We start from the raw sequence: 54,565 nt of genomic DNA on the forward strand, positions 1-54,565 counted from the left end.
GAGCTGGCGTGCTGAAGGGTGGAATTGACAACTCAGACTCGGGAGTTTTTGTGGAACGAATCACGGCTCCGCAGCGGTTGTTCGTTCTGGGGGCGGGCGATGATGCGAAGCCGGTAGTAAGCATTGCGGCTCTCCTGGGTTGGAGCGTCTCGGTGCTGGATGGACGGGCGCAGATGGCTCGCGCGGATCGGTTTCCCGAGGCAGAGCGGGTAGTCGCGGCATCTGCTGCGTCGAGTGAAGTTCGGTCGATTCGTCAGGACGATGCAGTGGTGCTGATGACACATAGTTATGAGCAGGACAGGGAACTGCTGGCGGCGGTGTTGCCGTTGCATCCCAGGTACCTGGGTCTGCTGGGGGCGCGGCACCGGAGTTCGTTGTTGGTAAGCGAGGCTGCAGCGATGTTGGGGTGGACTGTCGGTGCATGCTGCGACAGTATCTATGCGCCGGTGGGATTGGACCTTGGTGGGGACGGGCCTCAGGCTATTGCTCTCGCGGTTATCGCGGAGGTGCAAGCATGCTGCATGGGGAAACTGGGAGCTTCGCGCAGGTTGACACCGCAGGAGGTTGAGAGACACCTGGCGGAGGGTGGCGCGGCGCGGTATCTGCAAAAACAATGTGCGCTGGACGTTGCGTGAGGCGCATTGGCGCGGTGATTCTCGCGGCTGGAGCTTCGAGGCGGCTGGGGGAGCCGAAGCAACTGGTAAAGGTTGGAGCGGAAAATCTGTTGGAACGTTCGGTGAGGGTTGGTCATGAGGCTGGGTTCTCACCGGTGATTGTGGTGTTGGGGGCTTCGGCGGAATCGATCGAGGCGGCGTGTAAGTTGGGGGACGCTGAGGTTTTGATAAATGAAAGCTGGAGCGAGGGGATGGGTGCTTCCGTGCGAGTCGGTGTGGGGGCTCTGCGAGACGTGGATGGCTGTGTATTGATGACTTGTGATATGCCGGCTGTAACGGCTACACACTTGCGAACTTTGTCGGCTTCGGGAGAGGTAACAGGGTCAGCATATGCCGGGTGGAGAGGAGTGCCAGCTTATTTTCCGGCGGCATCTTTTGAGGATCTGATGAAGTTGCGGGGCGATGCCGGCGCAAAGAATCTATTGCGGTCGGCGCCTTGTGTCGCATTGGCCGGCGGGGAGTTGGATGTGGATACGATTGAAGATCTGGAACGTGCGCGTGCGTTGTTTGGGTAGAGGTTCTCTCCGGATGTGTTAGAGGGTGTCCAGGAACTCTTCGAGGAGGTTGGCGGCAACTGCAGCGCGGTATTTTGCTGTGCTGCGGATGTCATCGATGGGAAGGGTCTCGCTCAGTAATGCGCTGCGGGCGGCGGCGATAGTGGCAGGCGTTACAGGTTGGTTGAGGAGAGACTGTTCGGTGGCGATGAGGCGGGCAGGAGTCTCGCGCAGGCTGGCGGCTCCGATGCGGATGCTTTCGATTACGCCACGATTTGTGCGGGCGATTGCAGCGATAGCGACCTTCGAGATGGCCTGGGCGTTTCGAGTCCCTACCTTGCGGATGTAGGTTTTGTAACCGATCAAGTTACGTGAGAGGGTGATGCTGTGGAGGAGCTCGTCTGGGGCGAGTGCGGTTTTCTTGTAGCTGAGGTGGAAGTCGCGGTAAGGAATTGTGCGACTGCCGTGAGTTGAGACGAGGGTGACGGTGGCGTCGTAAGCGAGCAGGGCGGGAGGGGAGTCGGCGGCGGGGCTGGCATTGACGATGTTGCCGCCGATGGTGCCACGATTCTGGTTCGCAATCGAGCCGGTCCAGCTCGCGGCCTGAGGGAGAAGGGAGAGTTCGCTTGTAATGATGGGGTGGTTGCGAATGTCGGTGAAGGTGGTGCCGGCACCGATACTAATAGCGTCAGGGGTGACTTCAATGAAGCGAAGCTCTTCGAGGTTCCAGAGAGAGACGAGTTTTTTGGGCTGAAGACGCCCTGCGCCTAGCGCTACCATCAACTCGGTACCGCCGGCGATGGGCGTGTATCGATCGGGCGAGTCGGCGAGGATCTGAAGAATTGCGTCGAGCGATTTTGGGGCGACGAGCTCGTATTGGGTGATGTTGGAGCGCATTTATTCGGCGACTCCGGCCAGAGCTGCGGCCTGCACAGCATTGAAGATACGAATGTAGCCAGTGCAGCGGCAGAGATTGCCGGAGAGGCCTTCCTGAATTTGTAACGATGTAGGGTGCGGATATTTTTTGAGCAAGTGATGCGTAGCGAGGATCATGCCGGGAGTGCAGATGCCGCATTGTGCTCCCCCGTTTTCCAGAAAGCACTGCTGGATTGGGTGAAGCTGTTCGGTGATTGCGACGCCTTCGATGGTGGTAATCCGTGCTCCTTCCGCTTGAAGGATGGGGACGAGGCAGGAGTTGACCAGATCGTCATTCATCAGAACCGAACAGGAGCCGCATTCCCCCTCGCCGCAGCCTTCCTTTGCTCCTGTAAGGTGTAGGTCTTCGCGGAGAACGTCGAGGAGACGCTTCATCGGAGGAGCTTCGATGAACTTTGTCTGACCGTTGATAGTGAGTTGAATGGGGGTCATGCGGTGGCCTCGCTAAAGACGGGACCGGCAATGGCGGGATCTAGCGACTCGCTGCCTGCTCCGGGTGCACTGGTCATGCGCTCGAAGATGTCTTCCGGGAGGAGTGGGATTTCGGTGAAGGCGATGCCGGTGGCGTGCTCGATGGCGTTGAGGATGGCGGGTGCGGGCCCGTCCATGGGGAGTTCGCCGATGCCTTTAGCGCCGAAGGCTCCGTGGGGACTTGGAATCTCTTCGAAGGTGACGTGGATGGGCGGTACATCGGCGCTGGTGGGCATGATGTAGTTGGTCATCTGGTTGTTGGCAAGACGGCCGTTGTTCCAGATGCATTTTTCGTAGAGCGCGTAGCCGACGCCCTGGGCAACTCCGCCTTCGATCTGGCCGGCGGCGAGGATTGGGTGAAGGACCTTTCCTACTTCCTGCAGGGCGTAAAAGTTGGTCACGCTTGCCGAGTAGGTGGTGGTGTCGACGGCGACCTCGGCGACGTAGACGGCCCAGGCGTAGGCGGGATAGGCTTCGCCGCTGTAGGTCTCGTCGTCCCAGAAGATGTCGCCGGGAGACTGGTAGCGTGCCTCGGTTTTGAGGGAGCCGTGCTCGGCGAGATAGTGGAGCGCCGCGGGGCGGAAGTCTTCGGGGCTGAAGTCGTGAGGCGGCTCGGAGGCAACGGCAGATCCCCCCGTTGCGCTGCGGGATGACGAAAAAGGAGCGAGTGTGGCGAGGAGGGACTGCGCGGCGCGTTCAACGAGTTTGCCGACCACCATAGCGGTGCGGCTGGCTACGGTGGGGCCGGAGTTAGGGACTTGGCCGGTGTCGGGTTGGGCGATGAGGATCTGGTCGTAGGGGAGGTGGAGGGTCTGGGCGGCGATCTGGCAGAGGATGGTGTTGGTGCCCTGGCCGAACTCGGTGGAGGAGACGAGGAGGCGGGGTTGGCCTTCGGGTGTGAGCTCGATCTCGACGAGGGAGTTGAGGCGGCGCTCGCCGGAGCCGGTGAAGCCTGCGCCGTGGAAGAAGGAGGCGAAGCCTATGCCGCGCTTGATGGTGCTGGTTGGGTTCTCGCGGTCGAACTGCTCGCGTTTGGCGTGGTAGTTGGACTCTTCGAGTGCTCGCGTGAGCAGGTGCTGCATATCGACGGGGTCTTTGAGGAGCTGTCCGGTTGCGGTGTGGCCGCCGGTGCCCAGGAAGTTGCGGCGGCGCAGCTCTTCCGGTGTGAGTCCGACTACCTTTGCAATCTTGTCCATGTGGCGTTCGAGCGCAAAGATGCTTTGCGGTGCGCCGAAGCCGCGGAAGGCCCCGTGGGGCGGAATATTTGTTGCCACGGCTTTGGCGCGGACGGTGAGGTGGGGCCAGTGGTAGGGGCCGGGGGCGTGGATGGTGCCTCGGGAGAGGACTACAGGGGAGAGGGTGGCGTAGGCTCCACCGTCGATGGCGAAGTCTATCTCGCCGGCGAGGAGCTTGCCGTCCTTGCTGACGGCGGTGCGGTGGCGGGTGCGGCTGGGGTGGCGTTTGGTGGTGGCGGCCATGTCTTCGGCGCGGTCGTAGCAGAGCTTGACGGGGTGGCCCGACTTCATGGCGAGGAGGGCGGCGTGGCTGCCGATGACGGAGGGGAAGTCCTCCTTGCCGCCGAAGGCTCCGCCGGTCTCGGTCTGGATGACTCGGCACTTCTCGGCGGGGAGGTTGAAGACCAGCTCGAGGGCGTGGACGAGGTAGTACGGGCACTGCATCGAGCCTCTTACCGTGACTCCCTTCTCTGTGTCGTACTCGGCGATGACTCCGTTGTTCTCGATGTAGAGCTGCTCCTGGGCTCCGGTGCGGTACTCGCCTTCGACGATGTAGTCGGCGGTCTGCCAGATCTCGTCGGGGATCGGCTTCTGGTCCTTCTGCATGAGGTAGGTCTTGAAGGTGTTGGCTTGCTCGCCTTCCCCCCAAATGATCTGGTCTTTTTTTTCGGAGTCTTCTATCGAGTAGATGGCGGGGAGTTCTTCGTAGGTGATGTGGACCGCGGCTACGGCGGCGGGGAGTACGGAGCGGTTGGGGTGGGCTAGGAGGAGGATGGGCTCTTCGGCGTGGTTGACGTGGGTGACGGCGAGGCAGGGGTGGTCTTTGGTGAGGTGGACGATGCAGTTTTCGCCGGGGATGTCGGCGGCGGAGACGATGGTGTATTCGTTCCAGGGGATGGTGGGGTCGAAGGCGATGGAGGTGATGCGGCCGCGGGGGATGGTGCTGCGGACGGTGGCTCCGAACCACATGCCGGGGAGGGTGATGTCGTCGACGTACTGGGCGCGGCCGAGGACCTTGTCTCGTCCCTCTTTGCGGATGGGGGAGCTGCCAACGATCTGAGGCTGGCTGGTCATGAGCGGTGTTGCATAAGGATAGACGAAGTTTCGTGGGTTGGGAGGAAACGTTGGGGCCCGGTACCCCCCTCCCCCCTTGGGGTATTTTGGGAGTAAGGTATTTAGTTTGAGCGGCTTGCAGGGGGTTGGTGGCTGCAAAGTGTTCAAACCAAATGGGTTGCGTACAAAATACTTATTTTCAATAGGTTGCGCGACGTTGGATCGGTGCCTGCGGAGATTGGGGGAGAAGGCGGCGGCTGTGCCTTGTTTTTCACCGCTGTATCCATTAAATTTCTACCGCTGTATCCATTATAGAAGATGGAGAGGAACTGATACGCCACGTGATTTCGCTGGATTGGCGCGGGGTTTCGTCGTTTGGGGGGTTGACAGATCTTCGGGGTGGGTTCGGGTATCCGTCTTTGTGGGTATCTTTCGGTTGACGGCGTTGGGTTGTGGGCCGAAACTGGCTGGGAATCGAGTGACTAGTGGTGGGCCAGACTGCGGTCTTGAGATATCTCACACTGGATGGGAGAGATGCGATGTATGACATGGCGAATTTGAAGAAGCTGAGCGTGCTGGGGGAGGGCGCTCCGGAGGCGATGAAGGCTTTCTGGGCGTTCGATAAGGCGGCGCTGAAGGATGGGGTGGTCCCCAAGAAATACAAGGAGTTGATGGCGGTGGCGGTGGCGTTGACGACGCAGTGTCCGTACTGCCTGGAGATTCATCGAGCCGTTGCGGTGACTGCGGGGGCTACTCAGGAGGAGTTGGCTGAGACGGCTTTGGTGGCTGCTGCGCTTCGTGCCGGGGCGGCTGTTACGCATGCTACTCATTTGATGGGCGGGGGGAAGAGTTAGGGGATCTTTGTGTGAGGGGAAGCGGGTTTCTCCATGGAGCGGCCACGATGAAACGGTGGCCCGCTCCGGTTGAAATGACGATTTTTGTTGGGAAGAGCGGCAACGGTTGGATTGTCTGGGTTGGAAGGTTCGAACGGTATGGGTGGGTTGAATGTTTCGGGATCCTTCACTCCGTTCAGGATGACGGCGAAGAGCTGAACAACGGCAACGGCAACGGCGACGGCGACGGCGACGGCAAATACGGGGATTCTTTGCTTCGCTCAGAATGACGGCGTTTTTCGGTGAGTGGTTAGTGGTGGGTGACGGGGGCTTGGGTTTGGTGGGTGAAGCTGTCGTAGAAGAGGGTGTAGCCGGCCTGGTTGCCGCCTTCGATCTGGAAGAGAACTTCGGAGTGGCCCTCGTGGGCGAAGTCGGCGGCGCCGGCGAGGCGCAGGAGGCGGCCCAGGTGCTGGACCTGTCCGGTAGGGGAGATGGCGAACCAGTGGTTGATCCAGGCGTCGTCGGGCGGGCCGTCGCAGAGGTAGCCGTTGAGGGTGACCTCGAGGATGCGCCAGTTTTTGTTTGAGACGTAGGAGGAGCCGGGGGCGATCTGGTCGTCGGTGATGGTGGATTCGTGGTAATTCGATGGTGCGTTGGTGGTGGTTTGCGTGCAGTTCTTTGGGTGGGGGTAGAGTTTGTGGAAGGTTTGGCGGACGTGGGTGACGTCGAGTGGGAATGGGGCGGCGGGTTGCCAGTTGTCGGGGTCGTGCAGGGTGGGGAGGGTGGTGGCGAGGATGGTGTGGGGCGGGTCGGGCTGGTCGGGTGTGGGGCGCGGCTCGAGGTGGGCTACAGCGGCTGGGTTGGTGATGGCCTGAACACCGATCTCGGAGTAGAAGCGGTAGGCGGCGGGAGTGTTTGCGATGACCATGGCTACGGGCTTGCCGTCTTTGATGAGGTTCCATGCTGTGGTGGGCGGGAAGACGTGGGGAATGGTCTTGAGGCAGGCTTCGTCCTGGCAGAGGGCGTTGTAGGAGCGCCATAGCCGGCCGGATTGGTGGAAGAGGACGCGGATACCGGGTTGGCCCTGGTTGTTTCCGTTGTCTAAGGCGGAGGATTCGAAGATGCCGATGAGGGGTGCGCGCTGCGCGGCGGCGAGGGTGGAGAGGAGAAGCAGGAGGGTGAGTGCTGGGGGCTTCATGGTGGGGTTAGTTTACGCATGGTGACTTGCGTGGGTGCGGTCGAAGTGACGATTTTTGTGGGGGGAAAGAACGGCAACGGTTGGAGTGTTTGGGTTGGAAGGTTCGAATGGTATGGGTGGGTGGAAGGTGTCGGATCCTTCCCCTTCGGCTCGCTCAGGGTCAGGATGACGACGAAGGGCAGGGCAACGGCAAATACGGGGGTCTTGACGGATACCGGAGCATGAATCGGTTCGCTGCAACTGAGAGCTGTGGCCGCAATCCACTGCGCAGTTCACGGTGACGCTGTGAACTGCTTCGGTCGAGATGGCGAATTTTTCTTGGGTGGAAGTAAGTGGGTGGAAGTAAAGATAGCAGCAACCGCAACCGCAACCGCAACTGCAAAAGCAACGACAACTGCAAAAGCGACCGCAGATCCCCTTCGGGGATGACAACCAGAAGAGCAACGGCAACTGCAAAGGCAACAGCGGGGAGATTTGCACAGTTTTTGATAGGACTACACGGGTCACGAAGAATTCATCTGGCAGTCATGCTGCGTTGCATCCATCGGAGGAGTATCGCTCTGAAGTAGCTGTTCTGTCCCACAACTCTTCGGCGCAATTTTTCCGCTGCCCAACTCTTCCGCCCAATTGATTCAGGAGGTTTCACCATGTCTACCGTACCGTCTCCGATGATCTCGCGCAACGCTCTGGTTGCGTCAGTTGTGTCCGTTGCGTCCGCCGCCATGCTGCTTGGCGTTGCCCCGGCGTTTGGCCAGGCCAATGCTCCTTTGGCCGCAGATGGTTATACGCTTAGCGTCTTCGCCACTGGTGTGGTGGGGCAGTACACCCATCCGGACTCGCTTGCGGTCTTCCAGGACCATGTCTACATTGCTTACGGCGATGGCAACGACCCGACGGGCGCCGATGGCAAGACGAATATGGTGGTGGAGTATACGCGCGCGGGCCAGAAGGTCTACAGCTTTACGGTCAAGGGACATAACGACGGCATGAAGGTGAATCCCTACACGCACAAGCTGTGGGTGATGCAGAACGAAGATGCGAATCCGAATCTGGTGGTGTTCGATCCGGTGACGCGGCAGACGACGCTGTACTCGTTTGCGGCACCGCCGCAGGCTGGCGGGGGCTACGACGATATTACGTTTAGCAATGGGAAGGCCTATCTGAGCGCGTCGAATCCTGCGCACAATCCAAACAGCGAGCCGGCGATCGTGCAAGCGACGCTGGTGGGCACGACGGTGGTGGTGACGCCGGTGCTGGAAGGAACGGCGGCAGCGACGGACATTCTGACGGGGAAGACGGTGACGTTGAATCTGCAGGATCCGGATTCGATGACGACGGCGCCGGGCGGGAACCTGGTGCTGGACAGCCAGGGGGATTCGGAGCTGGTGATTGTGAGCAATCCGGGATTGACGCAGCAGCGCGTGCTGCAGGTTCCGTTGAGCTCGCCGTATGGCCAGCCGCAGGTGGATGACACGTTGTTTACGCCGGATGCCGACGGGTTTCTGCTGGTGAGCGACACGGCGAAGGATATTACGTACAAGATCAGCAAGAAGGTGTTTGTTCCTGGGATAGCGTACTCGGCTGGGGTTGCGGGCAGCAGCGCGGCGCCTGGATTTGTGGGCCAGCTGGACCTGGCGTTTGGGCTGTTGACGCCGATTGTGAGCGGGATGCAGAGTCCGCATGGACTTGCGTTTGTGACGACGAGCACCGCTGACGATTCGGCTGTGGAGAAGCTGAAGGAGGCTTGCTCGGCGTTGTATCCGAGCGAGTAAGGACGGGTGGCTGGAGGAGAGAGGCCGCCGGGGATCGGGAGGATTCTGTACGATTCTGGAGGATTCCGGGTGGCCTTTTTGAGTGGCCTTGCGTCTTAGGGGTATCAGGGTATCGTCCCAATGGGATCGAGCCAGCGACGCGGCCGCTGCGTTATGCTGGCGGGGTTTGACGAACGGTAGTTTAGAAAAAGGAGAAGCATTATGACGACGCAGACACAGGTTATGACGACACAGGAGTTGGCAGATAAGTTGGTTGGGCTTTGCCGGGAGGGAAAGTTTGAGGAGGCAACGGGGAGCTTGTACTCCGAGGAGATTGTGAGCATGGAGGCTGGGGCGCCTCCGGGAGGGTCGCGCGAGTCGAAGGGACTGGCGGCGGTGAAGGGGAAGGGGGAGTGGTGGGCGGCAAACCATGAGGTTCACTCCTGTACGGTCGAGGGACCGCTGGTGGCCGGGTCGCACTTTGCGTGCACCTTCAAACTGGATGTGACATTCAAACCGGACGGCCGGCGCTTCGTGATGGAAGAGGTTGCGGTGTACAAGGTCGTGGACGGCAAGGTGGTCTACGAAGAGTTCTTCTACAACATGTAGTAGTAGCTGCTCTCTCCGCCTGGATGATTGATCCGGGCGGAGGGTCTTTGATTTATCGGGGATTTATCTGCGTTTGCCGGCAGCGGCTTTGCGGCGGTTGGTTACGGCGTGAGGCTTGCGTGCGGGGCGCGTGCGGAGGGGCTTTTTCTTGCTGCCTTTGTTCTTTCCGCCTTTCGACGTGGTGGAGGCGGAGGGGTTTACGACGGAGATGATTTTTGTGCCGATTGGCGAGCCGAGGCCGGTGCAGGCGTCCCAACCGGGGCCGGCGATGAAGCCTACTGGAGTGCCCTGATAGTTGGTGCCGGAGGTGATGTCGTTGAAGGCGGCTTTGCCTTTGGCGGCGTAGATTGCGGGTTGGAGGAAGCCTGCGGATTTGCCGTTTTGCGAGTTGGCGAGGGCGATGAGGCCGGCCCAGAGGGGGGCTACGGCGCTGGTGCCACCGATGGGGAGGGTCTGGCCGTCGACGCGGATGGTGTAGCCGGTGGAGGGGTCGGCGTTGCCGGCGACGTCGGGGACGCCTCGGCCTCCGCCTGGCGTGGTGGGGGCGGGGACACCTGCGTTGGCCTGCCAGGTGGGCAGGGGGAAGAAGTTGCTGACGCCGCCGCCGGTTGCGCCTTCGTTGTTGGCTAGCTCGTTCCAGACGACCTCGGAGGTGATGGAGGAGCCGCTGCCGAGGAGCTTGGTTCCACCGCAGGCGAGGACGTGGGGGCTGGAGGCGGGGAAGTCGACGTGGTTCTGGCCGTCGGTGACGCTGTCGGTGGAGCCGTTGTCTCCGGCGGCGACGGTGATGGTGATGCCGAGGGCGGCGGCGGACTGGCAGGCGGCGTCGAGTGCGTTGAGGGCTTGGGCGGTCCAGCTGGATTCGGGGCCGCCCCAGCTGATGGAGATGACGCTGGGCTTGTTGGTGGTGTCGTGGACGGCGGTGGCGACGGCGTCGATGAAACCCTGGTCGGTGTTGGGGGCGAAGTAGACGACGATGTTGGCGCCGGGGGCTACGGCGGCGGCGACTTCGATGTCGAGCATGACTTCGCCGTCGGCGCTGTTGACGGTGCTGGGGCTGTTTTTGCCGCCGTCGACGGAGACTGCGGTGACTTTGGGGGGCTTCTGGCCGAGGGTTTTGAAGTAGGCGGTGAGGTCGGCGGTTTTGTAGCCGCCGCCTAGCTCGAGGAGGCCGATGGTCTGGCCGGCGGCGGAGGCGTTGGCGGGGAACTGGTAGAGCGTGGCGATCTGGGGCGGAGTGTAGGAGATGTTGGTTGCGGCGGCGTTGGGTATGGCGATGTGGGGATGGGCGAAGCCTCCGGCCTGGGCGGCGTTGGCGGCGAGGTCGCCGCGCTGGCCTGCGATGCGGAAGTGGGGCTGGGCCTGGGGGCGGTTGTCTAGTCCGAGGACGGCTTCGACGGGGCCGACGAGTTCGGCGGGGAGTGTGATGCTGCCCTGGCGGACACGGTAGGTTGCGCCGTCGTAGGTCTTGTGGGTGAGGGTGACGCCGAATGCCTTTTGCATGGCGGCCATGGTGCCGGCGAGCTTGATGATGCGGCATTCGAGACTGAGTGGGTCGGGCACGACGGCGAGGCCGAACTCTTTGGCGAAGGTGCGGACGAGTTTCACGGCGGCGGGGTCGGCGGCGTGGCTTTGCTTGTATTGGGCGCGGGTGAGGCGTTGCTTGCCGAGGCGGTTGGCGGCTTTGAGGGGGGTCTTGCGGCGGACTATGACTGAGACGGTGATCTTGCCGCCGGAGGGTGCGGGCTTTTCGCCGGCGGGGTCGGCTGCGGCTGGGCGGAAGGGACTTTTTTCGCTGCCGGGAAGGACGGTGCGGGGGGAGGCTGCGATGTGGGGGGTGGAGGTTTTTTTCGTTGCCATGTTTGGTTCTCCAAATTTGGGGATGAATTTGTGAGATGGCCCGTAGGAGTCGGGATGGTTATCGAGATGACGAAGACCTATAGTATGCCCGTGCCGGTTGAGAGGGAAGCTTGATGGGTTGTGATCTTCATGCGTTTTTTTTGCGATTCGAGATGTAGTGCGACGACAACGGCAAGTTCAACGGCAAATGCGGGGGTCTCTCCACTGCGTCGCGCGATGAGACTGCGCGACTCCGGTCGAGATGACGATTTTTGTGGGGGGAAGGGAGGACAACGGTTGGTGTGTGGGCTGGAAGGTTCGAACGGTATGGGTGGGTGGAAGGTTTCGGGATCCTTCGCTGCGCTCAGGATGACAGCAAAGGCAAAGGCAAAGGCAACGGCAAGGGCAAGGGCAACGGCAACGGCGGCTAGAAGTGGCGCAGGGGTTCGGTGGTGGTGGTGGATTTGTAGTCGGGATCGCCGGGGATGGGGTCGAGGTTGGAGCGGAGGTCGGCGCTGCGCTCGAGGGAGCGGCTGACGATGTCGCGGGAGCCGAGGCCGACGGCGAGGGCGAGCGTGAGGACGATGCCGCCGAAGAGGATTCCGAAGGCGAGTTCGACGACGGCGCCGCCGATCTGGAGGTGATCGAGGACCATGGCGGCGGTGAGAACGAGGACGAGCCACTTGATGCCGAGAGAGAGGAAGCGGGCGTACTGGAGCTTGGCGTTGACGGCTCCGATGAGGACGGAGCGCTCGAGGAAGCGGGCGATGAGGGTGCCGGCGATGAGGAGCAGGACAGCTCCGATGGAGTGGGTGAGGTAGGGGAGCACGAAGAGGGAGATCTGGGATTCGCCGGGGAAGGCGGCGTCGAAGGCGGAGATGCCGATGAAGCAGCCGATGGCGACGCAGCCCCAGAAGACCACGCGAGCGAGCAGAGCGGTGGGGCTATGGGCGGGGGACCAGTCGGAGATGGTGGCTGAGGAGTTGCGGGCGAGGCGCTCGTCGAACTTGGCGGCGGTGAGCGAGCGGCGAAGGAGCGCGGCGAGGCCCATGCCGATGGCGGTCATGATGACGAGCGCGAGCAGAAGAGCGATGAGGGCCGGGAGAAAGCTCGCCAGTTTGAAGAGGACCTGGTGAGCGGATTGGCGGAGTGCCTGTTCGACTTGTTGCCACATGAGAGGGTCTCCTTACGGGTGCTGGCCTTTTTTGATCGCTTTTTGTTCCAAAGAGCTTTTTTGTTGAAGTGCTTTCTCTATGGTGCTTTTTCTATGGGTTGAAGCGGTCGGGCCATCGCCAGCGCGATACGAGATAGGGTTTGTCGGTTTCAAAGGCTGCGGCTAGATCCTGGACGTGTTTTTCGGGCGGCGTGCCTGTGCTGATCAGCGTGAGGTGCGAGGCGACCCATGCGAGATAGAGCGGGGTGAGCGCGCCGAGGAGGTGACCGCGGTTGATGGTGCGGAGGCGGTAGGCGAGGATGAAGTCGTAGACGATGCGGGCCCAGAGGTTGTCGGGCATGCGGAAGCTTTCGGGTTGGAGCATGGATAGCTTTTTGAGGCCGAGGAGCGAGTTGGGCGGCAGGACGAGGGACCAGATCTCGTGGAGGTTGGTGTAGGCGAGACGGAAGGCGTCGAGCATGGGGGCGGTGTCCGGCGGCTCGGCGATATGGGTGGTTTGGGGAAGGGGCTGGGCGGCGAACTGAGCGGCGGGCTGGGTGCCGCGGGCGCGCTGCCAGAAGGAGGCTTTGGCGTCGACGTCGGCGAAGAGGGAGCCGGCGATGAGGGCGAGGAGACTGTTGAGGTCGCGATTGGCGGGTTGCGGGATGGTGCGCGGGGTGACTTCGACCTCGGCGATGGTGAAGTTGGCGGTGGAGGCTTCGGCGAGCGGCCAGAGGAAGGAGTCGTCCTGCGAGGCGGCGGTGAAGCGTTGCGCGGTGGCGGCGAGGCGGCCGGCCATGCGGAGGGAGACGCCGAGGTCGATGGCGAGGGGGAAGCGGGGGCGCGTTCCGAAGAGGGCGCGGGTGACCGGGTAGAGGATGCCTGAGTTGACGAGGCCTTCGCGGGGACCGAGGTCGTAGTGCGCGACGGAGAGGTCGTTGGTGAGGGTGGAGCTGGCGAGGGTGCGGATGGTTTCGGGTTTGAGCGACTGAGATTCGGCGCCGAGGAGAAGGCAGCTGGAGACGCGGTTTTCCTGCGCGAGCTTGTAGGTGTTGAGATAGTCGGCTGCGGTGAGAACCCAGGGGGTGGCGGAGACGGCGGTGGGGGTGTAGGGGATGAGGCGAAGGGGGCTGCCGGAGGAGAGCTGAGGGGCGGTGTCGGGTGTGGCGACCAGGACGGTGTCGTTGGGAAAGGCGAGGGCGAGGTTGGAGAGGGTGGCTTCGAAGGCCTCCTGCGAGAGGGGAACGAGGCTGACGAGCAGGCTGCCGGTTGCGGTCGTCGCTGTCGTCGTCGCTGTGGTTGCAGGCATGGCGTTGGAGGTGAGGTCGATATTTGTGTCTGCGGAGGCCATCGTGCGATGTGGACTTTCTCGGTTCGGTTGGCGGTGGCTCAGGTTGCGAATAACTGGTTGTCGTTTCAGGAAGTGTTGCTGCCGTGAGTGTACTGCCGATTGTGATAGCGCGCGAGAGCGGGAGAGGCGGTCGGGAGAGATTTTCGCTGTCTTTTGCTGTCTTCAGTTTGCCTCGGGAGTTGCCTCGGGGAAATCTTCGCAGGCATACTTCCTTGCCTGATCTGAATTTATTGTTGTGTGCATCTTACCTGTCGTTAGTCGTTGTTAGAGAGATGCGGGTTGTGGGGTATGTGGTTGCTGGCGGGGTGAATACGCCGGAGTTGGGAGGTTTTGTGGCGGAGCAGAAGAAGAAAGTCGCTGGGTCGGTGCACGAGAGGTTACATGGAGCTTTGCATGGATTGCTTCATGGATCGTTACATGGGGCTTTGCATGGTTCGAGGATTGAAGACTACAGCATGATAGGGGACTGCGAGACTGCGGCTCTGGTCTCGAAGGAGGGGTCGATCGATTGGCTTTGCTGGCCGTCATTTCCTGCTGCTGCGTGCTTTGCCGCGCTGCTGGGGACGCGGGATCACGGCTTCTGGCAGATTGCTCCGAAGGGTAAGGTGAAGGCGATCAGGCGGGAGTATGAAGGGCACACGCTGATCGTGCAGACGACGTTTGAGACGCGAGAGGGCGAGGTGTGCCTGATCGACTTTATGCCGCCGCGCGAGAAGCACTCTCATGTGGTGAGGATCGTGCGTGGAGTTCGCGGCAGGGTGTCGATGCAGATGGATCTGGCGATTCGTTTTGACTACGGAAGGACGGTGCCGTGGGTGACGCGCATTGAAGATGGAGTGCGGGCGATCGCGGGTTCGGACATGGTTACGCTGAGGACGAAGGCCCGGCTGCGTGGTGTGGGGATGACGACGCGGAGTGAGTTCACGGTGCGGAAGGGGGAGACGATGAGTTTTACGCTGACCAACTCTTCGTCTCTGGAGAAGTTGCCGCGTGAGCTTTCTGTCGATAAGGCGCTCGGGGAGACGCAGAGGTTCTGGACGAAGTGGAGCCGGAGGAATGCGTATAGGGGACCGTATGCCGAGGCGGTGGAGCGCTCGCTGATTACGCTGAAGGCGATGACGTATCGGCCGTCGGGTGGGATTGTGGCGGCGGTGACGACGTCGCTGCCGGAGAGGATTGGCGGGTCGCGTAACTGGGACTATCGTTACTGCTGGCTGCGCGACACTTCGTTTACGCTGCTGATTTTGATGCAGGCCAGTTATATGGATGAGGCGGTGGAGTGGCGGAGGTGGTTGCTGCGAGCTATCGCCGGGGCGCCGGACCAGGTGCAGACGATCTATGGGATCTGCGGCGAGAGGCAGCTGGTGGAGTGGGTGGCGGACTGGCTGCCGGGCTATGAGGGTTCGAAGCCGGTGCGGATTGGGAACGCGGCGGTGGATCAGTTTCAGCTGGATGTGTTTGGCGAGGTGTCTTCGGCGTTGTCGAGAATTCCGCAGGCCGAGGATGAGATACGCGTGTCGGCGAGTTCGGTGCAGGCGGCTCTGATCGATCATCTGTGTAAGGTGTGGCCGGAGCCGGATGAGGGGATATGGGAGACACGTGGAGGTGCGCAACACTTTACGCACTCGAAGGTGATGGCTTGGGTGGCGCTGGATCGGGCGATCAAGCATCATGAGCAGTTCGACGGAAAGGGCGATGTGAAGCGGTGGAAGAAGAATCGCGAGATGCTGCATCGGGAGATTTGCAGGAAGGGGTTCGATAAGAAGCTGAACAGCTTTGTGCAGTCGTATGGGTCGAAGCAGCTGGATGCGTCGTGTCTGTTGATTGGGCTGGTGGGATTTCTGCCGATGGATGATCCGCGGATACTTGGCACGGTGGAGGCGATCGAGCGGCGGCTGATGAAGGATGGCTTTGTGGAACGATACGATACGAAGAAGACGAAGGATGGGCTTGCTGGAGGGGAGGGCGCGTTTCTGGCTTGCAGCTTCTGGCTGGTGACGAATCTGTGGTTGATTGGACGGAAGGAAGATGCGAAGGCGATGTTCGAACGGCTGCTTGCGCTGCGCAACGATGCCGGCCTGCTGTCGGAGGAGTACGATCCTATTGAGAAGCGGATGGTGGGGAACTTTCCCCAGGCTCTATCGCATATTGCGTTGATCCATGCTGCTTTTGCGATGTCGGGTCTGTGGTCGCCTGAGCAGCAGGCTCGAGCAAGACCCGCATTGCGTCGTCGGGCTCAGTAGCCGGGCTTAGTGCTTTCGCATCGTGTAGCGGGTGGTTTCATTGCTACGGGCCTGCACGCGGGAGTTTCTGGATTGCGTCGCCGGCGGTGAATACAACCAACGGAAGTAAATGCGTCTCTAACGAGTTACCTGGATTTTTTTGTGCGGAATATCTGCGTGAATGTTACTGCCTTGCTTCCTGAACGCTAACTTTCGATTGGTTGATGATGCTACGAATTCCAGGTTCTACTTACAGACTGCAACTGCATAAAGACTTTACCTTCGACGATGCGGCGAGGATCGCCGACTATCTGCATGAACTCGGGATCTCGCATGTCTACAGCTCTCCTTATCTGCAGGCTGCGCCGGGGAGTATGCATGGATATGACGTGGTCGATCATCAGAAGGTGAATGCAGAGCTGGGGGGCGCGGCGGCGCATGACCGGTTCTGCAAGAAGCTGGGCGAGGCGGGGTTGGGGCAGGTGCTGGACATCGTGCCGAACCATATGTCGCTGGGCAAGGAGAATCGCTTCTGGTGGGATGTGCTCGAGAATGGAACGTCGAGCCGGTATGCTTCGTTCTTCGATATCGACTGGCAGCCGCAGGAGGAGCGGCTGCGGGACAAGGTGCTGGTGCCGATCCTTGGGGATCAGTATGGGCGGGTGCTGCAGACGGGCGGGATCAAGGTGGTGCGGCGCGGCGTGAAGTTTCAGGTGGAGTGTTCGGGGCAGTCGCTGCCGGTGTCTCCGCAGTCGCTGCCGGTGATTCTGGCGCGGGCGGCGGAGTATGCAAAGTCGGATACGCTGAGCTTTCTTGCGGCTTCGTTTGGACGGTTGCCGGCGCCGGAGTATGTGGATCGGCGAACGATTCTGGCTCGGCATCGCGACAAGGTGGTGCTGTTTACGCTGCTGGACCGGTTGTGCGCGGAGGAGCCGGCAATCCTCGATGCGATGGATCGGGCGATGGCGGACCTGAACGAGAACCTGGATGCTCTGGATGATTTTTTGAATCAGCAGAACTATCGCCTGGCCTATTGGAAGACGGCGGATCAGCAGTTGAGCTATCGGCGGTTCTTTGACGTGAATACTTTGATTGGGCTGAGGGTGGAGCGGGAGTATGTGTTTGAAGAGACGCATGCGCTGGTGTTGGATTGGCTGCGACGAGGCGTTTTGGATGGCGTGCGGGTGGATCATCCGGATGGGCTGCGGGATCCGAAGGAGTACTTCAAGCGGCTGCGCCAACGCGCTCCGGATGCGTGGGTGATCGGGGAGAAGATTCTGGAGCCGGGTGAGTTTCTGCGCGAGGATTGGCCGATTGAAGGCACGAGTGGGTACGACTTTCTGAATGTTGCGGCGGGAGTGCTGGTGGCGCCTGAGGGCATGATGGAGTTGTCCACGGTGTATGCGGATTTTACGGGACAGCCTACGGACTTTTCTGCGATTGCGCATGAGAAGAAGATCAACGTGTCGCAGGAGGCGCTGGGGAGCGATGTGAATCGACTGACGTCGATCTTTGTGGAGATCTGCGAGGCGAATCGCGATGAGCGCGACTACACGAGGGCAGAGGTGAGGCGTGCGATTCGCGAGGTGGCGGCTTGCTTCGCGATCTATCGGACGTATGTGGTGCCGGAGCGGGAAGAGATTACAGAGGAGGATCGCGAGTACATTACGCAGGCTGCGGAGTGTGCGAAGGAGAAGCGGCAGGATATCGACGGGGGGCTCTTCGACTTTCTTCGAGATGTGTTGACGATGGAGGTGAAGGGGAAGCTGGAGAGTGAGTTTTTGCTGAGGTTCCAGCAGTTCACCGGGCCGGTGATGGCGAAGGGCGTGGAGGACACGGCGTTTTATTGCTACAACCGGTTGACGGGAATGAATGAGGTGGGGAGCGATCCGGGGCGCAATGGACTGAGCATTGAGGAGTTTCATTCGTACTGCAGGAAGATGCAGGAGACGCACCCCTGCACGATGACTACGCTGGCGACGCACGACACCAAACGCAGCGATGATGTGAGGGCGCGGATGGCGGTGCTGTCGGAGATACCGGGGAAGTTTGGCGCGGCGATACAGCGGTGGTCGCGGATGAACAATGCGTTTCGCGCGCGCAAGCCTGGGGTGGAGCCGTTGCCGGATCGAAATACGGAGTACTTTTTCTACCAGACTTTGATTGGGGCGTGGCCGCTGCCGATGGATCGTGCGCAGGCGTATATGTTGAAGGCGATGCGGGAGGCCAAGCAGCAGACGACCTGGGTGGCGAATAACAAGGAGTTTGAAGACGCGCTGGATTTATTTATTGAGTTCACTTATAGCTATGCGCCGTTTCAGCGGGAGCTGCAGCAGTTTGTGGAGAGGATTCTGGAGGCGGGGCGGGTGAACTCGCTGGCGCAGACGCTGCTGAAGTATACGGCGCCGGGTGTGCCGGATCTTTACCAGGGGACGGAGCTGTGGGACTTGAGTTTGGTCGATCCGGATAATCGGCGACCGGTGGACTACGCGTTGCGGCAGCGGCTGCTGCAGGAGTTGAAGCAGATGAATGGCGGCGATGCGGCGGCGCAGGTGATGGCGAGGGCCGAGGAGGGGCTGCCGAAGATGTGGACGATTCATAAGGCGCTTCGACTGAGGCGCGAGCGGCCAGCGTCGTTTGGAGCGGAGGCTGACTATGTTCCGTTGATGGTGGATGGAGTGAAGCATGACCACGTGATTGCGTATCTGCGGGGCGAGGATGTGGTGACGGTGGTGCCGAGATTGATCGTGAAGTTGGGCGGAGCGTGGAGGGATACAGTGGTGACATTGCCTGAGGGACGATGGAGGAATCGTCTGACGGGAGTGATGGTTGAGGGTGGCGAGGTCGAAGTCAGGGGACTGTTGAAGGATTTTCCGGTGGCGCTGCTGGCGCGTGAAGAGGTTGGGGGAGATCGCTGATGCATAAGTTTTCAGTTTGGGCGCCTGTGGCTTCAAAGGTTGGTGTGAAGATTGGCGATGTTACGTATCCGCTGAATGGGCCTGACGAGCACGGATGGTGGAGTGCTTCGGTGAGAGAGGCCGGTGTTGGGACGGATTATGGATTTGTGATTGGAGAGGATCCGAAGGCGTGGCCTGATCCGCGGTCGGAGTGGCAGCCGAATGGAGTGCATGGGTTGTCGCGGCTGTATGACCATGGGGCTTTCCAGTGGAACGACAGAGGCTGGAGTGCGCCAGCGCTCTCGCATGCTGTGATCTACGAGCTGCATGTGGGGACGTTTACGCCGGGGGGGACATTTGATTCGGCGATTGAGAAGCTGGGATATCTGGTGGAGCTTGGCATTACGCATGTGGAGTTGATGCCGGTGGCTGCGTTTCCGGGCGGGCAGGGGTGGGGGTATGACGGGGCGGCGCTGTTTGCGGTGACCGAACAATATGGTGGGCCGGATGGGTTGAAGCGGCTGGTGGATGCGTGCCATGCGCGCGGGCTCGCGGTGCTGCTGGATGTGGTCTATAACCACTTCGGACCGGTGGGGAACTACTCGGGCAAGTATGGGCCTTACATCACTGAGAGGCACCATACTCCGTGGGGCGGGGCGATTAACTTCGAGGGCGAGGGAAGCGATGAGGTGCGGAGATTCTTCTGCGACAACGCGCTGATGTGGATGAGGGAGTATCACATCGATGGACTTCGTCTGGATGCGGTGCATGAGTATGTCGATCGGTCGGCGGTTCATTTTATGGAGCAGCTCTCGTCTGAGGTGAAGGCGTTGTCGGCGAAGCTGGGACGACGGCTGGTACTGATCGCCGAGAGTGATTTGAACGATCCCAGGGTTGTCACACCTGCGCAGAGTGGCGGGTATGGGATGGATGCGCAGTGGAGCGATGACTTTCATCATTCGTTGTTTACGGTGCTTGCCTTGGAGGGGCAGGGGAAGGGGTACTACTCGGACTTCGGCACGTTGGAAAAGCTGGCGAAGGCTTTGACGAAGAACTTTGTGCAGGATGGGAGTTATTCGCAGTATCGGCGGCGCTCGCATGGGCGGCCGGCGGATGATCTGTCGCCGCATCATTTTCTGGGATATATCCAGAATCACGATCAGGTGGGCAATCGTGCGGTTGGCGATAGAGTCGATCAGGTGGTGGGGTTCGACCGCGCGAAGGTTGCGGCGGCGATCGTGATGACGGCGCCGTTTATTCCGATGATCTTTCAGGGCGAGGAGTATGCCGCGTCGACTCCGTTTTTGTACTTCGCGGACCATGACGATCCGGAGATGGCGAAGGCGGTCAAGAATGGGCGGCGGAGTGAGTTCGCGGCGTTTGGATGGAAGCCGGAGGATATTCCTGATCCGGAGAAGGTCGAGACCTTTCTGCGTTCGAAGTTGAATTGGGAGGAGGTTCATGAGGGTCGCCATGCGGAGATGCTGGATTGGTATCGCAGGCTGATTCAGTTGCGGCGCGGGTCTGTGGCGTTGAACGATGGTGCGGTGGGACACGTGAGGGCGAGCTTCGACGAGAGGCGGCGATGGCTGATCTTCGAGCGTGGGGTGGTGACGGTGATGTGCAATCTTGGAGCGGAGAAGGTGGAGCTTCCTCATTCTAGGAGGGCGCAGTTGTTGCTGGCTTCGAAGGCTGGCGTTGTGGTGAAGGATGGTTCTGTGGAGTTGCCTGCGGATAGCGCGGCGATCCTTTCGAGTGAGGCGATGCGGTAGATTCTGGCGCGATTGGCCGATGTGGGGCGCGTTACGAGAGAGTGACAGCCGGTGGGTTTTGTGGGCGGCGAGCTGTAAAACAGGTAGCATGGGAGCGCGGCTGGAGTCGATTGCTCGGGTTTCAGCTTCATCCAGACAAGGCTTTTCCCAGGGAAACTTTTAAGCTGCTGTCTCGTCTTCCTTAGTGGATGGCGACCTGAAGGAGTAAATTTCAGGCGACCGACGAGAGGGGGCTGTACTTCATTGAGGGAGAGGACCATGTTGAAAGATTTCGGGGTTTTCCGGGCAGGTGTATTGGGTGTGGGTTTGATCGTTTCGATCGCCGCACCTGCTGGCGGAGACCACTTTGCTTTCGCGCAAACACCGGCTGCGACGCCTGCGGCTGTGCGGCAGATTGGCACGGTGAAGGCGACGGCGGGGAACAGTCTGACGCTAACGACCGATGCGGGGCAGGAGGTTGTGGTGAGTGTGGCCGATGGGGCGCGCATTCTGCAACTCGCGCCGGGCAGCACGGATTTGAAGACGGCGCAGACGATTACGCTGGCTGATATTGCAGCAGGCGACCGTGTGCTGGTGAGCGGCAAGGCCGGAGACGGCGGTGTGGGGCTTACGGCTTCGCGCGTGATTCTGATGAAGTCGTCGGAGATTGCGCAGAAGCATGAGGCGGAGCAAGGCGACTGGCAGAAGCGAGGGACGGGCGGGATTGTGAGCTCGGTGGATGCCGGGTCTATTGTGTTGTCGGTGGGGGCGAAGAAGCTGACGGTGAATACGTCGAGTGCGACGAAGTTTCGGCGGTATGCGGGCGACTCTGTGAAGTTTGAAGATGCGAAGCCGGGGACGCTGGCGCAGATACAGGTGGGCGATCAGCTTCGGGTGCGTGGGGCGAAGTCAGACGATGGATCTTCGATGCAGGCGGAAGAGGTGGTGAGTGGGTCGTTCAAGAATCTCGCTGGGCTGATTGGAACTATCGACGCGACTGGCGGAACGCTGACGTTGAAGGACCTTGCGACGAAGAAGACTGTGATGGTGAAGATCACGGACAACTCCAGCCTGAAGGCTCTGCCGCCGGAGGCTGCGACGAGGTTTGCTGCGCGAGCCAAGGGCGGGGCCGCCGCTGGAGCAGGCGGGGGGGCTCAGGGTGGAGGGCAGGCGAGTGGTGGTGAGGGAGGACGGGCTGAGGGCCGCTCTGCTGGAGCCGATCTGTCTCAGTTGGTGAGCCGGCTGCCGAATCAGACGGTTGCTGACTTGAAGACTGGAGATGCGGTGATGATCGTTGCGTCGCAGCCGGATCCCAATGGCCATGTAACTTGTGTGACTCTGCTCTCGGGGGTGGAGCCGATTCTGGCAGCGACGCCTAGCGGTGGACCGGCGTTGACGCTGTCTCCGTGGAGCCTCGGCGGCTCTGATAGCAGCGCGCAGTAGTTTGACGCGAACGGCAACGATGGAAAACTTTTTAGGAGAAGTAATGTCATTTCGCGCAGGGTTGAAGTTTGTTTTGCTTTTTTTTGTTGCATGGATGCCGGTTGTGACGAGCGCTCAGCAGACGGGCGCGACGGTGCATGGGGTGGTGGCGGATCCTGAGAGCGCTGTGATTCCAGGTGCGACGGTGACTCTGACTCCGGTCTCGGGGAAGGCTTTGATTACGAAGTCGCAGAGCGATGGAAGCTATGTGCTGAGCGGTGTTCCGGCGGGGACTTATTCGGTGACGGTGACGATGCCGGGGTTTGCGTCGTACGTGAAGCTGGGGGTGAGGATCGCGGCGGGGCAGAATCTGACGTTGGATGCAAAGATGGCCATCGAGGAGCAGAAGCAGCAGGTGAACGTGAATGCGCAGGGGGCGCAGGTGAGCGTGGACCCCGACAGCAATGCCAGCAGCACGGTGATCAAGGGCAAAGATCTGGAGGCGCTTTCGGATGATCCGGATGAACTTTCTTCGGAGTTGACGGCGCTGGCGGGGCCGGCTGCTGGTCCGAACGGCGGACAGATTTATGTCGATGGATTTACCGGCGGACAGCTGCCTCCTAAGTCTTCGATTCGCGAGATTCGCATCAACCAGAATCCGTTTTCGGCGCAGTACGACAAGCTGGGCTATGGGCGGGTTGAGGTTTTTACGAAGCCGGGTACGGACAAATATCATGGCAGTCTGAGTGTGCAGGGTGGGGATAATGCGTTCAACACGTCGAACCCGTTTCTGGGCGCGTCGAATACGCAGCCGCCGTATCACACGATCTTTATTCTGGGGAGCGTGAGCGGGCCGATCAATCGGTTCTCTTCGTTTACGGTTGGTGGCTCGCATCGGACGATTCAGGACAACAATATCGTCAATCCGAGTGGGTACTATGCTACTTCAGCGGATGCAACGACGCCTTGCGATCCCGGGATCACGACGATTTCAAGCTGCTCGTATTTTTCTTCTTATCCGGAGTCGGCGCGTGCGGTGTCGCATCCGCAGACGCGTAGTGATGTGAGCCCGCGTGTTGATTTTGCTCTGGGAGAGAAGAACACGCTGACGGTGCGGTACCAGTACAACGTGAATGGGCAGAACAATAATGGCATCGGGAACACGAATCTGCCGACGGCGGGCTACAACACGGAGACCACGGAGAATACGGTTCAGATCAGCGATACGCAGATTCTGAGTCCGCGGGTGATTAATGAGACGCGGTTTGAGTATCAGCGCGACTACTCGACACAGGACCCGGTGAGCACTGATCCGACGTTGTCGGTGCAGGGAATCTTTACGTCGGGCGGATCGAGCCAGGGGACGCAGAGAAGTACGAGCACGCATCTTGAGGTGCAGAACTACAGCTCGATTGCGACGGCGAAGAACTTTATTCGGTTTGGCGCGCGGCTGCGCACGACGAATGAATCGCTGTCGTCGAACGCGGGATCGAATGGGACGTTTACTTACTCGTATCTGCTCGATCCGTGCACGGACCCGAACCCGAGCATCAAGCGGCCGAGCAACTGTAATGCTGCGGCGACGAAGCCTTGCGATGCTCTGAATGCAGGCATCTCGTCGTACCAGTGCGGGCTGCCGGGGCAGTATGCTGCGACTACGATCAACAAGCTGGAGGTGAATGGACGTCTGACTGACGTGGGGTTCTACGCGGAGGATGACTGGAAGCCGAAGGCGAACCTGACGATTACGTACGGCATGCGGTTGGAGGCGCAGAACGTAATTAGTAGCGGGCATGACTTTGCGCCGCGGGCATCGTTCGCTTACGGGATTCCGCGAGGCGGGGGGAAGTCGCCTACGACGGTGGTGCGAGGCGGATTCGGCATCTTTTACGATCGGTTTACGCTGGCGAATTATCTGACGACGCTGCAGGAGAATGGAACCAATCAGGTGACCTCGACGGCGATCAATCCAGGCAGCGGCTGCACACCGGACCCGCCGATCAACTGTGGCACTTCGACGACGAGCAAGATTACGACGTATGGACTGGGCAATGGGATACGCAGCTCGTACACGATGCAGGAGGCGGTTGGGGTGGATCAGCAGCTTGGGCGCGCGGCCACGATGTCGGTGAACTACCTTTATGCGCGGGGCGATCATCAGTATCTGAGCAGGAACTTCATCGTCGACAACGGCTTCGATCAACAGTTTCAGTCGGGCGGGGTCTATAAAGAGAATCAGCTGTTGATCAATGGAAATGCGCGGTTGAAGAAGCTGACGCTGTTTGGGTTTTATTCGCTGAATCTTGCGAATGCGAATACTTCGGGAGCGGGATTCTTTCCGACCAGCAATACGAACACGAAGGTGGACTATGGGCGGGCGACGTTTGCTCATGCGAGCTTTGCGGTTGTGGGTGGGAGCTGGCAGCTTCCGTACAGCTTCTCTGCGAGTCCGTTCATCATTGCGCAGTCGGGGACGCCGTATAACCTGACGACCGGGCTCGATCCTACGGGTTCGTCGATCTATAACCAGCGGCCGTTCTTTGCGAGTGGGGACAGTGGGGACTGCAGGGTCTCGAGTGCCTTCAGTTCCACGCAGACTGGCAGCCTGACGCCTGTGCCGATCAACTACTGTAATGGTCCTGCGAACTTTACGTTCAATCTTCGTGCTTCGCGGACGTTTGGATTTGGAGAGAAGACTCGTGGCGCGGCTGCGGCGACGGGAGGAAGTAGCGGCCCTGGCGGTGGTCCTGGGGGCCCTGGTGGTGGTCCTCGGGCTGGTGGGCCGGGTGGGGTTCGTGGTGGGTTCGGGCCTCAGGGTGCTAGTTCCGGCCATCGATATACGTTTACGCTGGGGGCGCAGGCCTTCAATCTGTTCAACGTCATTCCTTATGGGACGCCTACGAGCAGTTTGAGTTCGCCGCGGTTTGGTCAGTTCACTACGCTGGCCGCGGGGCCGTTCAGCTCGGCTACGGCTTCGCGGCGGATTACGTTGCAGGCTACGTTTAACTTCTAGGGTCCTGCCGGACGGGCTCCCTGCGCGGGAGGCGGTCACTTCGTGACTTGTATACCTTGTTTTGGTGGATAGAAACCCCTTGTCCTCCCGTTGGTCGGGGGAGGACAAGGGGTTTTGGCTAGCTACGGTTTGAAGTTTTTCTTAAGGGTCTGCCAGCAGGTGTAGTACTCGTGCTGGCGGGCGGCGGTGTCCATCGCGAACTTTGTGGGACGGCAGACGAAGCGGGTTTCAAACATGAAAGCCATGGTGCCTTCGAGTTTGACGGGCTTGAGGTCGGCTTTGCTGGCGCGGTCGAAGGTTTCTGCGTCGGGGCCGTGGCCGCTCATGCAGTTGTGCAGGCTGGCTCCGCCGGGGACGAAGCCTTCGGCCTTGGCGTCATACTCGCCTGTGACCAGGCCCATGAACTCGTTCATGAAGTTGCGGTGGAACCAGGGTGGGCGGAAGGTGTGTTCGGCGACGATCCAACGCGGGGGGAAGATGGCGAAGTCTACGTTGGCGGTGCCGGGGATCTCGCTGGGTGAGGTGAGGACGGTGTAGATGGAGGGGTCGGGGTGGTCGAAGCTGACGGAGTTGATGCAGTTGAAGCGGGCGAGGTCGTACTTGCAGGGGGCGTAGTTGCCGTGCCAGGCGACGACGTCGAGCGGGGAGTGATCGAAGTCGGAGGCCCAGAGATTGCCCTGGAACTTTGCGACTACCTGGAAGGTGCCGTTGTCGCGGTCGTCGTAGGCGGCGTGCGGGGTGAGGAAGTCGCGGCTGTTGGCCAGGCCGTTGGCGCCGATTGCGCCGAGCTCTGGCAGGCGGAAGCTGGCGCCGTAGTTTTCTAGGAGGTAGCCGCGGGCCTGGGGGTCGAGAAGTTCTACGCGGAACTTGATGCCGCGGGGGATGAGGGCGACTTCGCCGGGGGTGAGATCGAGGATGCCGAGTTCGGTGTGGAGCATGAGGCGGCCGAGCTGGGGGACGAAGAGAAGCTCGCCGTCGGCGGTGTAGAAGAAGCGGTCGGTCATGCTTTTGGTTGCGGCGTAGATGTGGATGGCGACGCCGGAGTGCATGGTGAGGTCGCCGTTGCCGGCGAGGGTGGTGAGGCCGTCGATGAAGTCGACTGGCGTCGTTGGTAACGGGAGCGGGTCCCAGCGGAGTTGGCTGGGCGTGGTCTCGATCTCGTTGAAGGGAGTGGAGCGGACCATGCCGTTGGCGATGCGCTCGTAGGGCTTGTGCATGACGGAGGGGCGGATGCGGTAGGTCCAGGTGCGGCGGTTGAGCAGGCGCGGCGCGGTGAAAGGGCTGCCGCTGAGCTGCTCGGTGTAGAGGCCGAGCGGGGCCTTTTGTGGGGCGTTCTGGCCGACGGGGAGGGCGCCGGAGTGGGCCTCGGTGGCAAACTCATTTCCGAAGCCGCTGGAGTACTTGAGATCGGGCATGGTGATCCTCTTGGTAAAGATGTGTCTGGTCGACGAGGGCTTCACGACGAGCGGAGATGGCTTCTTGACGACACAGAAGCTTAGCCGAAAACTGGTGTCTCGTGTTGGGCGAGGGAAGATGCTAGCGGGTGGGGGAGGGGTCGGCGGTGGAGACTAAGTATGGTTTGGTGGCGGGTTCGCTGGCGGTGGTGGCGGAGGAGATGACGACGGTCTTTGCGTTGAGGAACTCGCGCATGCCTGCGGCGGAGAGTTCGCGGCCGTAGCCGGAGCGCTTGATGCCGCCGAAGGGCAGGCGCGGATCGCTGGCGACCATGGCGTTGAGGAAGACGCCGCCGCACTGCAACTCGGTGATGAAGCGCTGTTGTTCGGCGGGGTCGCGGGTCCAGGCGGAGGCGCTGAGGCCGAAGGGGGTGTCGTTGGCGATCTCGATGGCCTCGTTGATGTCCTGGACGCGGAAGAGCATGGCGACGGGGCCGAAGAGCTCTTCGCGATAGACGAGGGAGGTGCGCGGGACGCCGGTGAGGACGGTGGGTTCGAAGTAGTTGCCGGTGCCGAGCATGCGTTCGCCGCCAGTGAGGATGCGTGCTCCGGCCTTGGTGGCGGCCTGGACTTGTTGTTCGAGTAGTTCGACGGCGCGGACGGTGGCGAGAGGGCCGATGTCGGTGCCGTCTTTCATGGGGTCGCCGACGCGCATGGCTTCCATGCCTGCGACGAAGCGGGATTCGAAGACGTCGTAGACCTCGTCGGCGACGAGGAAGCGTTTGGCGGCGATGCAGGATTGTCCGGAGTTGACGCAGCGGGCGCGGACTGCGGTTTCGATGGCGGCGTCGAGATCGGCGGAGGGCATGACGATAAAGGGATCGCTGCCGCCGAGTTCGAGGACGGATTTTTTGATGAGCCAGCCGGCTTGTGCGCCGATGGCTCGGCCTGCGGTCTCGCTGCCGGTGACGGTGACTGCTGCTATGCGCTCATCGCCGAGGATGGTTTCGACTTGATGGATTTCTAGCAGGAGGCTTTGGAAGGTGCCGCGGGGAAAGCCTGCGCGGCGAATGAGGGATTCGATGGCGAGCGCGGACTGCGGGACGTTGTTGGCGTGCTTGAGGAGAGCGACGTTGCCGGCCATGAGCGCGGGTGCGAGGAAGCGGAAGACCTGCCAGAAGGGGAAGTTCCACGGCATGACGGCTAACACGATGCCGATTGGATCCCACCGCACGTAGCTGTAGTTATCTTCGGTGGGGATGGACTCCGGTGCGAGGATGCGGGCGGCGTGCTCGGCGTAGTAGCGGCAGGCGTCGGCGCATTTGAGGATCTCGAAGCGGGCGGCGTGGAGGGGCTTGCCCATCTCCTGGGTGATGAGGATGGAGAAGTCGTCGATCTCGTGTTCGAGGATCGAGGCGAGCTTGCGCATCCAGAGGGCGCGGTGTTCGAGGGGGATGAGGGAGTAGGTGCGAAAGGAGTCGGCGGCGAGAGCGATCTTCTGACGCGCGACTTCGTCGGTGAGTGGCTCGAAGCTGCGCAACAGCTTGCCAGTGGCGGGATTGATGGACTCGATGGCCATGCTGGTGCGGAGTTACTCTGACGCTAGTTTAGCAAGAACCGAGGCAAGTACCTCTACCCCGAGAGTGGTATCCGCTGGTGTGGCATATTCGTCCGGTCTGTGGCTTACACCGTTGCGGCAGGGGATGAAGATCATGGCGATGGGGGCGATGCGGGAGATGAAGAGCGAGTCGTGATAGGCGCGGCTGACCATCTTTTTGGGGGAGATGCCGTGGGCGGCGCAGACCTCTTCGAGGAGTTCGACGATGTGGGGCGAGGACTGGGCGGGGGCGTCGGCGTTGATTAGCTGCTCGGTGATGATGACGCTGCGGCGCTGGCGAAGTTCTTCGATGTCGCGACGGACGGCTTGCATAACGGACTCGCGGCGGGTTGGGTCGGTGTCGCGGATGTCGAGTTGGAGGACGACGCGGCTGGGGACGCTGTTGACTGCGCCGGGATGGACGTCGCAGGTGCCGACGGTGGCGACGGTGTCGATGGCGCGTGTGGCGAGGGTGTGTCTTTCGATGGAGAGGATGAGTTCAGCCGCGGCGCAGAGTGCGTCTTTGCGGTCGGGCATGAGGAGCGCTCCGGCGTGCCCACCGAGTCCGCTGACGGTGAAACGATAGCCTGCGGGGGCGGCGATGCTGGTGACGATGCCGAGGGGGATGCCATCGCGTTCGAGGAGCGGGCCTTGTTCGATATGGAGTTCGAGCCAGGCGTGGTAGTGGTTGGGTGCGAGCTTGACCGATGCCAGGTCGCCGGTGAAGCCTGCGGCGGTGCGAACTTGTGCGAGGGTGTGGGCTGTATCGGCTGGCTCGTTGGCTTCGCTGAGGGCGTCGGCTTGTTTGGGATCGAGGGTCCCGGAGATGAGGCGGCTGCCGAGACAACCTATGCCGAAGCGGGTGGGCTCTTCGGAGGTGAACATGACGAGTTCGATGGAGCGGCGTGGGCGGAGGCCAGTGCGTTTGAGTGCGCGCATCGCTTCGAGACCGCCGAGGACGCCGACCGTGCCGTCGTACATTCCGGCGTGAGGGATGGCGTCGGTGTGGGAGCCGGTGGCGACGGCGGGCAGGTTGGGTTCTGTGCCTGACCAGCGGATGAAGAGGTTGCCTACGGCGTCGTCGCGGACTTCGAAGCCTTCGGCGATGGCTAGTTGTTTGAGCCAGGCGCGGGCGCGGAGATCGTCTGGAGAGAAGACGACGCGGGTGACCGACGTGCCTTCGCTGACGGGCTCGGCGTTGGTGAATGTAGCGAGGGTTGCGAGTTCACTCATCAGCCGTGCTTGATCGATCTGAATCTGCTGGGTCAAAACTGCTGCCTCCTTTTGGTCGGGGTTCGCCGCCGATGCTAGACGAGTGGGTGACGGTTCCAGTCTTTGTAGATGAGGTACTTTGCGGGACGTTTGCCGAGGGCTCCGAACCACTGCGGACAGAAGGGGCCCATCCAGATGAAGTCGCCTGCGGTGACTGGATACCAGCTGTCTCCGAGGCGGTAGATGCCGCCGCCTTCGAGCATGAGCAGGCCGTGCTCCATGATGTGGACTTCGACCATGCTGAGTGCGGCGCCGGGCTGGTAGGTCATGGTGTTGACGGCGAAGTCGAAGGATGGCGAGCCGGGCAGGAGGCTGCGAACCTGGAGGTTGGGGTCGTCGTTGAGCGGGACGGAGAGAGTTTTTTCTTCGTGGCCTACGAGGACCTCTGGTAAAGAAACGGAGGCGATTGCTTCGTAGGGCTTTTCGATGATGGCGAGTCGTGTGGCTTGTCGGGCGGTGAGTGTGTGGGCTGTGTCTTCGGGGATGTAGGCGAAGCTGCCGGGGATCAGCGATTGAAACGTAGTGTCGGTTGCGAGATCGGCTGCGCCCTCGAGGGCGTAGAGGAATCGCTGGTTGGAGGTGGGTCCGAGTTTGCCGCCGGGTTCGAGCTCTGCGGTGTACTGGGTGAAAGCCGCGCCGGCAGCAGGGGAGATGTGGACGACGGCGGTGGCGAGTTCCATGCCGGGCAGCACGGTGCGGACGAAGGTGTCCGGGGTGTGGAGGAGGTGGTCGCGCTGATTGGTGCTGCGGGTGTGTCCCAGCTTATGCATGGCTGTCCTTGGTTTTATCATCGCTCAGGAGCGCGAGGAACTCCATTACGGTTGCGAGTGCGGCCTCGACGTCCTGTGGGAGCACGGCTTCGTCGGGGTGGTGGCTGAGGCCCCCGGGGCTGCGGAGGAAGAGCATAGTGGAGGGAATGATTGGGGCGAGGATCATCGCGTCGTGGCCGGCTCCACTGGTCATTCTGCGGCTGGGATAGCCGGCTTGTGCGGCGGCGCGGTGCAGCAGGGTGGTAAGGTGCGGATCGAGCGGGACGGCGGATTGCTCCATCTCGGTGCGGAGAGTGAGGGTCACACCGCGTTTGGTCGCTGCGGTCTTTGCGATTTGCGTTAGAGCGTCGACTGCAGCGTGGCGGGTGTTGTCGTCTGCGTGGCGAATGTCTAACGAGGTTTTCACTCTGCCGGCGATGACGTTTCCAGCGCCGGGTGAGGCGTCCAGCTTGCCGACGGTTGCGACGAGGCCTTCGTGAGCGGTGGCGCAGGCTTCGACGGCGACAATCCATTCGGCGGCGGCGGCCATGGCGTCGTGTCGCAGGTGCATCGGCGTGGTTCCGGCGTGGTTCGCCTGGCCTTCGAAGAGGAGTTGCATGCGGGTCTGTCCTACGAGCGCTTCGACGATGCCGAGCGATGCGCCCTCGCTCTCGAGGATGGGGCCTTGTTCGATGTGAAACTCGAGATAAGCGAAGGCGTCGCGGGATAAGACTGCTGCGGGAAGGTTTGCGGGATCGAGGCCGTAGCTTCGTATGGCTTCTGCGATGGTTAGGCCATTTTGATCGGTGCGCTGCAGTGTCTCTGGGGCTAGTTTTCCTACGACTGCGAGGCTGCCGAGGAAGGCTTTGCTGAAGCGGACGCCTTCTTCTTCGGAGAAGCCGATGACTTCGATGGAGAAGGGTGGCCGATGCTCGAGGAGCTCTTCGATGACGGCGATGCCAAGGATGACTCCGAGGATGCCGTCGAAGGCTCCGGCGTTGGGTACGGTGTCGAGATGAGAGCCGATGATCAAGCGAGGGGCGTTAGCGATGGGAGAGGGCCACAGCCCGCGCAGGTTGCCGATGGCGTCGGTGTGCACTGTCATTCCGGCGGCCTCCATCCACTGGCTCAGTAGCGAGTGGACGGCGCGCATGGGAGGGGTAAGGAAGCGGCGTGTGATCTCGCCGGGGACCTCGGTGTGGGCGGCGATCTCGCGGCAGCGGGCGATGATGCGGGTGGCGCAATCTGTGTTTGTGCCTGGCATAGTTACTTTATTCTGCTTCAAGATTTGCGGCGGACGCGCGCCTCGATGTATCCGTGGGGCTCGTCGGTGGGGACGAAGATCTCGTTGGGATTGTCCTGGTGGAAGCGGGAGAGGTCGACGAGGAGGCAGTGCTTGTTGGGCATGGTGATCTCGATCTCGTCGATTGCAGGGACGGCTTCGAGAGCGCTCTCTGCCATGGCGTAGAGGGTCTGTTGTACGGATTTGCTGTCGTGGTTGGCGAAGGTACACAGCATGGCCTCGCGAAGCTTTGTGCGTAGGGCGTCGAATTCGAGATTGGGTGAGGTGTAGCGCCATTCGGCACGGACGGCGGTTCCGAAGAGGCGGTCTTTGGTCTCAGGAAGGGTGGTGAGGGAGTCCTTGATGTAGCCTTCGAAGCCGGAGTTCGCGGTCTTGAGCATGACGAGGTTGTCGAGGCCAGAGAGGACGTGAAAGCTGCCGCCCTGCGCACGTTCTATGTTGGTGGTTTGAAGCTCGTTGCTGCCGCGCATAAAGGCGCTGGGATGTGGTTCGTCGTCTATGGTGAGGCGCTTCCACATGATGCTTTCGATGCGAACCGCGGCTGAGGAGACCTGCGGATTTCTTGTCAGGAGGAAGTCGACCAGCTCTTTGGCGTAGTCTTCCATGGCGGTTGCCTTTGAAGCTCGCGCGAGAGAGTAGACGGTGTTCTTCATTGTGTCTGTCGGGAGGATCTTGCTGTTGTCGCCGTCGAGGTGGGCGGTAGCGAAGTCGCCCTTCAGTAAGACTTGAACCGTCCATTCGCGCAGGTCGTGGCTGTGAGTCTGGCCATGAGCGTGACGGGTGACCTTCATCAGGCGGACGCGGGATTTTCCGTAACGATTTTCAGCCAGCTCAATCATCGGGTCAGCTTCCTCGGTAGGTGGTGTAGCCGTTCGCGGTCAGGAGCAGGGGAATGTGGTAGTGCTGCTCGCCTTCGGTGACGGTAAAGACGATTTCGACATAGGGGTAGAGGCCGTTTAGTTTGTGTTGCCGGTAGTAGGCGATGGTTTCGAAGTGAACGCGATAGATGCCCGGCTGCAGGGTTTCGGTTGTGGGTAGGAGATGTTTGCAGCGGCCATCGGCGTCGGTAGTCGCTTCATTGAGGGGCGACCACTTTCCATCGGTCAGGCGAGCTAGGGTGATGGGAACGCCTGTGGCTGGCCGTCCTAGGGTCGTGTCGAGAATGTGTGTGGAGATGCCCATGGTTACTCTGACTCCAGCCAGCGATGAAGGCGAAGCTGTGTGATCTGGCGTTGTTGTTCTACTGCTTCGCGTAGCTCTGTGCTCGCGTCGTTTTGCATTCGTGCTTGCAGGATGGCGAGAATCTCTGCGGATGATTTGCTTGTGGCGCAGACGATGAAGATTCTGCCGAAGCGCTCTTCGTAGAGGCCGTTCGCGGCTTCGAGAGCTAGCTTCGCGGCATGATCTTCGGAGAGCGCTGCGCGTTGTTCCTGCGCCGACCAACGCAGAGACTCTTCGGTTGCGTGGGTTTGTGCGTGATTTTGACCGATGCGGGGATGGCTGTCGAATGCTTCCTGCCATGCCTGTTCTGGAAGATTGCGCCAGATGACGGCGGAGGTTTCGATGAGAGAGGTTTCGTCTGCGATGGGGCGCGTGGAAGCTAATGCAGCGGCCCACGCGTGGGAGCCGCAGCAGGGGAGTGCCTCGCGGGCTGCGGTGGCGTGGTCGAGCGAGTTCCATCGGGCCAGAACTTTGTTCATGCGTGTGCCTACTATAACTTGACCTCTCTGCCCTGAGGAGTCGAGGCGAAGGTGCCTTCGTGATACACCGGTTCTCCGCGTAGATAGGTGGCTCTTACTACACCGCGCAGGGTTTCGTTGAGGTAGGGCGAGATGGTGTGGCGGTAGTGCAGCTTGTCGGGTGTGACGGCGAACGTTGCTTCGGTGTCGAAGCGGACGAAGTTGGCGTCACGACCGGGTTGGAGTGCGCCTGCCTGGTGAGCGAGTCCGGCGAGGGCTGCGGGTGCGCTACTCATCCAGCGCGTGATGTCTTCGAGCGAGTCGCCGCGATTGGAGCAGTCGGTGTGGATGATCGAGAGCGCGAGGGAGAGGCTGGCGATGCCGCCCCACGCTTGATCGAAGCGGCCGGTGTCGGTGTGCTTCATGTCGGGCAGGCAGGGGGAGTGGTCGGTGACGATCATGTCGATGGTTCCGTCGTGGAGTCCGCGCCATAGGCCACGCTGATTTTCCTTGCTGCGAATGGGAGGCGCGCACTTCAACAGAGTTGCACCTTCGGCAATCTCTTCAGCCGCGAAGTGCAGGTAGTGGGGGCAGGTCTCGACTGTGATGGGGAGGCCTTCTTTGCGGGCGGAGTTCAACTCGGCCAGGGCGAGCGCGGTGGAGAGGTGAACGATGTGCAGGCGGAAGCTGTACTGGCGGCAAAGCCGGATCATCAGGCGAATGGCCTGGAGTTCGGCTTCATCGGGGCGCGACGTCAGGTAGGTTTGGTACTGTCGCCAGTCTGCGTTGCGAAGAGATTGGGTCGCTGCGTCGATCGGGGCGGCTAACTCTGCGTGCACGAGGAGAGGGAGGTCGGATTGGGCGATGGATGGCAGTGCGGCTTCCAGTTGTTGCTGGTCGATCATGGTGAAGCCGTCGCAGCCGGGATAGATGAGAAAGCATTTGAAGCCGCGGACTCCGGCTTGTGCGAGGGGAAGGATGTGGTGCTGATTGTCCGCGACTGCTCCTCCCCAGGGTGACCAATCGACGAAACATTCGCCCTTTGCGACCTCGCGCTTCTCTTCGAGTGCGGCTACGGTGGTGGTCTCGGGGAGACAGTTGAGCGGCATGTCGATGAGCGTGGTGTAGCCTCCGGCTGCTGCGGCGCGGGTTGCGGTGTGGAAGCCCTCCCATTCGGTGCGCCCTGGCTGGTTGATGTGGACGTGGGTATCGACGAGGCCGGGGAGGAGAGCATCGTTGCCGCAGTCGTGAAGGATGGTGTCAGCGGGGATCTCTGACAGACGGCAGATGGCGCGTATGGTTCCGTCGTCTACGAGGAGCGCGCCGGGTTGCGTGCCCTGTGGGGTGACGATGCGTTTTGAGAGAAAGGCATGTGCCATAATTTGATTATTCCGTTTACTTCCGCCGCGCAGAGTGTGACCTAAGGATACCGAGTCGAATGCAGGGCAACCCAGTCTTCATGCAGAGAGCGATCGCGCTGGCAACGGAGAACGTCACCTCCGGTCGCGGAGGGCCGTTTGGCGCAGTGATTGTGCGCGACGGCGAGATCGTTGCTACGGGCGCGAACCGGGTCACAGCGACCAACGACCCGACGGCGCATGGCGAGATTGTAGCAATCCGCAATGCTTGCCAGACGCTTGGGACGTTTCTGCTGACGGGATGCCATATCTATACCAGCTGTGAGCCTTGTCCGATGTGTCTTGCTGCGATCTACTGGGCGCACTGCGAGGCGATTTTTTATGGGAACTGTGCCGCCGATGCTGCCGCGGCTGGTTTTGACGATGCTTTTCTCTACGAGGAGATGAAGCTGCCGCTCGATCAGAGAAAGATTCCTATGGTAAATCTTCTGCCGGAGCAGGCGATTTCGAGCTTTGAGGCCTGGCGTGAGCACGCCGGCAGAATCGACTATTGAGAGATGACGACGAAGCGGAAGAAGAGTGTTGCGGCAAATAAAGTGGATTCAGTCGTGAAGGTTGCGCTGCTTGGGTTTGGCACGGTGGGTGGATCGGTGGCGCGGGTGCTGTCCGTGTCGAGGTTTCCGGGTGTGCAGCTGACGCATATCTTCAACCGCAATGTGGATCGGAAGCGTAGCTCTGAAGCTGCGAAGTTGGTGCCAGCTTCGGTGGTGTGGACCGATAGCATCGATGTGATTCTGCGGTCGGATGTTGACGTTGTGGTTGAGTTGATGGGCGGCCTGAACCCGGTGGAAGGATGGCTGCGCAAGGCTCTTGCTGCCGGCAAGTCTGTGGTTACGGCGAATAAGCAGCTCATCGCGTATCGAGGGACCGGGTTGGCGAAGTTTGCTGCGCAGCATAACGTCCACCTGTTGCATGGAGCGGCTGTTGCGGGTGGTGTGCCGGTGATTCCGGGGATGCTGCAGGGGCTGTGCGGCGACCAGGTGACGAGACTCAGCGGCATTGTGAACGGCACCTGCAACTACATTCTGAGCCGGATGGAGGCTGGCGCGGACTACGCGACCGTTCTGGAGGATGCGCAGCAGCTTGGCTATGCGGAGGTTGATCCCTCTGCCGATGTCGATGGCTACGATGCGCGGGCGAAGCTTTGCATTCTGTCGCGCATTGCGATGCACGCTGAGTTGGACCCGGATGCGGTGGCGATACAGACGATCTCGGCGATTGAGGCGATCGATTTTTCTTATGCGAAGGAGCTGAACTGTACCATTCGCCAGGTTTCGCGGGCTGAGCTTGACGGAAAGCTGGTGCATGCGCGGGTTGCGCCGATGCTGGTTCCGCTGGCATCGCCGATGGCGTGGTCGCATGGCACACAGAATATGGTGGTGGTGAGCGGTAGGTTTGGCGGCGATGTTGTTTTTTCGGGACACGGTGCGGGCGGCGAGCCTACGGCGGTTGCGGTGGTGTCGGACCTGCTGGCCGTTGCGCAGGATTGCAGGACGGTACAGCTGCCGGTGCGAAGGCGTGAGGTGACGGGAGATTTTCTGGCACCGCACTATCTGCGATTTGTTGTTGACGACAAGCCGGGAATTGTCTCTGCGATTTCGGGGGCGCTCTCGAAGGTGGGAGCTAATATCGATTCGCTGCTGCAGCGGCGGGGATATCCGAAGCATCGGCTTCCGTTTGTGGTGACGACGGAACCTTGCCTGAGCTCGACGATTGAGCGGGCTTTGGCTTCGGTGGCGCGGATGGATTGCATGTTAGAGAAGCCGCTTTGTTTGCAGATGCTGGAAGTGGAAGACAAGGCAGAATAAAAGCGGCGCAGGGTGCGTGCGCCGCTTCTTTCGTTGCTGAGTGTGGGTTAGTACTTGGGCAGCGAGGGGTCGATCTTGTCGGCCCAGGCAAGGATGCCGCCGGTTAGATTCGATACGTTGGTGAATCCCGCCTGCTTGAGGGCGAGGGCGGCTTTCTGGCTGCGAGCGCCGGACTTGCAGTGGACGACGATCTCGCTGTTCTTTTTGTCGGCTAGTTCGGCGGTGCGAAGGGCGATCTCTCCGACCGGGATGAGCGGCGCGCCGAGGTTTACGATCTTGTACTCGTGTGGCTCACGAACGTCGAGGACGAAGACGTCTTCCTTCGCGTCGAGCTTGCGTTTCAGCTCCTGGACAGAGATCTGCGGGATGCCATCGACGACGGGAAGGTCGCTGACTGCCTTGTCGCGTGCGACTTCGAGGGGACCGACTTCGCTGGGTGGGGTGATGCCGCAGAACTGGTCGTAGTCGATGAGTTCGGTCACGGTTGGGTTTGGTCCGCAGACTGGGCACTCGGGATTTTTGCGCAGCTTGAGGGTGCGGAAGCTCATGCCGAGGGCGTCCACGAGGAGCAGACGACCGATCAAGGGCTCGCCGATGCCGAGGATCAGCTTGATGGTCTCGGTGGCCTGGATGACTCCGACGAGGCCGGGGAGAATGCCGAGGACACCGCCTTCGGCGCAGGAGGGAACCAGGCCCGGCGGTGGCGGCTCGGGGTAGAGGCAGCGGTAGCAGGGGCCTTCCTTGGTGCCGAAGACGCTGGCCTGACCCTCGAAGCGGAAGATGGAGCCGTAGGCGTTGGGTTTACCGAGCAGAACGCAGGCGTCGTTGACCAGGTAGCGGGTCTGGAAGTTGTCGGTGCCGTCGGCGATGACGTCGTAGTCTTTCAGGATCTCGAGCGCGTTGGCGCTGGTGAGCATGGTGTTGTGCTTGATGACGTTGACGGTGGGGTTGAGGCCCTTGAGCATGATCTCGGCGGAGTCGACCTTGAGCTTGCCGACGGTCGCGGTGGAGTGGATGATCTGGCGCTGCAGGTTGCTGGCGTCGACGGTGTCGAAGTCGACGAGGCCGATGGTGCCTACGCCGGCGGCTGCGAGGTAAAGGGCAAGGGGTGCTCCCAGACCTCCGGTGCCGACGCACAGGACCTTGGCGGCCTTCAGCTTCTGCTGACCTTCCATCCCGACTTCGGGGAGGATGAGGTGCCGGGAGTAACGGGCAATCTCGTCATTAGAGAGTCTTGGGAGTTCTACGGTCTCTTCTAGGGCTGTTGGCATTGTCTTTTTCCTCTCCTCTCGTGGAGGCGTCAAAAAATCTTCATCTCGTAAAACTGTCTTAGAACTTAGACGGTTACAAATAGGAAAATTTTAGAGTCGACAGCTCGTACCGCCGGCAATGGAGGGGATGATCGTGAGTTCGTCTGTGTCGGTTGCCGCGGTCTCTTCCTTGTTCGGGAGGTAGCGGATGTCGTCGTCGTTGAGGTAGACGTTGACGAACGAACGGAGCTTGCCCTCCGGAGTGAAGAGGTGTGGCTTGAGTTCAGGGTATTGGACAGTCAGTTGCTGAAAGACGCTGCCGACGGTTGTTCCCGCGACGCTGACGGTCTCGAGTCCGCCTGTGTAGGCGCGCAGCGGGGTGGGGATGTGAATGTTCATGCCTGACCTTTCTGGTTGTGGACCGCAGCTTCGGCGACGTTCGCGGCGATGTCGATTTGAATTGGTTCGTCGTCGAATCTCTTGTCCTCTTCTGTTGTTCCGCTCAGCAGGAAGGAGTTTGTCAGGACAGCCTTGCCCTGTTCGACGCTGGTGATGATGTAGGAGCAGCCCAGCCAGTGGGCTTCTGCGAAGTCGGTCTTGGACCACTGGGCGGGATGGTCGGGATGGGAGTGGTAGAAGCCGACGATGTCCAGGCCGAGGCCGCGCGCCTGGCGCTGAATCTTGACCAGCTCCTGTGGGGCGATCTGATAGCGGTTGTGGGCGGAGTCGGTGCGGGTGTTGCCGGCACGGACGATCTGTTGGACGTGATTGACCGCCGCGGCGCCATTGCCCTCGCCGGCGACGTTCTTTCCGAGCAGGACGCCGCAGCACTCGTTCGGGTAGGTCTCTTCGCCGTGAGCGCGCAGGGCTTCGTAGTCAGCGTAGTGGATGCGAAGCATCTGGGTTAGCCCTCCTGCCAGAAGCGTTCGCTCATGTATTTTTCTGCTGAGTCGCAGAGGATGGTGACGATGATTGCCTCGCGGCCAGCGCTGGCTTCCCGCTCGCCGATTTGAAGGGAGGCGGCGACGGCGGCGGCAGAGGAGATTCCGACGAGCAGGCCCTGGTTGCGGGCTAGATTTTTCACCATGTCGTAGGCGGTTTCGGTGGGCATGTCGATGTTGGCGTCGGCGAGTGTGGGGTCGTAGATGCGCGGCACGATTGCGGTTGCCATGTGCTTGAGGCCTTCGAGGCCGTTGAACGGCGAGTCCGGCTGCATGGAGATGCAACGGATTGACGGGTTCAGCTCCTTGAGGCGGCGGGTCGTGCCCATGAAGGTGCCGCTGGTTCCGAGGCCGGCGACGAAGTGGGTCACCTGGCCTTCGGTCTGCTCCCAGATCTCGTTTGCGGTGGTGCGGTAGTGCGCCTTCCAGTTCTCGTCGTTGGAGTACTGATCGGCGTAGTAGTACTTGTCGGGTTCGGCTGCGGCCAGCTCTCTCGCTTTGCGGATTGCGCCGTCGGAGCCGTTGGCTGGGTCGGTCCAGAGAACCTCTGCTCCGTAGGCGGCGAGGTAGCGTTTGCGTTCGGGCGAGACGTTCGACGGCATGCAGAGGGTAACGCGAAAGCCTAACGCAGCACCCAGCATGGCGTAGGCGATCCCGGTGTTGCCGCTGGTGGCATCGAGCAGGCCGCGTGTGTCGCTGAGGAGGCCTCTGCGCTGTGCGTCGGTGACGATGGCGGAGGCGGCACGATCTTTCACCGAGCCGCCGGGGTTCGCCCATTCCGCTTTGCCTAAGATTTGGATTCCGGGCAGATGGGCGCTGAGGCGCTCGAGCCTGACCAGCGGAGTGTGGCCGACGCGGTCGAGGATGCTGGTTCCAAACGGTTTGAGGGTGGTGATCATGCAGCTTCCATCTTCTTTTGACTCATTTGAACAGTTATGCGCCGCTGCGATTGAAGGACTCTCGCGGATGTGCGACAGTTAATCGAGTCTAACGTATTGCCTTATGACGAAAAAGATCCCACAGCGAAACTTCAATGACGTTCTTGGTCTCCTCGGTGGCCAGAGATTCGATGTTGCCCCTGCTCAGGAGGGTGCAAAGCGAACGCCAAATGCTGTCCAGGTAAGGAAATACGGCTGTGCGGCTGAGATTGCCGCGGCTCCGGACGGCACGGTCGAGATTCTGGCTCGGCCGGGGTGGCTGCTGAATGGCGAGATTGCGCGCGTGCTTGACCGGGGGTATCAGAAGTTTCTCAAGACGAGCAAGCTGGAGATTCCCGCGTCGGCGGATCATCTGCGGGCGATCCATGAGTTCACTGAAGAGTTGAACGAAGCGATTGGCGCGACGAGCCTTTACAACCAGGCGCTGGGGACGACCAGCAATGTGTATCACTACGATCGGGTCAAGGGGCGGGATTAGGTTTAGTTGGGAAATAGCCGGGACGCGACGAGGTTAGCGTCGCCGGTTCTGCTCGCGCTGGAGTTCGCGATAGGCTTCGCTCTTGCCGATGCCGCGTTCGCGGGCGACTCGCTTAAGGGCATCCATCTCGCTGATTCCTTCTGACTTCATCATTGCTGAGATCTCTGCGGCGAGGGTGGTTTTCTTGTCTTTCTTGTCTTCGGAGGTGCTCTCGATTGAGGTGGGCGCGAGCATCAGTACTATCTCTCCGCGGACGCTGGCGCGCGTGGCTAATTGGGATCGTAGGTCGGCGACTGTTCCTCGCAAAAACTCTTCATGCAGCTTGGTCAGCTCGCGGGCAATGACGATGTACTGCTCGGGACCAAAGACGGCGTCGATGTCGGCCAGGGTGTCGAGGATGCGGTGTGGGGCTTCGTAGAAGACATGGGTTACCTCGCCTCGCACGAGGTCTTCGAGAGCGGTCTTTCGCTGGCCTGCCTTGGCGGGGAGAAAGCTGTGGAAGGTGAAGCGCTCGGTGGAGAGGCCGCTTGCGATCAGGCCGCTGATTGCGGCGTTTGCGCCTGGGATGGGAAAGACATCGACTCCGGCGGCGAGGGCAGCGGCGACGATCTGGCCGCCGGGGTCGGCTATGCCGGGGGTTCCGGCGTCGCTGACGACGGCGATGCGGGCGCCGGTCTTCAGCTCGGCTATGAGCTCTTCGGTGCGTGAGCCCTCGTTGTGCATGTGATAGCTGACGGTCGGGGTGTGAATCTCGAAGTGATTGAGGAGCTTTTGCGTCTGACGTGTGTCCTCGCAGGCGATACGGTCCGCTTGTCGCAGGACTCGCAGCGCCCGGAGCGTGATGTCTTCGAGGTTGCCGATGGGGGTGGCTACGAGGTAGAGCCCCGGCGCCAGCGGCCGGTCGCCCTTGTCGTGGTGCGCGAGCATTATTCCGGTTGCCGCAGCTTGCGGCGCTGGTTCAGCATGCCCATGGAGAGAGCTAGATTCTGCGGCGTGATGATGCCGACGATGCGGTCGCCTTCGAGGACTGGAACCATCTGCGCGCCCTGGCCGGCCATGATGCGACGGAGCGTCTTGACGAGCGAATCGTCGGGCTGGGCGGTCTGGAAGGAGCGCGTCATAACACCCTGCACGTAGCCGTTGCCGTCGCTTTGCAGGGCGTCCACGATGCTCTGCCGTGAGACGGCGCCGACGAGATTCGATCCACGCACGACGGGAAAGACGTCCTGCAGAGTATGGACGGAGCGTTGGAGTGCGTCTTCGAGCGTGTCGGAGGCCGACAGCATGCTGAACTGCGTGAGCATCACGTCGCGCATCCGCACTGCGTCGACATCGGTTTGCAGCAGGAGGCCCTGATCTTCCATGTGCGCGCCGATCATGAGGAACGCGCCGATCATGACCAGCCACATGTTCGGTGCGAGTAGGCCAGCGACGATAAGGGCGATGGAGATGAACTGGCCCAGACCTGCTGCGGCTCGTGAGCTCTTCATGACGCCTTTGGTCTTGGCGAACTCGCCGCGAAAGACGCGGCCGCCATCGAGTGGTGACGCTGGCAGCAGATTGACGACGCCGAGCAGGATGTTCATCCAGACAGCGGCCCTCAGCAGGTGCAGGGGCGACATCCAGGGCCGCTCGAGGATGCTGACCTCGGGAGCGATTGCGAGCGTCATCGCGGCCAACAGCAGGCCGAATCCGATGTTCGCCGTTGGCCCGATGACGGCCATGCGCTTTTGCATCTCGGGGGTGGAGGCTTTCTCGGTTGCTTCGGTGCTGGCGTAGCTCATCAGGCCGCCGACGGGCAGCAGAAGCACGCTGCGGAGGTCGAGTTCGAACCAGGCTGCCCCGATGGCGCGGGCTACTTCGCGAACGACCACAGCAAGCAGGAGGAGAAGCCAGAGAGCGAATCCTCGGCTCCCGGTGGCACCCGTCATGGAGGCGTAGCTGATCGACAACCCGAGGATAAGGAGGAAGAAGGTGTGAATGCGAACATCCACGCCGAGAAATCTGCCGATCGGAAAAGACCACCCACGCATGTTCACTATTGTATGCGCTGCCGTTACCGGATTCGCATGTTCGCGGCTTAGCATGGGGCTTACCATAGGAAAGATGCGCGTCATTGCAGGTACTTACCGCTCCCGTCAGCTCGCAGCTCCGCGTGGTCTCGAAACTCGTCCTACCAGTGACCGGCTGAGGGAGACGCTGTTCAACATCCTTGCGCCGCGGCTGGAGGGTTGCCGGTTTGTCGATCTTTACGCGGGTACTGGCGCGGTGGGGATTGAAGCGATAAGCCGTGGCGCGGAGCACGTCTGGTTTGCGGAGAACGCTGAGCCGGCGCTGGCTTCGCTGCGACAGAACCTTGCCGCGTTGAAGATCAGTCGCGAGTTTACGTTGGAGGATCGCGGTGTGGGAGCGATGCTGCAACGGCTTGGCAAACTGCCGCAGCCGGTGGATATCGTCTATCTTGATCCGCCGTATGAGGCTGAAGACGAGTACTCCGGCACGCTCAATTTTTTCGGAAGCGTGCGTGGTCGTGCGATTCTTGGCGCGGATGCTCTGGTGATCGCAGAACATGGGAGCAAGTCGAAGCTTGCTTCGCGCTATGGTGCGCTCGAACACACTCGTCAGTTGAAGCAGGGCGATGCAGCGCTCAGCTTTTTTGCCGCTGCGGCGGCTGAGCAAACCCCCCGCCCTGATGATGGCCAGTAAGCAGGTCAACTTCAAAGGCGGCCTCGCGATCGGTCAGCAGGTTCCAACCCATGCCGTGCAGCGTGTTGGCCTCAACGCCGGTGATGCGGACTCCCTCCCAGCTTAGTCGTGCCGTCTCCCACGCTTGTCCGCTTGCACCCCAGGCGATCATCGAGTGAAAGCCGACAAATAAGAGGAGTCCCTGGGACACGAGGGGGCGTGCTTCGACCACCGGCTTCATCTCGAGGTGAGTGCAGTGCTCCGGTTGAGTGGTATCGACGATATAGGCGTAGCCGCCGGCCAGCGCGCACATCTCCTGCGGATTGGGACAGGCAAAGACGCCGGTCGGCATCGCGGAGTTGGTGAAGCCCAGGGCGCAGGTTGCGAGAAATGCTCCTCCGCTGGCTGGGCGAACCATCAGCTGCAACGCGCCGCGGGCCAGAGCATCTTCTTCGCCGGCGATCTGCCTGGGATAGACAAACTGCCGTGCGGGCGCGATGAGGGGCGCGGTCTTGAGGATCTCAGCGGCCCAGTTCTGAGCAAATTTTTCGGCAGCATCTGTCGGCTGATCGAGCATCATTGGGTCGCGTCCAGGGCTTGCGCTATGTCTTCGAGGAGGTCCTCGATGGCTTCGCAGCCGGCGCTCATGCGGATGAAGCCGTCAGGGACTGCGTCGCCGCCCCACTTCGCTCGGCGCTCCGCTGTGGTCGTTACGCCGCCGAAGCTGGTCGCGTCAGTTAGCAGAATCGATTTGGAGAGAAAGGTGTCGGCGGATTTTTTATTTTGTAAGACGAAGCTCAACACCGGGCCGAAGTAGCGCATCTGTTTCTTCGCGATCGCGTGGCCGGGATGCGACGGTAAGCCCGGATAGAAGACGCCTGTCACTTCTTTTCTTGATGCGAGGAATTCGGCGATGCGCTGCGCGTTTTCGCAGGAGCGCTCGAGGCGCAGGGGGAGTGTTGCGATTGAACGCAGCGCGAGCCATGCTTCCATTGGGCCGAGGGCAGCTCCGGTGAGGGTGCGCCATTGGTCGATCTTTGCGCGGAACTCGAGGTCGCGTACTGCGACATGGCCCAACAGGAGGTCGCTGTGTCCGGTCATGGATTTCGTATCCGAGGCGACGGAAAAATCTGCGCCTAGCGCGAGCGGAAGTTGGCCCAGAGGTGTCGGGGTGGTGTTGTCCACCGCGACCAGAGCGCCCGCACGATGCGCTGCTTCGCTGAGCAGGGCGATGTCGCAGATCTCCATGCCGGGATTGCTGGGGGACTCCAGCCAGAGCAGACGTGCGCCATCGAGTAGCTCGGCCTGCGCGTTTCCGGCGGTGGGGGCCATACGCAGTGTGATTCCCATGGGAGCGAAGTACTCCTGCAGCAGGACGCGGGCGGTGTAGTAGGCGTTCGAAGGAAGAACGACGACGTCTCCGGGGCGCAGGACCGCTCCAAAGACCGCGGCACAGGCTGCCATGCCGGAGGCGAAGACAAGCGCGGTGGCCGGGTAGCTTTCGCCTGTAGCAAGCTGCCCGGACTCCATCTGGCCGATGGCTCTTTCGAGTGCGGTCCATGTTGGATTGTGTGAGCGTGCGTAGGTGTAGGGGGTGTCCGCTGGGTCGCCCGGTGTGTGGTACGGCGCGGCAAAGACAGGACCTGCATGCAGCGGCTCGCCGGGGACGGTACGGCTCAGCGTGGAACGGATGATCTTGGTGGAGTCGCGCATAGATTTTTGAGGTGCAGATGCGGGTAAGACCGATTGATGGTAACAGGCTCAGCGGGGTGGCTTTTTAGGCGTTCGGACGGGTTTAGAGAAGTGCTCCCATCCGCCGGGTTTCAACTCAGTGTGGCTGCCGTCTGGAGCGAGCAGAGTCATCAGGGGGTGGCCGGCGCGTCGTGCCTTGAGGGTTCCAATTCGCGTGAGCGGCACTCCTGCGAGAGAGGAGGGCAGTCTGACCGAGGATGGAGCGGCGAAGAGCAGCTCGTAGTCTTCGCCCCCGTGCAACGCTGCGTGCAGGGCGGCTGGGGCATCCAGCTTTCCGGCGAAGGGATGGATCGGGAGTGCCTCCTGTTCGATCTCTGCGTTTACCCCGGAGGCGCGGCAGAGGTGAGCCAGGTCGGTCGAGAGCCCGTCGCTGATATCGAGGCAGGCCGTGGCGAGTCCACGTCGCTGGAGGGCCTCGCCTACGTCCAGACGTGGCTCGGGAAACATGTGGGGATGGTCTTCGGTGGTTTTGGCAGCTTTATTGTTGGGGGTCCGTCGTCTTCGCTTCAGCATCGTGGCCAACTCTGCAGCCGCGCCGCCGAGTTGGCCGGTTACGTAGAGGGCGTCTCCGGGGGAGGCTCCGGAGCGGCGCAGCGCCTTGCCCTTTGGAGCAGAGCCGATCAGAACGATGTCGGCGAGGATCAGGGCACTCCTGCCGCCGGGGGACTCTGAGGTATCTCCTCCTGCGAGGGGGACGCTGTGCAACTCGGCGAGTGCGCGCAGGCCGTTGAAGAAGCTTTTCGTCCAGGTGCGGCCGGCGGACTCAGCCAGCATGGTGGAGGGAAGCGCGAGGGAGAGGAAGGCGGCGATGGGAGTCGCGCCCATGGCGGCGAGGTCGCTAAGTCCGCGAGCGAGGCAGCGATGGCCTACGGACTCCGGCGGATGGGAGTCGCGGCGGAAGTGTCGGCCTTCGAGCGTAAAGTCTGTGGTCACCAATACTTCGCATCCTGGTGGAGGGCGCAGGATCGCGCAATCGTCGCCTATGCCGAGCTTGACCGCGCTGCTGCTGGTGGCAAAATCGCGCCGAATCTGCTCGATCAGGCCTAGCTCTCCGAAGGGGTGGGATGGTTTTTTCATGCTGATGGCAGCATAAACGGTAAGCACAATGTGACTCTTTTGTGGTAGTTACAGGGGGAAGATCTGGTCTATGCTCGTTTGCACGGCGGGTAACTGCTTTGGTACCCTCTTAGAGGACGCTCAAGAGAGATCTGCAATCAGGAATGGCGATTGATGAATTCGATTTGCCTTGTGTGATTTTTTGATTGTAATTTCTTCGAGCCGCGGTTTCGCTTCGCGGTCAAATCTGGGCCAGGGATTCCGATTGAAGCTGAAAAAACGTCACTACATCATGCTGGTCAGCCGCGATGAAGAGGGCAACCTGAGTAAGGTTCCGGTTCCTCTTCACTACGCGTATATCTTTGTGGGCGCGGCGATCATTGGCATGTTTACCATCACCGGGTTGGCTGGGTCCTACTCCCGGATGCTGATCAAGACCGCCCGGTTCAACCAGCTGCGGCAGGACCACAACTCGCTCCAGAAGGACTATGCGCACCTTGAGAAAGCAGCGCATGAAAAAGATATTCAGGCGGCTTCGCTGGGCTCATTGGCGAGCGAGGTCTCGGTGCTGTACGGTCTGACGGCGAGCAAGCTGGCATCGCCCATGGGCAAGCTCACCAGTAAGCCTCATGGCAAGTCGTCGGGAGTGGCGGAGGCAATTGCCACGACGCCGTTGACCAACGGCATGGATTCTTCGGATAACTCGGAGCAGGCTTACTACAAGTCGATCGATGCGTTTTATTCGCTGCGCAGCTCGGCGATGAGCGGCACGGCGACCCGGGCCATCTCCAGTCTCAATGGCCCTGGCTACGTCTCTACCGATCTGCTGGGAGCTGGCAGTCTTGAGGTTGCGTCGTATGTCCCGACGCTCTGGCCGATCATGGGGCCGATCACCAGCAGCTTTGGCCAGCGCGAGGACCCGGTGCTGGGGAACGGCGAAGGCGAGTTCCATACGGGTATCGACATTGGCGCTCCAAATGGGATCCCGATCCGTGCGACCGGGGACGGGATCGTGACGCAGGCGGAGATGTCCAATGGCTACGGGCGCGAGGTCGTGATCGACCATGGGCACGGGGTGGAGACGGTCTACGGGCACATGTCGGGCTTCGCCTGCATCGCGGGACAGACGGTGGTTCGCGGCCAAGTGATCGGCTACGTCGGCCACAGCGGGCGCACGACCGGCTCGCATCTGCACTACGAGGTTCGCATCAGGAGTACGCCGGTGAATCCGCACAAATACCTGCGGACGACGCTGGCGGACCTGGGTACGGAGTTAACGAAGGAACAGAAGGGGCAGTAGTTCCGAGGGAATCCAGACGGCAGGGCTGATGCAGGTTGTCGGCTCTGCCGTTTTTTTGCGCTTCTGGAACGGGCGAGATGAATGGCATGCAAAGGTCCATTCCCGTAACGGGAGAACGCCTGGGTTCAATCCTGTTGTGCACCATTTGGGTAATACCCACCCCGGTTTGCCGCCGATATATTCACCATGAACATTGAAGTCCTGCAATAGATCGCGTCTGTCAGCCCTGGAAAAGAACGACCTTAATTCCATTCTGGCTTCACGAGAGAACGAGACATACATGGCGCAGACCTCAGCGGCTTTTCGACGTAATATGCGGGGCTTTGACGGATGCATCTCCCTGTCGGAGATCATTTCGGCGCTCTCCTATGCGCTTGACCTGACTGAAGGCGCGGTGCATGGCCATGCGCTTCGCAGCTGCCTGCTGGGCATGCGCATCGCCGAAGAGGTTAAGCTTCCGTCGGACCAGACCAGCAGCCTCTACTTTGCACTCCTGCTGAAAGATATCGGCTGCAGCCGCAGCGCCAGCCGCATGAGCCAGATTCTTGCCGGAGATGATCGTGCGGCGAGAGCAGCGGTGAATTTTGAAGACTGGAGCAGGCCGCACAAGCCGAGTCTCTCTACACTCAAGCTCCTCTGGAGCCAGGTTCTTCCCGACGCGGGTCGCGTTGTCCGGGCCGCCAGATCCTTCAAGAACGGAATCACGCGTTACCAGAGTTTTGAGAGGCTGTCACCTCGTTACGACCGGGGAGCCAGCATCTTGAACGAACTCGGCATGGGGCCTATTGCTGCCGAGGCTGTTCGCAGTGTGGACGAGCGATGGGACGGGAGTGGCTATCCGGACAGCCTGAAGGGAGAGCAGATTCCCTTGTTGGCTCGCATCTGCGCTATCGCGCAGCATTTGGATCTTGTCTCTGCCGCAGCCGGGGCGCAGAGTGCGATCGACACCCTGGAAGAGCGCAGCGGCACGTGGTTCGATCCGCAGCTGGTCCGCATCGCAGGATCGCTGCACCGCCGTGGGGCGCTCTGGAATAACTGCTCCCCCGCGGATGCAGAGCAGGATACGCGGCAGGCTGTTCTCGACCTCGACTCGGGCAAGCGGCACCAGTTGGAGTCCAGCCAGATCGATCGGATCTGCGAGGCGTTTGCGGATGTGGTGGATGCGAAGTCTCACTTCACCTTTCGACACTCGCAAGGGGTTGCCGATGCGGCGTTCGGCATTGCGCAGGCGATGGGACTTGCGGCAGACCGCGCACAGTTGGTTCGCAGAGCGGCCTTGCTGCATGACATCGGCAAACTGGGCGTCGCCAATGCGATTCTCGACAAAAAGAGCCAGCTGAGCGCCGAAGAATGGAAGGCAGTGTACGAGCATCCGCGAATTACACGACGGATTCTGGAGCGGGTTGCACCCTTCCGCGAGATGGCGGTCATTGCAGGGGAGCATCATGAAAAGCTTGACGGCTCGGGCTACCCCGATCATTTGAAGGGGCCGGATCTCTCGGTTGAGTCTCGCATCGTTGCTGTTGCGGATGTGTACGCGGCGCTCTCGGAGGATCGTCCTTATCGAGCGGGTATCGAGCTCGACGAGACCCTGTCGATCATGTCGAAGCTCATTCCGGTCCAGCTCGACGCAGACTGCTTCGAGGCGCTGGTCTCGGTGGTTTCGAGCAGGCGGGAGATCGCTTCGGTCCATGCGCCCCAGGTTGCGAACGCGACGCTGGGTTATCCCTTCAAAAACAGGGGCTTCAAAGATACAGCTTTTGAAAGTGCTCTCTGACACAACAGCTCAGAGATGCCTACAAAACAAGAACGGCCGAAGATCTCGGCCGTTCTTTTATTTTGGGATAGTTTTTATTTTCCTGTGTAGCTGACGTGCCAGATCGTATTCGAGCCATCGTCGGTTACGAAGAGTGAACCGTCCTTCGCCACGGTGACCCCGACCGGACGGCCCCAGACCTTGCCATCCGAGGTGACGAATCCGGTCAGGAAGTCTTCGTACTCTCCTGTCGCGTGGCCGTCGTGCATGGGGATGCGGATGACCTCGTAGCCGGAGCGGTGGGCGCGGTTCCAGGAGCCATGCTCGGCTGCGAAGCCGTCGCCGTCATAGGCGGAGGGGAACTGTTTGCCGGTGTAGAAGACCATCTCGAGCGAGGCGAAGTGCGGCTGCAGGATGACGTCAGGCGTGATGACCTTGTTCTTCAGCTCTGGGTGCGTGCCCACGAGGCGCGGGTCCTGATGCCCGCCCATGTAGTACCAGGGCCAGCCGTAGAAGCCGTCCTCCTTCACGCTGGTGATGTAGTCGGGAACGAGGTTGTCGCCGAGGCGGTCACGCTCGTTGGTGGAGCACCAGAGCTGGCCAGTGGTTGGGTTGATGGCCTCGCCGACGCAGTTGCGAAGACCGCTGGCGTAGACCTTGATGAACTTTCCTTCCGGGGTGAACTCGAGTACGTCGGCGCGGTGAAACTCGTTGGGGTGAGTGTCAGGATCGTCCGCGTTCGAGGCAGAGCCGACCGAGACGAGCATCTTGCTGTCGTCGGGAGAGAAGACGATGTCGCGGGTCCAGTGTCCGCCGCCGCGGAGCTGGGCGAAGCCGGGGAGCTGGGCGACGATGGTCTCAGGCTTTCCGGTTGCAACCAGGTCGCCGGACTTGTAGGGGAAGCGGACCACCGTCTTGGTGTTGCCGACGTAGACCCACTTGGGGTTGGGGCCGGTGGGATAGAAGGCGATGCCGAAAGGAAGATCGAGGTCGGAGGCAAAGGTGGAGACCGTCGCTGCCTTGCCGTCAGCGCCCACGCCGCGGAGGACCATGATCTTGTCGCCGTGGGAGTCGGCTAGGAAGATATCGCCGTTGGGAGCGGTGCGCATCAGCCGAGGCTCTTTGAAGCCCTGCGCGTACATCTCCACCTTGAAGCCGGCGGGCGCGACCGGCCATGCACCTTCGGGACGGGGGACGACGCTGGGGCCGTTGTCGACGGACTCGTCCGGCTTGGGCTGTGGGAGGTCGGCCAGGGTGATCTTGCGGCGGACGCCGGGGTGCTCCTGCGTGTAGTCGGCGAAGGCGGACGGCCCGGTGATGACGGCGCCGGACTGTGCGAACACAGAGGTCGGCAGCGCAGAGACCAAGGACAGCAGAGCCAGGACTCGAAGAACGGAGGGAGTAGAGCTATGCATGAGACGTTTCTCCTTGGAGCGTGAAAGCGGTTAGATGCTGCTGCCCGACCATTCGAAGTTGACCGTTGATCACCTCGAGCTCGACTACTTCGAGGTTCTCGATAAAGTTGACGAAGTGAAAGCGTCGAAAGTTTGACATCAGCTGCCGATCGGTCGCATTGGGGAAGAGTAAAAGAAGGCGGATGGCCTGCATGAAGAGGCCGTGGGTGAATACGGCGATGCATCCCTCTGATTTCAATTGGGCAAGCCGTTTAAGGGTGTCGCGGGCGCGGCCGATGAAGTCGCTGAATGACTCGGCTCCGGGGCCATCGGAGTAGGACGGGTCGTCTCGCTCCCAGAACTCCAGAATGTGCGGCATCTGCTGCTCTTCGCTGGTGCCGTTGTGTCGCGCAGGGTTTAGATAGTGGAACTCCTGGATCGGCCACTCCTCAATCGGCACCTCGGGATAGCGCTGTCGGAGCGGGACCGAGGTCTGCTGAGCTCGGAGATACGGTGAGAGGAGAAACAGTGTCGGTGTGCAGGGGAAGGTGTCGGCGAAGGCCTTTGCCTGGGCGTGGCCAAGCTCCGTCAGGGGATTGATGATGTGGTCGGGTGGAATGCCGCCTGCATTCGCGACGCTCTGGCCGTGGCGAATGAGCAGGATTCTGGTTGGCTGCTGCACGTCAGTCGTCTCTGTCATCTCGGTCGTTATGGCTGAAGATCGGGGTTGGGCGCTGCGAGTTGCTTGACGAGTTCAAGCGGGATGTTCGCCGTTAGAACGGCACGATCTTTGTGCTGTTCGATCTTCGTCGAATCAGTCAACTCGCGGAATGCGGCGTCGGTGGTGGGGTGAGGCTGGATCTGCGCCTGTGCCTGCTGCACGGACTTCATGAGCGTTAGCAGGGACGCGAGAGTTTCAGTCGCACGGGCCGCTTCAGCATCGGTGGTGGCGATCTGTTCAATGCGCAGGTGAATCGTACCGAGATACCGCAGGCTGGCGACAAAGGTGGTGTCTTCCGGCAGAGGGAGTTGCAAGCCGAACACGCTGATGGAACCTCGCTCGGAGAACGGAAGACCGATGTGGCCGATCGCCCAGACGCTCGAAAATGCAGGCACATCGCGGTAGCGCGCCGACAGTAGCGACGAGCCTGAAAACGGCGACGCCGCCGAGCGATGCCGATCGAGAATGGAGTGAATCTGTTCGACCGTAGGCATGTTCGAGGCGGCGATGGTGTCGTAGCCGAGCTGCGAGATCCGCAGTGGCCGCGTAGCTTTGTCGTCGCCGACGCGGACAGTAAAGATATCGTGGCCCGCATACGTCTCCTTCGCCGTAGCGATCGAGGCGAGGTAGCGTGCCAGGCGATCACCATCAAAACGGCCCTCGAAGACCTCGGAGTAGCCAACCGGCCCGTTGGGACCGTTGGGGTCGTCCATACGGTGCAGAGCGAAGGCGACGGAGTCGAGATCGCGCTCGGGCACGATGCCGGTTGCGTCGATAAACTGCTCATACTCGGGGGTGCGGTTCACCGGCGAGCGATCAAAGTGAGTCGCTGCCCGCAGCGGTTTCAGGTTGGCGTAGACGATCGCGTCGGACTCGGGTAGCAGTCGCGCGACCTCCGGCGGAGCGGCCTTTCGCAGCACCAGCGCGACCACCAGCGCGGCCATCAACGCCAGCATCAGCAACAGAGAGTAGCGTGTGCGCTTATGCATCAGGGACATAGCCGTTCGGGCAAAGTGTCAGCATGGTCAGTACGATTCACGAACTGCAGCGCCTCAAGCAATAAGCATAGCCCATCTTGGGCCATTGCTTCGGTTGTGGTTCGTCGTCGTGCAAGTTGAAGAAGAGTTGCGAGGCTGTGCGGCAAATTTATTCCACGATCGCGAAGGTGTAGATCTTTCCCCCGTTGGTGACGTTGCCTGTTCCAGGTGGCAAAATGCCGAACTCGCCGCCTGCGACGTTGTTTTCCACGGTAAATTCGTAGGTGCGCGGGGCGGTTCGCACTGGCTTGAAGGGGACCTCGTCCCGGTCTGCTCCTCCACTGGAGTGGAAGACGCCGCCAGTAAGGATTCGGAACTCACGGTTGCTGGAGTTGAGGCGGAAGCGAACGAAGGTGTACTCGCTGGCCGCGACGCCCTCCGGCGTGTAGAGCAGAATTTCGATCGGACGCTTCAGCGCGAGCGCCGATTCACGGCCATTGACGCGGCCGTTGCGATCCTGCTTGATGATGCCGTTGGTCACGGTTGACTTGATGAATCCGCCGGACTTGATATGAACGATCTCTGGATCGATCGCGGTCCACCTTCCAGCGCGGTCTTTGTAATAGACGCCAATCTCATTGACGTCGGAGAGAACGACAGGCTTCTCGGTCTCCGGCACATTGGTGATCTGTCGTCGACTCTTGTTCATCATTGCGGCGATGACGCGGTCGGAGAGTCCAGCCGTCTTGAGCGCGACCAGGGCGTCAGCGTCGGTGATATATCTCCCAGGCTGTGTGTTGATGGTTTGAATGATCAGGTCATCGCCGAGGCCCGCCTTCACCATCTTCACCACCGAATCGTTGTTCATGACCGCGGACTTGGGCGACGATGTTGTCTGCGAAGTTGTTTGGGGGCCTTCAATCAACTGGGGGGCATCGCCTGTGCTCTGCGCCACTACTGGCAAGGTGCTGAAGAGAAGAGAGAGTAGAAGCAAAAAGCGCATGAATTTTGTCCGACCGGGTCCCAGGATTGAAAGAGAAATGCTCGCATAGCCTAGCATGGCGGCGCATTTTGGACGCATTCGGCGACGGCTCGGTGAGCGGAGGAGATCCGCACCTTGCAATCCATTGCTCCCATGTGTCCGCTATGCTAAAGTTAGGTCTGCGGCGCACTCTGCGCGGGCACTGCTGCGCGTCAGGCGGCTGAGCTTACAGAGAGCAAATTGCTGTTTGGGCTGGCGTAGCTCAGCTGGTAGAGCATCTGATTTGTAATCAGAGGGTCGGGGGTTCAAGTCCCTTCGCCAGCTCCAGTTTCAAGCAGCGGGAAAAGAAAGACGGATTTGGTTGTACTGCTTGCCGTTCTGGCGCTGCAGGCCTCCTGGTCATTCCTTCAAGGGTAAGTAGCCGCCCGATTCGCGGTTTAGAATCGAGGTGCGGGCTTGAGAGATTGAGATGAGGGCTGCGCGCTGGGCATCAAGCGGAGATGTGCACAGGTGGCCGAGTGGTTAATGGCAGCAGACTGTAAATCTGCCACTCTTCGAGTTACGGAGGTTCGAATCCTCCCCTGTGCACCATAATTTTGTACTGCGGTTGTGGAAGGTTGCTGTAACTGGTGAGTGTTGTGGATCTGAGTCCGGCAAGCAGCGGAAGAATGTGGATCGCGCTGGTTGTGCTGGGGTTGTTGGCGATAGCGGTCTGGCAGACAATAGAGCCGGGCAAGTATCAACAGCTGACCTGGATCCTGTTAGGTTTTTTTGCCTTCCGTGTCATACTCGGACGGCTGCGTTCGCGGTAAGATTGTTTGGTAAAAAGTTTTAGCAGATTTTTTTTGCGTGTTTTGTACAACGCTGGCGTAGCTCAGTGGTAGAGCACTCCCTTGGTAAGGGAGAGGTCGAGAGTTCAAGCCTCTCCGTCAGCTCCAGATTTGTTCCGAGCGGGCCGTCAAGACCGCGATCCAGCAGGAAAACCTGCTGACTTGCCAACTTGCTGACTCGCTGCTGGAAGCGGGAGTAACTCAGTGGTAGAGTCACAGCCTTCCAAGCTGTTGGTCGCGGGTCCGATTCCCGTCTCCCGCTCCAAAGATTGAAAGACGCGGTCCGCAATGAGGGATCGCAGGAGAGTGTGTTGAGCAGTCTGTATCAGCAACCCGTACTTACGGTCTCCGATCCGGAGACCTTCAACGCGGTGAAGGCAGCAGTAGAAGCCTCCTTCTCTTCCGGTCGTGTGGCGGATTTCCTTAAATCGCTGGAGCGGTCGAAGCTGCGCATACGCGACTTCGAGACGGTTCTGGGCAAAGGAAACCTGGGAGCAGCTACGCAGGCCGAGTACAACAGGCTGGGCAACTCCGATCAGGGCCAGATTCGCGAACTGTATCTCGCCAGCCTGGAGCAGGTTGCACCGGAGCTGCGAGAGAAGTTTTTCAAGTTGTACGCGTACTACTGAGACAAACCCCCCGTTTCTCAAGTTTAGTTTTTCGCTTTTAGCTTTCGTTTGAAGTATTCACCTGAACCCCGGTGCACGCGCCGGCCAACACGAGGAGACGAGCAGTCATGGGCAAGGAAAAGTTTGACCGGTCAAAGCCGCACGTAAACATCGGGACGATCGGGCACATCGATCATGGCAAGACGACGCTGACGGCGGCGATTACGAAGGTGTTGAGCAAGCACAACCCGAACAACAAGTTTCGTTCGTTCGACACGATTGACAACGCTCCTGAGGAGCGCGAGCGCGGTATTACGATTGCCACCTCGCACGTGGAGTACGAGACCCCGAACCGGCACTACGCGCACGTGGACTGCCCGGGTCACGCGGACTACATCAAGAACATGATCACGGGTGCGGCGCAGATGGACGGGGCTATTCTCGTCGTCGCGGCCACCGACGGCCCGATGCCCCAGACCAAGGAGCACGTTCTGCTGGCGCGTCAGGTTGGCGTTCCCTTCATCGTGGTGTTTTTGAACAAATGCGATGCGGTTGAGGACGAAGAGCTGATCGAGCTGGTGGAGATGGAGGTTCGCGAGCTGTTGTCGAAGTACGACTACCCTGGCGACGACACTCCGATCATCCGTGGCTCTGCGTTGGGCGCGCTGAACGGCGAAGCCCAGTGGGAGGCCAAGATCGACGAGCTGATGGCGGCGGTGGACAAGTACATTCCGCAGCCTGAGCGTGCGGTCGACCAGCCGTTCCTGATGCCGAT

At 60.8% G+C, this 54,565-nt stretch carries 48 protein-coding genes and 4 tRNA genes (1 of these 52 cut by a window edge); 23 read left to right on the top strand and 29 right to left on the bottom strand.

Features of this window, described 5'->3' with window-relative positions:
- Positions 1-635 carry the 3' portion of an XdhC family protein gene (locus tag HDF09_RS18480; RefSeq protein WP_183768933.1) on the top strand. It extends 487 nt beyond the left edge of the window, so 635 of the gene's 1,122 nt are visible here — the last part of the coding sequence; its start codon lies off the left edge, out of view; it ends in the stop codon at positions 633-635.
- A complete protein-coding gene (locus tag HDF09_RS18485) occupies positions 632-1,189 on the top strand; it encodes a nucleotidyltransferase family protein (protein ID WP_183768934.1) in 558 nt (185 codons plus the stop codon). The genes HDF09_RS18480 and HDF09_RS18485 overlap by 4 nt, the downstream gene beginning before the upstream one ends.
- 18 nt (positions 1,190-1,207) lie before the next feature.
- On the opposite strand, the gene HDF09_RS18490 is transcribed toward HDF09_RS18485, so the two are convergent.
- The 3 genes from HDF09_RS18490 to HDF09_RS18500 are packed head-to-tail and all read right to left on the bottom strand — an operon-like array spanning position 1,208 to position 4,884.
- Positions 1,208-2,065: an FAD binding domain-containing protein gene (locus HDF09_RS18490; protein WP_183768935.1), complete on the bottom strand. Its 858-nt coding sequence runs from the start codon at positions 2,063-2,065 to the stop codon at positions 1,208-1,210.
- Positions 2,066-2,536, bottom strand: coding sequence for a (2Fe-2S)-binding protein (locus HDF09_RS18495; RefSeq protein WP_183768936.1), 471 nt, complete (start codon positions 2,534-2,536; stop codon positions 2,066-2,068).
- Positions 2,533-4,884 carry a xanthine dehydrogenase family protein molybdopterin-binding subunit gene (locus HDF09_RS18500; RefSeq protein ID WP_183768937.1) on the bottom strand — a complete coding sequence of 784 codons (2,352 nt, stop codon included), beginning with the start codon at positions 4,882-4,884 and terminating at the stop codon, positions 2,533-2,535. Before HDF09_RS18500 ends, HDF09_RS18495 begins: the two co-directional genes overlap by 4 nt.
- A 485-nt stretch (positions 4,885-5,369) precedes the next feature.
- On the opposite strand from HDF09_RS18500, the gene HDF09_RS18505 reads away from it, so the two are divergent.
- Both HDF09_RS18505 and HDF09_RS18510 read left to right on the top strand, forming a co-directional pair.
- Positions 5,370-5,717, top strand: coding sequence for a carboxymuconolactone decarboxylase family protein (locus HDF09_RS18505; RefSeq protein WP_260181774.1), 348 nt, complete (start codon positions 5,370-5,372; stop codon positions 5,715-5,717).
- Between the two features lie 47 nt (positions 5,718-5,764).
- Positions 5,765-5,986 (top strand): hypothetical protein, encoded by a 222-nt coding sequence (locus HDF09_RS18510; protein ID WP_183768939.1) that lies wholly within the window; start codon positions 5,765-5,767, stop codon positions 5,984-5,986.
- 20 nt (positions 5,987-6,006) lie between these two features.
- Here the strand turns inward: HDF09_RS18510 and HDF09_RS18515 are convergent, their stop codons facing one another.
- The gene (locus HDF09_RS18515) at positions 6,007-6,894 is read right to left on the bottom strand and encodes a hypothetical protein (RefSeq protein WP_183768940.1); all 888 of its coding nucleotides are present in this window, start codon (positions 6,892-6,894) and stop codon (positions 6,007-6,009) included.
- Positions 6,895-7,541: 647 nt separating this feature from the next.
- Here HDF09_RS18515 and HDF09_RS18520 point away from each other — a divergent pair.
- On the top strand, positions 7,542-8,666 hold the full coding sequence (locus HDF09_RS18520; RefSeq protein ID WP_183768941.1) for a hypothetical protein: 1,125 nt from the start codon (positions 7,542-7,544) through the stop codon (positions 8,664-8,666).
- Positions 8,667-8,867: 201 nt separating this feature from the next.
- Positions 8,868-9,254 carry a nuclear transport factor 2 family protein gene (locus HDF09_RS18525; RefSeq protein WP_221270202.1) on the top strand — a complete coding sequence of 129 codons (387 nt, stop codon included), beginning with the start codon at positions 8,868-8,870 and terminating at the stop codon, positions 9,252-9,254.
- A gap of 63 nt (positions 9,255-9,317) precedes the next feature.
- Here HDF09_RS18525 and HDF09_RS18530 read toward each other — a convergent pair whose 3' ends face one another.
- The 3 genes from HDF09_RS18530 to HDF09_RS18540 form a co-directional block, all read right to left on the bottom strand.
- Complete coding sequence (locus tag HDF09_RS18530) at positions 9,318-11,114, bottom strand: S53 family peptidase (protein ID WP_183768942.1); 1,797 nt, start codon at positions 11,112-11,114, stop codon at positions 9,318-9,320.
- Positions 11,115-11,520: 406 nt separating this feature from the next.
- Positions 11,521-12,267 carry a hypothetical protein gene (locus HDF09_RS18535; protein WP_183768943.1) on the bottom strand — a complete coding sequence of 249 codons (747 nt, stop codon included), beginning with the start codon at positions 12,265-12,267 and terminating at the stop codon, positions 11,521-11,523.
- A gap of 91 nt (positions 12,268-12,358) precedes the next feature.
- Positions 12,359-13,597, bottom strand: coding sequence for a hypothetical protein (locus HDF09_RS18540; protein WP_183768944.1), 1,239 nt, complete (start codon positions 13,595-13,597; stop codon positions 12,359-12,361).
- A gap of 272 nt (positions 13,598-13,869) precedes the next feature.
- Between HDF09_RS18540 and HDF09_RS18545 the strand changes: the two genes are divergently transcribed.
- The 5 genes from HDF09_RS18545 to HDF09_RS18565 all read left to right on the top strand — a co-directional run bounded on the left by HDF09_RS18545 (position 13,870) and on the right by HDF09_RS18565 (position 24,902).
- Positions 13,870-15,840 (top strand): glycoside hydrolase family 15 protein, encoded by a 1,971-nt coding sequence (locus HDF09_RS18545; RefSeq protein ID WP_221270203.1) that lies wholly within the window; start codon positions 13,870-13,872, stop codon positions 15,838-15,840.
- A 203-nt stretch (positions 15,841-16,043) separates the two neighbouring features.
- Positions 16,044-18,737 carry a malto-oligosyltrehalose synthase gene (gene treY, locus HDF09_RS18550; protein WP_311719967.1) on the top strand — a complete coding sequence of 898 codons (2,694 nt, stop codon included), beginning with the start codon at positions 16,044-16,046 and terminating at the stop codon, positions 18,735-18,737.
- Positions 18,737-20,488 (top strand): malto-oligosyltrehalose trehalohydrolase, encoded by a 1,752-nt coding sequence (treZ, locus tag HDF09_RS18555; protein ID WP_183768945.1) that lies wholly within the window; start codon positions 18,737-18,739, stop codon positions 20,486-20,488. The genes treY and treZ overlap by 1 nt, the downstream gene beginning before the upstream one ends.
- 258 nt (positions 20,489-20,746) lie before the next feature.
- Entirely contained in the window at positions 20,747-21,910 is a 1,164-nt protein-coding gene (locus HDF09_RS18560) for a DUF5666 domain-containing protein (RefSeq protein ID WP_221270204.1), read from the top strand.
- A gap of 43 nt (positions 21,911-21,953) precedes the next feature.
- The gene (locus HDF09_RS18565; RefSeq protein WP_260181778.1) at positions 21,954-24,902 is read left to right on the top strand and encodes a TonB-dependent receptor; all 2,949 of its coding nucleotides are present in this window, start codon (positions 21,954-21,956) and stop codon (positions 24,900-24,902) included.
- Between the two features lie 122 nt (positions 24,903-25,024).
- Here HDF09_RS18565 and hmgA read toward each other — a convergent pair whose 3' ends face one another.
- The 9 genes from hmgA to allB form a co-directional block, all read right to left on the bottom strand.
- Positions 25,025-26,317: a homogentisate 1,2-dioxygenase gene (gene hmgA, locus HDF09_RS18570; RefSeq protein ID WP_183768947.1), complete on the bottom strand. Its 1,293-nt coding sequence runs from the start codon at positions 26,315-26,317 to the stop codon at positions 25,025-25,027.
- Positions 26,318-26,438: 121 nt separating this feature from the next.
- Complete coding sequence (locus tag HDF09_RS18575) at positions 26,439-27,875, bottom strand: NAD-dependent succinate-semialdehyde dehydrogenase (protein WP_183768948.1); 1,437 nt, start codon at positions 27,873-27,875, stop codon at positions 26,439-26,441.
- 12 nt (positions 27,876-27,887) lie between these two features.
- Positions 27,888-29,162, bottom strand: a complete 1,275-nt coding sequence (locus HDF09_RS18580; protein ID WP_260181780.1) for a M20 family metallo-hydrolase — start codon at positions 29,160-29,162, stop codon at positions 27,888-27,890.
- A gap of 38 nt (positions 29,163-29,200) precedes the next feature.
- Entirely contained in the window at positions 29,201-29,935 is a 735-nt protein-coding gene (gene allE, locus HDF09_RS18585) for a (S)-ureidoglycine aminohydrolase (protein WP_183768949.1), read from the bottom strand.
- Complete coding sequence (locus tag HDF09_RS18590) at positions 29,928-31,178, bottom strand: allantoate amidohydrolase (RefSeq protein WP_183768950.1); 1,251 nt, start codon at positions 31,176-31,178, stop codon at positions 29,928-29,930. Before HDF09_RS18590 ends, allE begins: the two co-directional genes overlap by 8 nt.
- A 17-nt stretch (positions 31,179-31,195) precedes the next feature.
- On the bottom strand, positions 31,196-32,056 hold the full coding sequence (gene pucL, locus HDF09_RS18595; RefSeq protein WP_183768951.1) for a factor-independent urate hydroxylase: 861 nt from the start codon (positions 32,054-32,056) through the stop codon (positions 31,196-31,198).
- 4 nt (positions 32,057-32,060) lie between these two features.
- Entirely contained in the window at positions 32,061-32,399 is a 339-nt protein-coding gene (uraH, locus tag HDF09_RS18600) for a hydroxyisourate hydrolase (protein ID WP_183768952.1), read from the bottom strand.
- A gap of 2 nt (positions 32,400-32,401) precedes the next feature.
- Entirely contained in the window at positions 32,402-32,917 is a 516-nt protein-coding gene (gene uraD / locus HDF09_RS18605; RefSeq protein WP_183768953.1) for a 2-oxo-4-hydroxy-4-carboxy-5-ureidoimidazoline decarboxylase, read from the bottom strand.
- A gap of 11 nt (positions 32,918-32,928) precedes the next feature.
- A complete protein-coding gene (gene allB / locus HDF09_RS18610; protein WP_183768954.1) occupies positions 32,929-34,275 on the bottom strand; it encodes an allantoinase AllB in 1,347 nt (448 codons plus the stop codon).
- A gap of 59 nt (positions 34,276-34,334) precedes the next feature.
- Between allB and HDF09_RS18615 the strand changes: the two genes are divergently transcribed.
- Positions 34,335-34,808 carry a nucleoside deaminase gene (locus HDF09_RS18615; RefSeq protein ID WP_183768955.1) on the top strand — a complete coding sequence of 158 codons (474 nt, stop codon included), beginning with the start codon at positions 34,335-34,337 and terminating at the stop codon, positions 34,806-34,808.
- Between the two features lie 3 nt (positions 34,809-34,811).
- A complete protein-coding gene (locus tag HDF09_RS18620) occupies positions 34,812-36,122 on the top strand; it encodes a homoserine dehydrogenase (protein WP_183768956.1) in 1,311 nt (436 codons plus the stop codon).
- A gap of 47 nt (positions 36,123-36,169) precedes the next feature.
- On the opposite strand, the gene moeB is transcribed toward HDF09_RS18620, so the two are convergent.
- From moeB to HDF09_RS18635, 4 genes are all read right to left on the bottom strand, one after another.
- Positions 36,170-37,393 (bottom strand): molybdopterin-synthase adenylyltransferase MoeB, encoded by a 1,224-nt coding sequence (gene moeB, locus HDF09_RS18625; protein ID WP_260181784.1) that lies wholly within the window; start codon positions 37,391-37,393, stop codon positions 36,170-36,172.
- Between the two features lie 90 nt (positions 37,394-37,483).
- Positions 37,484-37,771, bottom strand: a complete 288-nt coding sequence (locus tag HDF09_RS20945) for a MoaD/ThiS family protein (RefSeq protein WP_260181785.1) — start codon at positions 37,769-37,771, stop codon at positions 37,484-37,486.
- A complete protein-coding gene (locus tag HDF09_RS18630) occupies positions 37,768-38,271 on the bottom strand; it encodes a M67 family metallopeptidase (protein WP_183768957.1) in 504 nt (167 codons plus the stop codon). Before HDF09_RS18630 ends, HDF09_RS20945 begins: the two co-directional genes overlap by 4 nt.
- 5 nt (positions 38,272-38,276) lie before the next feature.
- Entirely contained in the window at positions 38,277-39,212 is a 936-nt protein-coding gene (locus tag HDF09_RS18635; protein ID WP_183768958.1) for a PLP-dependent cysteine synthase family protein, read from the bottom strand.
- 103 nt (positions 39,213-39,315) lie between these two features.
- Between HDF09_RS18635 and HDF09_RS18640 the strand changes: the two genes are divergently transcribed.
- Complete coding sequence (locus tag HDF09_RS18640) at positions 39,316-39,729, top strand: hypothetical protein (RefSeq protein ID WP_183768959.1); 414 nt, start codon at positions 39,316-39,318, stop codon at positions 39,727-39,729.
- A gap of 33 nt (positions 39,730-39,762) precedes the next feature.
- Here the strand turns inward: HDF09_RS18640 and rsmI are convergent, their stop codons facing one another.
- Together rsmI and HDF09_RS18650 are read right to left on the bottom strand one after the other, a co-directional pair.
- Positions 39,763-40,656 carry a 16S rRNA (cytidine(1402)-2'-O)-methyltransferase gene (gene rsmI / locus HDF09_RS18645; RefSeq protein ID WP_183768960.1) on the bottom strand — a complete coding sequence of 298 codons (894 nt, stop codon included), beginning with the start codon at positions 40,654-40,656 and terminating at the stop codon, positions 39,763-39,765.
- Positions 40,656-41,846, bottom strand: coding sequence for a CBS domain-containing protein (locus HDF09_RS18650; RefSeq protein WP_260181786.1), 1,191 nt, complete (start codon positions 41,844-41,846; stop codon positions 40,656-40,658). Before HDF09_RS18650 ends, rsmI begins: the two co-directional genes overlap by 1 nt.
- Between HDF09_RS18650 and rsmD the strand changes: the two genes are divergently transcribed.
- Positions 41,836-42,435 (top strand): 16S rRNA (guanine(966)-N(2))-methyltransferase RsmD, encoded by a 600-nt coding sequence (gene rsmD / locus HDF09_RS18655; RefSeq protein WP_260181787.1) that lies wholly within the window; start codon positions 41,836-41,838, stop codon positions 42,433-42,435. The genes HDF09_RS18650 and rsmD overlap by 11 nt on opposite strands.
- Here rsmD and HDF09_RS18660 read toward each other — a convergent pair.
- Genes HDF09_RS18660 through thiL form a run of 3 tightly spaced genes read right to left on the bottom strand, consistent with a single transcriptional unit; the run spans position 42,377 to position 45,270 of the window.
- The gene (locus HDF09_RS18660) at positions 42,377-42,994 is read right to left on the bottom strand and encodes a hypothetical protein (RefSeq protein WP_183768963.1); all 618 of its coding nucleotides are present in this window, start codon (positions 42,992-42,994) and stop codon (positions 42,377-42,379) included. The two genes, rsmD and HDF09_RS18660, sit on opposite strands and share 59 nt — an antisense overlap.
- The gene (locus HDF09_RS18665) at positions 42,991-44,127 is read right to left on the bottom strand and encodes a cystathionine gamma-lyase (protein WP_183768964.1); all 1,137 of its coding nucleotides are present in this window, start codon (positions 44,125-44,127) and stop codon (positions 42,991-42,993) included. The genes HDF09_RS18660 and HDF09_RS18665 overlap by 4 nt, the downstream gene beginning before the upstream one ends.
- A 48-nt stretch (positions 44,128-44,175) precedes the next feature.
- Positions 44,176-45,270, bottom strand: a complete 1,095-nt coding sequence (thiL, locus tag HDF09_RS18670; protein ID WP_311719977.1) for a thiamine-phosphate kinase — start codon at positions 45,268-45,270, stop codon at positions 44,176-44,178.
- A 223-nt stretch (positions 45,271-45,493) separates the two neighbouring features.
- On the opposite strand from thiL, the gene HDF09_RS18675 reads away from it, so the two are divergent.
- Positions 45,494-46,522 carry a M23 family metallopeptidase gene (locus HDF09_RS18675; protein ID WP_260181799.1) on the top strand — a complete coding sequence of 343 codons (1,029 nt, stop codon included), beginning with the start codon at positions 45,494-45,496 and terminating at the stop codon, positions 46,520-46,522.
- 280 nt (positions 46,523-46,802) lie between these two features.
- Complete coding sequence (locus HDF09_RS18680) at positions 46,803-48,299, top strand: HD-GYP domain-containing protein (RefSeq protein WP_183768965.1); 1,497 nt, start codon at positions 46,803-46,805, stop codon at positions 48,297-48,299.
- Between the two features lie 74 nt (positions 48,300-48,373).
- On the opposite strand, the gene HDF09_RS18685 is transcribed toward HDF09_RS18680, so the two are convergent.
- The 4 genes from HDF09_RS18685 to HDF09_RS18700 all read right to left on the bottom strand — a co-directional run bounded on the left by HDF09_RS18685 (position 48,374) and on the right by HDF09_RS18700 (position 52,373).
- Complete coding sequence (locus HDF09_RS18685) at positions 48,374-49,693, bottom strand: PQQ-dependent sugar dehydrogenase (RefSeq protein ID WP_183768966.1); 1,320 nt, start codon at positions 49,691-49,693, stop codon at positions 48,374-48,376.
- Positions 49,686-50,372 carry a histidine phosphatase family protein gene (locus HDF09_RS18690; protein WP_183768967.1) on the bottom strand — a complete coding sequence of 229 codons (687 nt, stop codon included), beginning with the start codon at positions 50,370-50,372 and terminating at the stop codon, positions 49,686-49,688. Before HDF09_RS18690 ends, HDF09_RS18685 begins: the two co-directional genes overlap by 8 nt.
- An 8-nt stretch (positions 50,373-50,380) precedes the next feature.
- Entirely contained in the window at positions 50,381-51,382 is a 1,002-nt protein-coding gene (locus HDF09_RS18695) for a hypothetical protein (protein WP_260181788.1), read from the bottom strand.
- A 157-nt stretch (positions 51,383-51,539) separates the two neighbouring features.
- Positions 51,540-52,373, bottom strand: coding sequence for a hypothetical protein (locus HDF09_RS18700; protein WP_183768969.1), 834 nt, complete (start codon positions 52,371-52,373; stop codon positions 51,540-51,542).
- Between the two features lie 230 nt (positions 52,374-52,603).
- On the opposite strand from HDF09_RS18700, the gene HDF09_RS18705 reads away from it, so the two are divergent.
- The 6 genes from HDF09_RS18705 to HDF09_RS18730 all read left to right on the top strand — a co-directional run.
- Positions 52,604-52,679: transfer RNA gene (locus tag HDF09_RS18705), tRNA-Thr, on the top strand.
- A 177-nt stretch (positions 52,680-52,856) separates the two neighbouring features.
- Positions 52,857-52,943: transfer RNA gene (locus HDF09_RS18710), tRNA-Tyr, on the top strand.
- A gap of 272 nt (positions 52,944-53,215) precedes the next feature.
- A tRNA-Thr gene (locus tag HDF09_RS18715) sits at positions 53,216-53,290 on the top strand.
- Between the two features lie 82 nt (positions 53,291-53,372).
- Positions 53,373-53,447: transfer RNA gene (locus HDF09_RS18720), tRNA-Gly, on the top strand.
- Between the two features lie 46 nt (positions 53,448-53,493).
- Positions 53,494-53,811: a hypothetical protein gene (locus tag HDF09_RS18725; RefSeq protein WP_406705049.1), complete on the top strand. Its 318-nt coding sequence runs from the start codon at positions 53,494-53,496 to the stop codon at positions 53,809-53,811.
- Between the two features lie 107 nt (positions 53,812-53,918).
- Positions 53,919-54,565, top strand: a 647-nt coding sequence (locus tag HDF09_RS18730) for a GTP-binding protein (protein ID WP_183768970.1), incomplete at its 3' end; no start/stop codon positions are given.

It is taken from the genome of Edaphobacter lichenicola (assembly GCF_014201315.1).
In the GTDB taxonomy this organism is placed as follows: Bacteria; Acidobacteriota; Terriglobia; order Terriglobales; family Acidobacteriaceae; genus Edaphobacter; species Edaphobacter lichenicola_B.

Bases quoted from the DNA above. Each gene is read 5' to 3' on its own strand.
- HDF09_RS18690 (WP_183768967.1), bottom strand. From the start codon at position 50,372: ATGACAGAGACGACTGACGTGCAGCAGCCAACCAGAATCCTGCTCATT.
- HDF09_RS18530 (WP_183768942.1), bottom strand. From the start codon at position 11,114: ATGGCAACGAAAAAAACCTCCACCCCCCACATCGCAGCCTCCCCCCGC.
- HDF09_RS18620 (WP_183768956.1), top strand. From the start codon at position 34,812: ATGACGACGAAGCGGAAGAAGAGTGTTGCGGCAAATAAAGTGGATTCA.
- HDF09_RS18525 (WP_221270202.1), top strand. From the start codon at position 8,868: ATGACGACGCAGACACAGGTTATGACGACACAGGAGTTGGCAGATAAG.
- HDF09_RS18650 (WP_260181786.1), bottom strand. From the start codon at position 41,846: ATGACGCGCATCTTTCCTATGGTAAGCCCCATGCTAAGCCGCGAACAT.
- HDF09_RS18630 (WP_183768957.1), bottom strand. From the start codon at position 38,271: ATGCTTCGCATCCACTACGCTGACTACGAAGCCCTGCGCGCTCACGGC.
- HDF09_RS18520 (WP_183768941.1), top strand. From the start codon at position 7,542: ATGTCTACCGTACCGTCTCCGATGATCTCGCGCAACGCTCTGGTTGCG.
- HDF09_RS18495 (WP_183768936.1), bottom strand. From the start codon at position 2,536: ATGACCCCCATTCAACTCACTATCAACGGTCAGACAAAGTTCATCGAA.
- HDF09_RS20945 (WP_260181785.1), bottom strand. From the start codon at position 37,771: ATGAACATTCACATCCCCACCCCGCTGCGCGCCTACACAGGCGGACTC.
- HDF09_RS18635 (WP_183768958.1), bottom strand. From the start codon at position 39,212: ATGATCACCACCCTCAAACCGTTTGGAACCAGCATCCTCGACCGCGTC.
- HDF09_RS18500 (WP_183768937.1), bottom strand. From the start codon at position 4,884: ATGACCAGCCAGCCTCAGATCGTTGGCAGCTCCCCCATCCGCAAAGAG.
- HDF09_RS18665 (WP_183768964.1), bottom strand. From the start codon at position 44,127: ATGCGCGACTCCACCAAGATCATCCGTTCCACGCTGAGCCGTACCGTC.
- HDF09_RS18535 (WP_183768943.1), bottom strand. From the start codon at position 12,267: ATGTGGCAACAAGTCGAACAGGCACTCCGCCAATCCGCTCACCAGGTC.
- HDF09_RS18565 (WP_260181778.1), top strand. From the start codon at position 21,954: ATGTCATTTCGCGCAGGGTTGAAGTTTGTTTTGCTTTTTTTTGTTGCA.
- rsmD (WP_260181787.1), top strand. From the start codon at position 41,836: ATGCGCGTCATTGCAGGTACTTACCGCTCCCGTCAGCTCGCAGCTCCG.
- hmgA (WP_183768947.1), bottom strand. From the start codon at position 26,317: ATGCCCGATCTCAAGTACTCCAGCGGCTTCGGAAATGAGTTTGCCACC.
- HDF09_RS18695 (WP_260181788.1), bottom strand. From the start codon at position 51,382: ATGCATAAGCGCACACGCTACTCTCTGTTGCTGATGCTGGCGTTGATG.
- HDF09_RS18680 (WP_183768965.1), top strand. From the start codon at position 46,803: ATGGCGCAGACCTCAGCGGCTTTTCGACGTAATATGCGGGGCTTTGAC.
- treY (WP_311719967.1), top strand. From the start codon at position 16,044: ATGATGCTACGAATTCCAGGTTCTACTTACAGACTGCAACTGCATAAA.
- rsmI (WP_183768960.1), bottom strand. From the start codon at position 40,656: ATGCTCGCGCACCACGACAAGGGCGACCGGCCGCTGGCGCCGGGGCTC.
- HDF09_RS18515 (WP_183768940.1), bottom strand. From the start codon at position 6,894: ATGAAGCCCCCAGCACTCACCCTCCTGCTTCTCCTCTCCACCCTCGCC.
- HDF09_RS18590 (WP_183768950.1), bottom strand. From the start codon at position 31,178: ATGCCAGGCACAAACACAGATTGCGCCACCCGCATCATCGCCCGCTGC.
- HDF09_RS18510 (WP_183768939.1), top strand. From the start codon at position 5,765: ATGAAACGGTGGCCCGCTCCGGTTGAAATGACGATTTTTGTTGGGAAG.
- HDF09_RS18490 (WP_183768935.1), bottom strand. From the start codon at position 2,065: ATGCGCTCCAACATCACCCAATACGAGCTCGTCGCCCCAAAATCGCTC.
- pucL (WP_183768951.1), bottom strand. From the start codon at position 32,056: ATGATTGAGCTGGCTGAAAATCGTTACGGAAAATCCCGCGTCCGCCTG.
- uraD (WP_183768953.1), bottom strand. From the start codon at position 32,917: ATGAACAAAGTTCTGGCCCGATGGAACTCGCTCGACCACGCCACCGCA.
- HDF09_RS18685 (WP_183768966.1), bottom strand. From the start codon at position 49,693: ATGCATAGCTCTACTCCCTCCGTTCTTCGAGTCCTGGCTCTGCTGTCC.
- HDF09_RS18575 (WP_183768948.1), bottom strand. From the start codon at position 27,875: ATGGCCATCGAGTCCATCAATCCCGCCACTGGCAAGCTGTTGCGCAGC.
- treZ (WP_183768945.1), top strand. From the start codon at position 18,737: ATGCATAAGTTTTCAGTTTGGGCGCCTGTGGCTTCAAAGGTTGGTGTG.
- HDF09_RS18660 (WP_183768963.1), bottom strand. From the start codon at position 42,994: ATGATGCTCGATCAGCCGACAGATGCTGCCGAAAAATTTGCTCAGAAC.
- HDF09_RS18560 (WP_221270204.1), top strand. From the start codon at position 20,747: ATGTTGAAAGATTTCGGGGTTTTCCGGGCAGGTGTATTGGGTGTGGGT.
- allB (WP_183768954.1), bottom strand. From the start codon at position 34,275: ATGGCACATGCCTTTCTCTCAAAACGCATCGTCACCCCACAGGGCACG.
- HDF09_RS18640 (WP_183768959.1), top strand. From the start codon at position 39,316: ATGACGAAAAAGATCCCACAGCGAAACTTCAATGACGTTCTTGGTCTC.
- HDF09_RS18700 (WP_183768969.1), bottom strand. From the start codon at position 52,373: ATGCGCTTTTTGCTTCTACTCTCTCTTCTCTTCAGCACCTTGCCAGTA.
- uraH (WP_183768952.1), bottom strand. From the start codon at position 32,399: ATGGGCATCTCCACACACATTCTCGACACGACCCTAGGACGGCCAGCC.
- HDF09_RS18615 (WP_183768955.1), top strand. From the start codon at position 34,335: ATGCAGGGCAACCCAGTCTTCATGCAGAGAGCGATCGCGCTGGCAACG.
- HDF09_RS18540 (WP_183768944.1), bottom strand. From the start codon at position 13,597: ATGGCCTCCGCAGACACAAATATCGACCTCACCTCCAACGCCATGCCT.
- allE (WP_183768949.1), bottom strand. From the start codon at position 29,935: ATGCATAAGCTGGGACACACCCGCAGCACCAATCAGCGCGACCACCTC.
- HDF09_RS18545 (WP_221270203.1), top strand. From the start codon at position 13,870: ATGCGGGTTGTGGGGTATGTGGTTGCTGGCGGGGTGAATACGCCGGAG.
- moeB (WP_260181784.1), bottom strand. From the start codon at position 37,393: ATGCCAACAGCCCTAGAAGAGACCGTAGAACTCCCAAGACTCTCTAAT.